Consider the following 57,671-nt stretch of genomic DNA (forward strand, 5'->3'; position numbering starts at 1 on the left):
AATCCAGTTGCGCATAGTTCCATTGAGGTTGTGGCTTTCAGTACCCAAAAGGGTTGTCATGTTTGGATGAACAACAATACGATCACGCTCAATATTCCAATCCCAAATAATATTTCCAGCTCCTTTTGCTGCGAGGACTTGTTGTTCAAGGTCGGAAAATATTCCTTCATGGAAAGCATCATTAGAAAAAGTTTGTTGCAGGACAGTAAAGCTAATGAGAAGAACAATGAGAACTAATCCTCCTGCCAATGCTGGTTGGATAATATCATTGTTTAAATGTCCTTCTATGCAGGCATAGGCTCCGACACACCAAAAGCTAATAAGCAACCATGTTGGGATAAGCATAATAGCACGGTCATAACTTCGAATTGCAAAATAGATGATTAACAGTATACCAAGCACTGCGGTAAGGCCAAAGGATAGACGAGCAATTCCTGCCGCTCTGATTGGATCATAAATAGCAAAGGCTCCTAAACTGAAAAAGGCAATGATCCAAGCGACAGCACCATAACTAAAATGATAATGCCAGCGATTAAGATTAAGGTAGGTAAAAAGAAAAATGAAAAGCGTTGCGGCAAGGGCTACTTCTGTACCAGCACGCCAGACTGGTTGGGTTGTGAGTGTAATTGCAAAGAATTTATTTAAAAAATTAAAGTCAATTCCAATATAAAAAAGCACGGCCCAAGCGACAGCGGCTGTTGCGGGAAACAGCCCTGTTCCACGGACAACGAAGAGAACAGTTAACAAAAGTGCTAAGAGACCTGATATCCCAAGAAGAATACCATGATAAAGTGTATAAGAATTAATAGCATCCTTATAAGCTTCAGGCTTCCATAAATAGATTTGCGGTAGATTTGCAGAGCTAAGTTCGGCCACAAATGTAACAACAGCACCGGGATTGAGAGTAATACGAAAGATATCAGAATTTGCACTAGGTTGACGATCGAGAGAAAAACCTTCACTTGGTGTTATAGATTGAATCCGTTCTGACCCAAGGTCAGGCCAAAACAATCCAGAATGCGCCATGCGGTAATGGGGGGCAACGATGAGACGGTCGACTTGTTCATCCGTTGGGTTTGCAAGAGAAAAAACGGCCCAGTTTCCAGAAAATTTTTTACTTTTTGCCTGCACTTCAATACGCCATACAATACCATCTGGTCCTGGCGCTGTACTTGTTTGAAAAATAGAGTTTTTTGTATGGTGAACTTCAATTGCTTTTGAGAGATCAAGAGCAGCATCCTGAGAAGAAATCTTAACGGGCTCAACGGCATAGGCTGATGTAAGATGGACAAGAGAACTAACGATGATAATGAAAATGATGTCAATTATTTTACGCAAACTCTTCACAATGTCCCACTCTCAATATTTTAGGATATTTAATTTTCATTTAGATTAAAAAAACGTTCACCTTTTATCATTTATTTACATAAGAAACTGTTATCACTTTCTCTTAAAGTTATATAATTTTATCTATAAATAGATCACATCCCCATTTGCTTCAATAAAACTTGAATCGCATGGAGTTTTATATTTTAAAAAAGCAACGTAAAATCATGAATCGCTAAATTTTTCAGACTCTTTATTCATTAGGATCTTTATCACATGAAGGAGGAGTTGGATAGTTTTGTACACTTCTTTGTCCAACATTTCCAAAACTTATTTAATAAGGAGAGTTTTTGTGGTAAATTTTATCATAAAAGTAAAGTATGTGTATGGTATTGTGCTGCTGCTTTAGAAAAGCGGTTGTTTACTTTAGTTTGTATGAAAGAGTTGACGTTAAATCATCAAAATTCATGAGGGGGCCAACAGGTCCTACAGCTGTGAGTGTTGGCGTGGAACTTGTAAAAAGACGATGCGCTAAATCAGTTAATCTTGTAGGTGTGATGAGATTGAGGCGCCCAATTGTTTCTGATATTGGAATGGGGCGACCGTAAAGAAGTATTTGGCGCGCAATGAGATGTGCTTGACTAGCAGGATTTTCTTGGGACATTATGAGATTAGCACGATATTGTGTTCGTGCTCGTTGGAGTTCATTAGCGTGAATATTTTTACTTGCCTTGGAAAGTTCATCAAGAATTACAGGTAAAAGTTCTTTGAGACCTTCTTGTCCAGTTGCTGCATGAACACCAAAAAGCCCAGTATCTGAAAACCCCCAATGAAAAGCATAAATAGAATAGCATAATCCACGTTTTTCTCTTACTTCTTGAAAAAGACGTGAGGACATTCCTCCACCAAGGATGATGGAAAGAATTTGGGCCGCATAAAAATCACGCGCGTGATAAGGGCGCCCCTCAAGTCCTAGAACAACTTGTGTATCCATTAAATCGCGATATTCACGAAAATCGCCGCCGACATAATTTGCAAGATTAGTAAGAGAGGCGGTTGAATGGGAGCGAAAAGTGCCAAGACGACTTTCAACTTCTTTTAGAAAGCTTTCGTGTTTTACAGCTCCTGCTGCAACGACAATCATACGATCTGCACTATATTGTTTATTGATGAAATCATGAAGATCAGCAGATGTAAATGATTGAATAGTTTTAGCTGTTCCTAAAATAGAGCGACCAAGGGATTGATGACGAAAAGCTGTTTCAGTAAAATGATCAAAAACAATATCATCAGGCGTATCATGGGCGGCACCAATTTCCTGAAAAATGACTTGTTTTTCTCGTTCTAGTTCATCTTCATTAAATTTTGAATGCGTCAAAATATCAGCTAAAATGTCGATAGCAAGTGGAATATCACTTTTAAGGACACGTGCAAAGTAAGCTGTTGTTTCAATACTGGTTGTGGCATTGATTTCACCACCAACATCTTCAATATCGGTTGCAATTTGAAAAGCGGTACGGTTTTCGGTTCCTTTAAAAGCCATATGTTCAAGCAGATGGGCAATACCATGCTGTGTGAAGGATTCATTGCGTGAGCCTACTTTAACCCATATGCCAAGTGCAACACTGTCAATCTGTGGCATTGTATGTGTGGCGATAGTCAAACCATTACTAAGACGACTAACATCTACATCCATGTATTTACAACTCCATTAAATAAGCTACACACCTCACTGTTAAGGGTATTAGAATATTCTTGATTTAAATTAATGCAGCTAACTTTAATAAGATGCACGTGATTTTAAAGAAATATAATCTTTTACTATTTTTTCATCATTAGCAAGACTTATGAAGTGTTCTTCATATTTCATAATATCATTGAGATGAGATGGCCATGGGGCATGAATTCCACAAGCATTTTTGATTGTATCAGGAAACTTAGCTGGATGAGCTGTGGCAAGGACAATCATTGGAATATGCGGTTTTTTATTTTCACGCGCTACTTTAAGGGCGACGGCTGTATGTGGATCAACAAGATAGCCACTTTCTTTATAGACACGATCAATTGTTTGTGCTGTTTCAGCTATGTTACTTTTTCCAGCCGAAAAGAGAGAACGAATATTTTTGAGTTGCTTTTCATCAAGAGTAAAAGCTCCCGTTTTTTCCAAATTTTCCATTGCATTACGAATCCACATTGGATCACGATTGCCACTTTCAAAGAGTAAACGTTCAAAATTAGAAGAAACTTGAATATCCATAGAAGGTGATGTAGTATGGGCGATAGGTTGTGTTTTGTAAGTACCGCTGTTCAATGTACGTGCGAGGATGTCATTGTCATTGGTTGCAATAATCAGTTGAGCAATAGGTAACCCCATACGAGCCGCAACATAACCTGCAAAAATATCACCGAAATTTCCAGTAGGAACAGTAAAGGAAACAGCTCTATCAGGCGCACCTAAGGAAAGTGCAGATGAAAAATAGTAAACAATTTGCGCCATAATACGCGCCCAGTTTATAGAATTAACACCTGAAAGGGCTCTTTTTCTACGAAAATCATGATCGTTAAACATTGCTTTAACCAGAGCTTGGCAATCATCAAAATTCCCTTCAATGGCAATGGCATGAACATTGGTACTTTGATTGGTTGTCATTTGCCGTTGTTGAAGCGGTGACACACGTCCTTTAGGAAATAAAATAAAAATATCTGAGTGTTCTTTTCCAGCAAAAGCTTGTATCGCAGCGCCTCCTGTATCACCCGATGTTGCAGCAATAATCGTTGCACATCTATTTTCTTTAGTCAAAACATAATCCATCAATCGAGCAAGAAATTGCATGGCGACATCTTTAAAAGCTAAAGTAGGCCCATGAAAGAGTTCAAGGATAAATTCATTTGTTCCAGTTTGTTGTAACGGACAGACTGCTGGATGGTGGAAGGTTGCATAAGATTCAGCAATCATATTTTCAAAAGCTGTATACTCGATCTCATTATTCACAAAAGGCCACAGAAGTGTTTTAGCAATTGTTGCATAAGACTGGCCACGAAGTGCACGTAACGCATCAAATGATAGTTGGGGAAATTTATCTGGCAGGTAAAGTCCGCCATCATTTGCCAATCCTGTCATGATTGTTTCTGTAAAGTTTAAAGCAGGAGATTGCCCTCTCGTGCTGATATATTTCATAAATTTTATCCTTTTTTATTTCTGGAAAATTGATGAAGTTATTTATTTCATATTTTTCATAATATTTAAATTATTAAATGGATAGAAGTTTATTTTCTTCTTTTTGACTTAATATAAAAGAAAAATGAAAGAAATAGTCTTAAGCATTTTTATTTTTGAGATATAAACTTAAATGTTCACAGAAAACTTGTTATAGTTGAAAAAGTTTCTCTCTATTATTCATTCACTTGAAAGATACAGCGTATCTTCACTTATGTATCTTCCTGAATAATGAGATCAAATATATAGAACGGTATTTATTAAAGAGCTCTTTTGTAAAACTCAATTATCTAGAGTTATTTTACGCTTTTACACCTTGTAACAATTAAATCCGCTAAAACGAATATTGAAATGATACATCTTAAGATACACACTGGAAAATTTATAAGATGATTTTAGGGCATTTTGTGTGCAAATATATATTTTGAATAATCTTTGTTCAGCTTATATACAAACTAAGTATCACATTTGTGCTATATAGTATGGTAACCTAAAAGAGCTTATTAACAGAAAGCATAAAAACAGCCTGCTAAATGATGGAAAGCAGGCTGTAAAATATTCCTATGTTAAATAAAAAGTAACAGAATATCTTTGATCATTTTCCTTTACTTTTTCCGATTGCCCATCCGATCATCCCGCTAAGTATAGACATAATAGATCCTGTCAAGAATCCAAAACCCAAAGCGCCTGTTACAGAAAGAGCGCCTAGAGTAATGGGTTCAAATACTTTCTCTACTTTTCCTTCAATGTCAGCTTCGGCAGCTTTATTTTCTTTTTCATAAGCGAACTCTGGGGCATAGAAAGCAGGGATATTGATAGCTCGTTCCTTTCCTTTTTCCGTGAGAGAAACAGTTTCCTGTTGAGCATCATTTTTCAAATGAGTGGCATGAACATTTATAACTTGTGGAAGTAGAAAAGAAACTGCTACAAAAATATTTAACACGTAATTTTTCAATACTTTTATCATAATTTACCGCCAATATTTTTATTTTAACCTAAATTGAATAGATGCGTCGGTAGAATGAGTGCACATTAAGGAAACAGAAAGCATTTAAAGCTATTTTTTATTCTTAATGGGATAATTCATTCATTTTTTATCACCAACCATGGATAAAAACAGACTGCATCTATAGTTTATATTTCATACGATAAGATCTTATTTTTATAAAATTTCAATTTTAAGAAGATTTAAAGTATGATGTCGCTTTAGTTATTATCCATCCTAACAACAAGCCTACCATACTTGTTGCATATCCGATGGCCATCCCTATACCAAAAGCCCCGACTGTAAAAGGTTCAACAACCTTTTCAAGTTTTCCCGCAAGGGTTATGTCATTTCCCACACCATGATTTAGATTTGACAGATAGATAGAAACGGGATGAACCACATCCTTTCTTTTTTGTACTATTGTAGAAACAAACATATTTTCATGATGATCACTCTTTTGCAAATAGTTTGCATGGACATTGACAACTTGAAAAAGAGAAAAGACAGATATCACGAAAATATTTAAAATATGATTTTTAAAAGATTTAATCATAATTTACCTCAAATACTTTATACTATTTAATATATATGCGTATATTTATAATTTGGATATAATCTACAGCATTTATACTTTAGTAAGGGTATTTTCATTATATAGCGACTTAAAATGAATCAGTAATACATAATTAAGCCTTTATTCTAGTGTTATACAATACATTGAATTACATTAAATTATTTTTTCCATCCTTTTGATGCTCTTGATGTCCTTTACCCAACTTATGATCGATCCTATAACATTCATTACACATCCAACAAGCAATACTCCTGTTACTACAGTTAGAGGCTCAACTACTTTTTCAACTTTCCCTTCAAAGATTGTCCCATTTTGTGTTTGATAACTTACAGATGGAGCATAGAAAGCAGTTGTAGAAACTGCATCAGATTTAGCATTCTTTACTTGCTCCATGAGAGAAACAGAAAATTTCTCTTTTAAGGCACCATTTTCCAAGTAGTTTGCGTTAACACTTACGGTTTGTGAAATAAAAAAAATGCTTCCTATAAAAAAACTTAAGGTATATTTTTTAAATACTTTTACCATAATTTTACCTCACATATTTTTAAGTTTTATATATAAGTAAATATACACATATATAATAATATGTTTATATAACTTACTTTATATAATGACATTTATACATCAATATGTGTTTTTATTCAATATTAAAAAATACAACTATACATTTTTATAAATTTTATTGTAAAAAAGCAACAGTAACAATTACAAAAAAAAGACCTTATAATTACTTATTAATGCATTGATTTATGTTTTAATAACGATAATATTTTTTATGTATCAATAAAATAATATATGGTGATTTTATAATTTTTATGAAATGATATTAATATTATTTTTTAATAAATTTAGAGATAATAGTATTGCTTAAAATTTTTACGAATTAAATTTATAAAAACGCTATTTAATATAAATCTTTAGTTATATCATGATGTATTGTTTATTTGATAATTAATTATATTTTTTTTGATATCAAAGTAGAGCTCGAGTTTGATAAGGGTGAATGCTATAATCTTTCTTTTCAATATGAACAGTATGACCGTAGATAATATATAGAAGAACAGCAATTCAGATAAAATTTGTGCGTGCTGAAAAATGAGTATTGGATAATACTCTTCGATATTTTCTTCTGTTCAAATTGAAAAAATGCTTTTGTTTTTTAGAAAGGATATTTTTTCTAAAGTTTAATTACTTACAAAAAGATCTTGTTTCATTATCTATTTAAAAAGTTCATTTAAGTGTTTTCAGAAAATTTTGAGCAGTTGTTGGTATCTCTTTACGTTATTATAATTATATGTTTTATTTTGATATGTTTGTTTTTAAGGAGCATTTACAAAGCTTATTTCACCATGATCCGTGTGGGTAGTATAATGATAAAGCTCCATAATATAAATTCATAGGTCACTGCCATCTTTATGTTTATAAAGGAGAAAGGATGGTATTCTCATGAACTTTGCTCATTCCTAATATCGCTACAGCTTGGCTCTTGAGATAATTCATGAAGAAGCGTTTTTATTCATTTCTTTAATTGATTAAACATATCCAGATTTGAAAGGAGAGAATTTAACGATATTCATGTTTTGTTTAAAGTGAATAATGCTAGATTATCATTATAAATCAAAGTATTGCTCATCAATTTTAGGGTAAGCAATCTTTCCTATAAAAGCGCATATCTTTATTAACGATATATTCCCTTTGTCTTTTTTAATTTTAGAGAGATTATATCAATCGATGTTGTCAAAATACTGCTAAGCAGCAAGGTCAATAAAGCTTCAACAAATTTATGAGATTTGGATTGAGAAAGCATAAACCTTTGTAACTTAGCAAGGGTGCTTTTGTCGTTACAAACTTGTGTATTTTATAGATTCAGCCAATTTTAATGTATTTTTCTATGATTACTACGCACATACCATACAATTTTATCATGTTGGGTAATAAGCTGAAGGGGTATGGTTTTGGCATAGCAATTTTCATATCTTATAGAGTAAGGCATCGTAATATTTTTTTGACAAATCTAGTCATTTATCAGGATGGATTGCGAATGTTGGGATGAGAATATTGGATTTGAGAGAGATAGGTAGTTTTCCGGTAGATTTGATTTTCTAGGAGGTTGGATTTTTACGCGTTTGTATCTTTACTGTTTTGCTTCTTTTAAAGTACGTGCAATGGTTAGATAACTATTACTTCTCAACGAGGTGTGATATTTTTTCGATTCACATTGAGATGTAAACGCCCCATATTGTGAATCGTGCATTTATTGAGGCTATTATAAAAGGAGAGAAGCAAGAAGGGGAGGACACTTGGGGTAAAATCCCCCCTTACAAAAGTTTACAAATTGATATAATCAAGAGTTTTTTATAACAAATCGCGCCATACTGCCATTGCTTCTAGGACTTCTCCTAAATGTGCATGTTTTGCGATGACTGTTTCCGCACCAGCTTCTGCAAGTGCATTAGAATGGCCAAGATAGCTATGGGATCCTCCCGTAAAGCCAATCACACGCATGCCTGCTGCTATGGCGGCATGCACACCATGAAGTGAATCTTCTATAACGATCGTGTTTTGAGGCTCTACCTGTAATTGCTGTGCAGCAAAAAGAAAAACATCAGGAGCAGGTTTTGTCTTTTTTGTTCCAACTTCAGGTGCTGAAAATATTTTACCTTCAAAAAGGTCATAGAGATTAACTGTTGTGAGCATCTCTTTTATATCTACACTCTTTGCATTAGAGCAGATACAGTAGGGATAGCGCGTTTGAATAATTTCTACGGCTTGTCTTACATCATCAATAGCCCGTAATTCAGTTTTTATTTGTGTACGAAAAATATTGGTCATCTGATCTATGAGATGAGCAGAAACAGGTTTTTCTGTTTCCTGTTCAACGTGTTTAAGAATATCGCGAAAGATAAGCCCTGCAAAACGCTCACTTAATTCTTCGGGTGATATTTCATATCCTGTTTGTTTGAGCAATTGAGATCCAATTTTTGCAGCAAGATATTCAGAGTCGACGAGAACGCCGTCACAATCAAAAATAATAAGATCTATCTGAGGCATAAGATATTCCTTTACATATTACGAGATGGACAACTTTCATGAAAACAATATTAAGAGGACCTTATTTCATAAAAAGGTGCTTTGAAAATGATTCTTAATTCTTTTACGAAATAAAAGATACGGGAACAGTACATTAAAGAAAGAAAAATAAGGATTCATTCATATAAAAGTTTTTTTTACTTAAAAAAATAAAAACGAATATCAATTTTGCAGAACTTTAACGATACGTTTACTCTATTTTGTAAATATGAATTGGTAATGCGGGCCTATAAACTATTTTGATTGATTATAGGGCAAATTCAGTTCATTTTGTTGGGTTTTTCATGACAGTTATTCAGCTTCAAAAAGATTTCATTCGTACTCCTTCACAGATGCCATGGCGCAATAAAATTTTTAAAGGAGATTGTGTTGCCGTTTTAGAAAAATTGCCAAAACATTCCGTAGATATGATTTTTGCGGATCCCCCCTATAATTTGCAATTGGATGGTGCTTTATACCGTCCAGATCACTCGCTTGTTGATGCGGTTGATGATGCATGGGACCAGTTTGAGAGTTTTGCTGCTTATGATGCTTTTACCCGTGCATGGTTGCTTGCGTGTCGTCGTGTGTTAAAGCCCAACGGAACGCTTTGGGTTATCGGATCTTACCATAATATTTTTCGTGTTGGCACGGCATTACAAGATTTAGGTTTTTGGATGCTTAATGATATCATTTGGCGCAAAAATAATCCGATGCCTAATTTTAGAGGGCGCCGCTTTCAAAATGCGCATGAGACGCTTATTTGGGCTGTGCGAGATCAAAAAGACAAAAAGTACACATTTAATTATGATGCTTTAAAAGCAGCAAATGAAGATTTGCAAATGCGTTCAGATTGGCTTTTCCCTCTCTGCACTGGCGCTGAACGTTTAAAGGATGATGCAGGGCGTAAGTTACATCCGACACAAAAGCCACAAGCGTTATTAGCGCGTATTATTATGGCTTCTAGTAAACCTAGAGATGTTATTCTTGATCCGTTTTTTGGTTCAGGAACAACAGGGGCTGTTGCCAAGCTTTTAGGGCGTGATTTTGTTGGGATTGAACGCGAGCAAGATTACATTGATGCGGCATGTGAGAGAATTGCGGCGGTCAAACCTTTAGCGCAACCAGAACTGGCGATTTTGGATAGAAAAAAAGCAGAACCGCGCGTAGCATTCAATAGCTTGCTTGAAGCTGGTTTACTTTATCCTGGAGAAGTTCTTTATGATCGCAAGAAGCAAGTATCTGCTATTGTAAGAGCTGATGGTACGATCATGCATGGTGGTGAAGCAGGTTCAATCCACGCAATGGGTAGAAAGGCTCAAAATTCGCAGAGCTGTAATGGTTGGACCTTTTGGTATTACGAGGAAAATGGTCGGTTGAAATCCATAGATCATTTAAGAATGGTCATACGTTCACAAATGTTAAAAACGGGTGTTATATGAACTAGGCTGATCGCATCATTCTTCTGACTACCGGTATATTCTCGATAGGTTTATACCTTTCATTCAAAACACAGTGCCATTGGGTTACCAATTGACGCGCTTAAAAAACATTTCTCAATGCATCCAATCCCATTTCGCGATGGCATCTGTGAATGATATAATGGTAAACGTTCCATGACGTGTATAAAGTTTATAGAGCACCGCCATCTTTATGCTGTTGAAGGAGCAAGCGGGTACCACCACCACACATTTTCCAACTCCCATGTTACAATAGCTCTTGGTATTTGAGACGATTGAGGTATTTAAAAATGTTTGTATTCATATGTCAGCTCTGCTTATGATATATAGCCAAGCATTTTTAATTGATTCAAAATAAACAGATTTGAAATGGGAGGATTTTACGATATTTGTGACTCTTATTCAACATGCAAAACAGTTAATTATCTTATCAATCAATATCTTGCCTTTATTGAGATGTACAGGAGGACGCTTTATGTCTTTCCTAGATTTTTTTACATAGCAATCTCGTTTGTAAGCAACAAATGAGCGTTTTTCGGTTTCTTATAAAAAATGAAAATGAGAAATTTTCACTCTATGCTCTCATTTAAGTTCCAAAATAGTTAAATGATCAATCAATATATTTTTATAAAAATGAAATAACAGAATTAAAAAAAAATCATTCGGAAGTTCAAAATTAAGTGCTTTTTAGGGGGAGTTACATCTATGGATGTACGTACAATATTTCGATTTGTTGCATTATAAAGACAACTTTAAATGGTTCAACTTAAATTAGCTCCTAAATATCATTAGATTTTCTCATTTCAAATCTGTTTTATGCTGAAGCAACAAAATCACTTGGTTTACATGTTTTATAAGTGGGGTTGGCATGTGAGTAAAAACTGGCTCCAGAAAGGATTTAAAAAAGCACCTCTTATAAACCATCTAAAGTGCCAAGGGCGGTAGAATAGCATTGGAGATTGGCCAAAGTGTGTGATGGTACGTACCTATTTGGTTCTTCAAAAGCAAAAAAAGATAAGTCTTGAAATGTAAATCTAAGATTTCTAAGTTTTCCTATCCCTTCTTAACTCTTATCTGTAGAAAAAATTGGCCATTTTCTTGTCGTAAATTTTCCTTTTACAGAGGAAGAAATGGTCGCTAGAGATACAAAAGTTTTTGTTAACAAGTCTTTTTACGAAGTGGAAAAGCTATTTAAGTTTGAAAGCATTGGGAAGTGCTATGGCGATGGCTTTTTTCATAACAGTAGGGAGCGCTTCTTCGGCAAGATGTTGAATGTTGCACCACCAACCATTTTCACAATTCATTTCATGAACATCCTCAGTGTAGTAAACATCAAGTTTTAGAGAAAAATGAGTAAAAACATGGGTAATTTGTCCTTTAAATTGCCAATTGGCAGTAAAGGGTGCGTTTTGGAGTCCATTTTCATTATTTATGCCAATATTGTTAGGAATTTGAGTCATTCCGCTAAGGAGTTTTTGCGTTTGTCGTTTTTCCAAATAAATTTGTTTCTTTTTATTAAGAACCACAAAAGCAATCCCTGTTTTTGAAGGGCGTTCTTTTTTAGGAGCTTTGACTGGAAAAGATTCCGCTTGTTGCATCTTTGCTGCTTTGCATAAAACTTCAAGAGGGCAGATATAACAAGATGGTTTGCGTGGAGTACAAATTGTTGCTCCCAAATCCATCATTGCTTGAGCAAAGTCGCCAGGGCGATTTAGATCAGTAATTTTTTGTGCTTTTTCTTTAATTTCAGCTTTTGCTTTTGGTAATATTGAAGTGATAGCAAAAAGGCGGGAAACCACACGTTCGACATTACCATCAACCACTGCTACAGGGTGGTTAAAAGCAATTGCGGCAATGGCTGCGGCCGTATAGTCTCCAATCCCAGCAAGAGTTCGCAATGCTTTTACGGATTGTGGAAATTGTCCTGCATAGTTTTCAACAAGTTGTATTGCACACTTTTTAAGATTACGGGCACGTGAATAATAGCCAAGTCCAGCCCATGCTTTCATAACGTCATCTTGTGAGGCTTTTGCTAAAGAAGAAAGATCTGGCCAAAGTTTCAGAAACTTTTTAAAATAAGGCTTAACAGTTTCAACGGTTGTTTGTTGAAGCATGATTTCAGAAAGCCAAACTTGATAAGGATCAGGGCGGATACCTTGTTTTTGCTCTTCGGGGGTAATCCGCCATGGGAGGTGTCTGTGATTTTGATCGTACCAAGAAAGAAGGTGCGAAGAAATTTCATACATGATTGTTTTCAAGCATAGGAAGAGGTAAAATGCAAAAGAAAAAAGTATTTATTGGGGAATTCATGTTTTTTGTTCTTTTACGGTCAAGGTTTTGGTGAGAAGACAAATTTCTATTTTGTTGATTTTTATAAATTAGAAAAGAAATATTTTTTAGATGAAACAAATGATTGTCATTGAATAAACAGTTGAACAATGATCTAAAGATGAGAAAACAACAAAAAAAACACGCTTTTTATTCTCTTTCTGAGACGGTATTCAAAATACTTGATCCAGTTTTACGCAAAAGAACAGGGCTCAATGTCGCGCTTATTGAGCATTGGCCACAAATTGTGGGCCACGATATCAGTGAACATACAATACCACTTAAAATTATCTGGAAGCGTCGCGCGGATCAAGATGAAGTTTTTCAGCCAGCAACACTTGTTGTCGCATGTGAAGGATTTGCTGCGTTAAAATTGATGCATGAAACAGAAGAATTGCTTCATAGGATTAATGGATTTTTTGGCTATATTGCTATTGATCGTATCAAAATTGAGCAAAGAAGTATGTCGGTTTTTATGAAGCATGTGCCTTTCAAGCCGACGTTGAGTGAACAGGATAGAAAATGCGTGGAAAAAATGCTTGAAGGAATTGAAGATAAAAGCTTACATCAGTCACTTTACAAACTTGGCTGTTGCATTTTTTCGGAAAAAAATAATAAATAGCAAGATATTTTATATGTTTTCCTTTAGTATATGAGAAAGCATTGGATTCCTATTTGTTTAATAACAACAGAAAAGTAATATTTATGGTAAAATATCGTTCTTTTTTATCTTTCGGGGTAATTTTTCTCTTCATAATGATTGTACAAAACAGCCTAGCAGTTGCTTTAGCGCGTGGTCCCAAACCCGTTGCAACGGTAGATATGGCTGAACTTCTTCAGTCGGGTAAAGTAAAAGATCGCTTTGAAGGAGAAGCGGATGCACCAGTCGTTATTGTTGAGTATGCTTCGTTGACATGTACGCATTGTGCGCATTTTTATAATGATATACTTCCTCAAATTCGTAAAAAATATATCAAAACAGGAAAAGTAAAACTGATTTTCCGCGATTATGCTTTTGATCCTCGGGCAACTGCAGGTTTTATGTTAGCGCGCTGTGCACCAGAAGATCGTTATTTTCCTTTGATAGAAGTTTTATTTCAAAAACAAAATGAGTGGGTTTGGGGAAAAGATGCTCTAACACCCTTGAAAAAAATTAGCTTAATGGCCGGTTTTACCGAAGAAAGTTTTACTGCGTGTTTAAAAAATCAGACCATTTTAGATGAAGTGAATGCATCTTTTGAGCGTGGTAAAGAACTGGGTGTCACAGCAACGCCTACTTTCTTTATCAATGGTGATAAATATGAAGGTGCCATGAAAGTAGAAGACTTTTTGTCGGTGATTGATCGTTATCTTAAAAAATGAGTTTTAATTTTCCAGAAGATGGATAAGTGAGACGTGTGATCATTATCTCTTTTGGGAAGATTGGTCTTATGCAGTTATGAAGCGATTATGAAACGATATTTTTTATTTTGCTGATTTTTAAATCAAATCATTGCTTTTGAATGAGCCTAGGTTGAATGATGTTTTGATGCTGATATGGGAGGATGTGTACAATGAAAAAATGGGTTTATAGTTTTGGAGATGGTAGTGCAGAAGGAAATGCAAGCGAGCGTAATCTTTTGGGAGGTAAGGGCGCTAATTTAGCAGAAATGAGTAATTTGGGTTTACCTGTCCCTCCGGGCTTTACTCTGACAACTGAAGTTTGTAATTTTTATTATACTCATAACAAATCATATCCAGAAGAGCTACAGGAATCTGTTACGCAAGCGCTAAGACGCGTGGGTGAACAAACAGGGCGTGAATTTGGGAATAAGCAAAGGCCACTTTTACTTTCTGTTCGTTCAGGGGCGCGAGCATCTATGCCAGGAATGATGGATACAGTGTTAAACCTTGGCATGAACGATGAGACTGTAAAAGCGATTGCTTTGCAAGCCAATAATGAACGTTTTGCCTATGATAGTTATCGACGTTTTATCCAAATGTATTCTAACGTTGTTTTGGGATTAGACCATTCATATTTTGAAGAAATTCTCGATGAAGCAAAAGCACGCAGTGGTTATACTATTGATACAGAAATGACTGCAGATGATTGGAAGAATGTTATTTTTTCTTATAAAGCCTATGTTGAAGAAAAATCAGGAAGCCCTTTTCCACAAGACCCTGAACAGCAGTTATGGGGGGCGATTGGAGCCGTTTTTTCAAGTTGGATGACGGCACGTGCGGTTACTTATCGTCGTTTACATAACATTCCTGAAAATTGGGGAACGGCAGTGAATGTGCAAGCTATGGTTTTTGGTAATATAGGAGAAGATTCGGCAACAGGGGTTGCTTTTACACGCAATCCGTCGACAGGGAAAAAAGAACTTTACGGTGAGTTTTTAGTTAATGCGCAAGGGGAAGATGTTGTGGCGGGTATTCGAACGCCTCAAAATATTACAGAAAATGCGCGTATTGTTGCCGGTTCAAATAAACCGTCTTTAGAAAAAATCATGCCTGAAGCTTTTTTGAAGTTATGTCAGATTGCGCAGAAGCTTGAACAGCATTATCGGGATATGCAAGATCTCGAATTTACCATTGAAAAAGGTAAATTATGGATGCTGCAGACACGTTCTGGAAAACGCACAGCTCGTGCGGCTCTCAAGATGGCCATTGAAATGGTTGAGGAGGGGCTCATCAGTCGTGAAGAGGCTTTGATGCGTATTGATGCAAAGTCACTTGACCAACTTTTACACCCAACACTTGATCCTAAAGCAGAACGTTTGGTTATAGGGCGTGGTTTACCAGCTTCTCCTGGAGCGGCAACGGGTGAAATTGTTTTTACTTCAGAAGAGGCAGAAACGGCGTCGGCAGAAGGGCGCAAAGTTATTTTGGTTCGTGTTGAAACAAGCCCCGAAGATATTCATGGTATGCATGCGGCTGAAGGAATTTTAACAACGCGTGGCGGTATGACAAGCCACGCTGCTGTCGTAGCGCGAGGGATGGGAAAGCCATGTATTTCTGGTGCTGGCAGTGTGCGAATTGACTATAACACAAATACGCTGCTTGCTTCAGGAGAAAGCTTTAAAAAGGGTGATATTATTACAATTGATGGTGGAAGTGGGGAAGTTTTCAAAGGGAAGGTTGCGATGTTGCAGCCTGAGCTTTGTGGAGACTTTGCAACGTTAATGGAATGGGCTGATGGGATGCGACGTATAAGGGTTCGCGCTAATGCTGAGACACCCTCTGATGCCCATATGGGGCGTTCTTTCGGGGCTGAAGGTATTGGTCTTTGTCGTACGGAGCATATGTTTTTTTCTGGTGAACGTATCGTTGCCATGCGTGAAATGATTTTAAGTCATGATGAAACGGGTCGTCGTAAAGCGTTAGACAAGCTTTTGCCAATGCAGCGCTCGGATTTTAGTGAACTATTTGAAATTATGTGTGGTTTGCCTGTGACCATTCGTTTGTTAGACCCGCCACTCCATGAATTTTTACCTAAAACCGATGCAGAAATTCTTGAAGTTGCAACAGCTATGGGGGTTTCTGCGGAAGTACTTGCTGAACGCGCCCAGCAGCTGCACGAATTTAATCCTATGCTTGGATTACGAGGCTGCCGTTTAGCCATTACTTATCCTGAAATTGCCGAAATGCAAGCACGAGCGATTTTTGAAGCAGCAGCAGAAGCTGCCCAAAAATCTGGATCCCCTGTCATACTTGAAATTATGGTGCCACTTATTGCGCTTAAATCTGAACTCGATTTTGTAAAAGAGCGTATTGATCAGGTTGCTGGGGAAGTGATGAAAGAAAAGAAAAGTACTATTCAGTATATGGTTGGAACGATGATTGAGCTTCCAAGAGCAGCGCTTCGAGCCGATGAAATTGCTGAAACGGCGGAATTTTTTTCATTTGGCACAAACGATTTGACACAAACTACTTTTGGAATTTCTCGTGATGATGCTGCTCCTTTTTTGGCAACTTATTTTCAAAAGGGCCTTTTAGAACAAGATCCTTTCGTCTCGATTGATCGTGATGGCGTAGGAGAACTGATTGCTATTGCTGCACAGCGTGGACGCTCAAAGCGTGCAAAAATAAAATTGGGAATTTGTGGTGAGCATGGGGGAGATCCTGCTTCTATTGCTTTATGTGAAGAAAATAACTTAGATTATGTTTCATGTTCTCCTTTTCGAGTCCCAATTGCTCGTTTAGCAGCAGCGCAAGCAGCCATAGCAAAAAGGATATAACGGGTTAATATTTTTTATTATATCGTTACCACTGAAATAAATTTTTATGTACAGTCCTTTATTTTCTTCCTTAAAGAAAATTATAATGCATTATAATTTATCTCATGTGAAAAAGTGTATTTTGAGAGGTCTGTGAAAGAAAATATAAAGTAAGATAAAAAAGTGTATTATTAATATAATTTCAGTATTGAGGGGATTCTTGATAAAGAGTGACGCACTATTGTGCAGTTAATTCATACACCTGCTATTTTATGGGGGGATTGAGCCATACAGTTTGCAGCAAGGAGACTGCGACTAAATGCAAAAAACAAACCATTGCGAGAAAGAAAGCGCGCTTATTTTTTAATTTCCAATGTTTCTGTTGATAAGGGTGCACGAAACTCTGTTGTAGCATAACGCTTTTCTTTCATATTCTCGAGCCAAGAATAGTCTAGGTATCCCCATCAACTTAATCTTTATGAATATTACACAAGGGGCGCATGTACGAATACCTGTCAGAATAAGCAAGTGCAAAGCCAGTTGTGTTAGGGATGATGCTTTACAAGGTGTTTTATAAAAAGTTGGTATATCTTTCCAATCCATAGCCGGCGGCATGTTTTATGCTTTATGGTGTTGTTTTCCTTAAGAGAGTGCGTATTTTTTCTGTTACTTGTAAATCAACATCCAAACTCAAGGCAGCCGCATGTTTAAGACAAAGATTAAGACGCACCAATGCTATCCGAGCAGTTTCAGTTTTTGTATGCCAAATAGGGAAAAGCATAGACCGTATTTCTGTTTGTGTAGTTTCTTAAACCGGCAGACAGCCTAATTGGGGGAGAATATGAAGTCGTAAAGATGCAAACAAATCACTAGCCTCATCCTCTTTTTTTAATTCAGCTTTGCAACTTTCAAAAGCATCTAAAGCAATGTCCTTTAAATAATGAAGATTGCTTATTGCATCACGCTTTTGTTTCTCACGTTCTTTAATGGGGTCATATCGCTCACATAAAACAGAACGCCCCCCCCCAGTTGCCAATTTATGGGCTTATTTTAAAATGACATCTCTCAAAGTGCACCCAAACCCATTTCATGATGGCGTCTATGAATGGTATAACAGTAAGTCCATGAGCTCCTCCATCTTTACGTTTGTGGAGAAGAAAGCTGGCACCATCATTATATTTGCAAGCCCTAGAATGTTGCCGACAGACCTTACATTAAGGCGATTCATAAAAACTATCTTTATACTTTTCTTAATAGTTTTTTATCCACACAGGCTTCCCTGCTTATAACGTGCAAGCGAATGACCTTGATTGATGCAACATAAACAAGTTGGAAATGGGAGAATCTTACGATATTCGGGACTTTCATTCAATATGAATAACGCTAGATTATTTTTATAAATTAATGTGTTGTCTATCAAGACGGAACACCCTAAACGAATGTATTTAATTTTGTACATTTATTTGTTATTTTGAATAAATGTCTTTTAATCCATTTCATATTATCAGCCGTGGAATAGGATTATGTAAATGCTTTGTAAGTTTATAAAATTCTCTCTAGACTTTAAAAGTCCATTGCGCGCGACCAACTTTATACTTATAAAGGAATATATAATTGCACAACTTATTCATTTATAATGATAATTTTATTTCTCATATTGGAGAATAGCTTTGAGTATCGCAAGATTTTCTCATTTCAATTTCTTTCATAATCGAATCAATCAAAGCTATTTCTCTTGCACGTTATAGAGGGGGAAAGCAAGATGAAGAAAAAAATGAAAGCAAGGATATGACTCTTATAAATTATCTCAAGTGCCAAGAGTTGTTGCAACATTAGAGACAGGCGTAGTGTGTAATGGTGCCGACTTACTTCTTTACAAGCGTAAAGATGATAGATAGCGCCAGAGAGTTTATATTATTCACGGATATTGTTACAAAATGGGCTTGGATATTTTGAGAGATGTTTCTTTAAAGAAAGCTCGTAAAAGAAAGCTCGTAAATATGCACTCAAAATATTCCATTTAAGGTATTCTTTTCCATAAAGGGGCGTAAGCCTCAAAAAATATGCGATAAACAAAAGTGTGAGGCAATAATCGCCATTACTTAAAAGAAGGCATATCTTGTCGATGTCTTTGAAAGTCGTAAAGCTGAATGAAAGTAAAATGGTCAAAATGGGAAGTGGTTTCTATCCTTAAAATTTTATATCCTACCCAAATTAAGTCGTCTCCTTATTTTAAGAGATTACACAAACAGAGATATCACGCTTGAACATATTTTGGCATACAAAGGTTACAACTGCAGAGAAAGCAAGCTTTTTATCTCAACCATGCGATTGAATGTTGATTTACAAGCCACAACAAAAGCATGGGCTTTTTTAGAAAGCAACGCCATAAAGTAAAAAAAATTTCAGTAATAGATTGGAAAAATGTATTGATTTTTTTATAAAATACTTTGCAAAATAAAAACTATAACATAACGGGCTTTTCATCTACTTATTCTTACAGGTGTTCTGACATTTCTTTACATCATATTCATGAAAACAAATGATAGTTATAGATGGATCATTTTTGGATCGAGAATATAAAAATGAAGGCGTGACGTTACAACAGAATTTGGTGTTCCCTTATCATCAGAAGCAATAAAATTTTTAAAACAAACACGTTCACTCTCTCACAACGATTTCTTTTTTTGTAACCGGTCGTGATCCCCTTGCTAGAAAATTGTATGGCTCAATAGAGAATATGGAATCAAGCCATTCTGATTATTTAACATAAAAGGGATTGTGGTGAAGAAATATTTTTGTATTTGGGAGGCATTAAACAAGAAAATGACAAATTATCATTATAAATAGGTCATTTTTTTGTAATATAGATGATTAGTTTTAATTAAATAAACCAACTTCACGCATTTTCATCAAAATTGTGTGATCAATTTTTCCCGTGATAGGAAGGTCAAACATTTTTTGAAACTGTTTTAAGGCTTCTATCGTTTTTTGATCTTCTATTCCTGTGACAATAATCTCCTCATGACCAAAAATATGTAAAGCTTTTTGCACCTGTAAAATATCTTCAACAGAAGGATCTAAAACAGCATTTTTCGAATTTGTTATATTATTTGCCATTTCTATTTCGCTCTGTTTAATTAATAATGCAATTTCATCTGTTGTGGGATTGGATAAAACATTGTTTTGCATTTTTTGAGTAGCCTGTTGTTTCCATAAAGCGATAGCATGACGCGTCTTAGGCCCATCCAATCCATCTAAAGGACCATCATAAAGTCCTAATTTTGCTAATTCTTTTTGCTTTTCCAGTATGTTTTCTGATTGAAAGAAAAAAGATGGATTTGTCTGCTGATGACTTGGAAAATTTACAGAATCTACACGAGAGAGTTTTTGTGATTTTACTGCTTTTTCAGATAAATGAGAACTTTTTCCTATACTTTGAGCAGAGGAAAACTTCATTTGAGTTAAAATATTTTTATGCGTTGTTATTTGCAAAAATAAAGCATTAAATGAAACAAATAAAAAACTAATGATAAAAAGAAAAGATCCGACAGAAAATAAAGTATTTTTTCGTGTATAGAAATAAAGAGTTTTTGTTATCCAAAAAATAAAATAAAAAATTATAAGAAGAAGGGTGATAACAATACTACTTTGGTATTTACGATTTTTTACAGTTTTGTTTCGGGATGTCTTTCGGTTTGTTGTCATTCGTTTTGATTTTCAGTTGCATTTATTTTTCAAAAAAGAAACGAATATAAATTATTTCTTATTTCCAGCTAGAAAGAAGCACATTCTTTATATGATTGCTTTTTTCCTTCAAGCTCCTAAAATGAGACGCTTCATTATATCCATTTATAAGTTGATAAATCAATAAGAGCACTTATCAACTTTTATTAATTTCATATTTAAAAATCTTTAATCTCTATAAAGGGAGTGTTAAATGAATGAGCATCCAAAGCTATTTTGGTATTTGCAAAATGCATTATCATAGTTAATCATCGAAATAGTTATATCACGTCATTCTTCATTTTAGGTGCATAGGGTTGCTTATACTTTAAAATTAAGTCGAGACTTTTTTCCTATAACGCTAAAAAAAACATTTATTATATAATTTACATATAAAAGGTTACTGCTCTGTAAAGGATTTAGGAAGAACAATGATCTCTTAATGATCTTATATTTCTGTATAAAGGTCTTCTACACATAATAAGGATCAATGAAATTTATATTTACAATGTTATAGAAAAAGCTTTCCTTGAGATGAAATGATAAGAAATGCGTCTATTTTTTTATGTTTTATCAACATGTTGATTATTTTCGTGACATACCATTAAAAGTCTTATAAATTGAGTAAAATTTCATAGGCAAAGTAAAGATTTTATCGATAATAGGATAAGAATAACAGAATCTTAATCTCTTTAATCTTGTCAGCTAAGCTTAAAATGATAAATTGTTATTTAAAATAAATATATACACAACATAGGAAAAAAATTGGACTATGTATTTAATCTTTATCCTATTGTTATATTTTTGTGGAATAAAAAGTGGCAAATGGGCGTTATAACGGTAAATGCGTTGAGCAGCTTATATCTTGATGCTTATAAAGAAGAAAACTGCACTATCACACATTTCTCCAGTGTCTAATGTTTTGTAACCGTCCTTGGCATTTGAGACGGTTCATAAGAAGCATTTTTAGCCTTTTCTTATAAAGTTTTTATCCGTATGGTTCTCTCCGTTTGTAATTTGCAAATAAATAGTTTTTATTGTTTCAATATGAACAGACTTCAAATGAGATGATCTTGCGGTATTAAGGTTTTGCGTTAAACATAAAAATAAAAAACTTATTATGAAACAACATTTTATACATATCTATCCCTTATACACTAACATAATTATCTCTCTCAATATGCTGATTATATAATGATCCTAAATGTATAGTATTTTTATATAATTTTGATGTTGATTTTTTTACCGAATAGACAATGTATCATTTTTATGCAGCGGCATTGTATTATTTATAAAAGAGTCTTTGACATAGGTCACAGAAATGCAGACTCAATTCTATAAAACTCATTTTATAAATTTTTTATAAAGAAGCGGCGTATAAAATGATTCTTTTATTGTATTGACCACTTCGGTACAGTGATGGCCCATGATACGTTTTTTAATCAAATTATCATTTTTTTTGTTTTTTATTTTTATCATTATTTCATTTTTTGTAGAAAATCCAAATAATAACCATTCTCCGAGCTCCAAAAATAATGAAACAACAACAAGCGATGTGATCATTGCTTTTAAGGAAGCTTTAAGTGATTTAGGAACATTTTGTGATCGTAATATAGAAGCCTGTAAAGTAGGCAAGTCCTTTTTAAGTGTACTTGGCGAACGCGCATATTATGGTGCAAGAGCTGCTTATGAATATTTAGGGCACATATTAGGAAACAAAAATAATATAGAGAATTCTTCTAATGTTCCACGCAAGATGGAACTACAAGAGTTCTTACAAAAACGTACAATGTTATCTTAAAAATAACAGTTTTTAACGCACCTCATATCGATTATGTTAGGAAAATAAATATTGATCTGTCAATAAGTGTATTTAACATGATTATTCAGATGAAACAGGACTAAGGTAATGGCAGAAACAATCGATAATATTATAGAGAACTTTTCGCTTTTGGATAATTGGGAAGATCGTTATCGCTATGTCATTGAGCTTGGTCATGAGTTGCCGCCTTTTCCAGAAAGTGCTCGAAATGAGGCCCACAAAGTTCCTGGTTGTGCTAGCCAAGTATGGCTTTTATCTTCACGGAATAGTTCGGAAGATCCAACATTAACCTTTCAAGGCGATTCCGATGCACATATTGTGCGTGGACTCATTTACATTCTTTTAGCCTTTTATTCAGGCAAGAAAGCCTCTGAAATTCGCAATTCTAATGCTCAAGATCTCTTTGAAAAACTTGGTTTAAATGAAAATCTCACACCACAACGATCAAATGGTCTTAAATCAATGATTAAACGGATTCGTAGCGAAAGTTATGTATAATCTCCTTTGTAGAAAGAACTATATATAAAATTTTACAAAAAAACATATACACCAAAAGTCGACTTTATATACGAACCATTTTTCGTAACATAATGGTTTATTTAGCTTTTTTTCTTTTGCTTTTGCGTCCAAGCCCCATTTCTTTAGCCAAAGCTGAACGTGTTTTGGCATAATTAGGCGCTACCATAGGATAAGAGCTGTCTAACTGCCATTTTTCACGATATTCCTCTGGTAACATTCCATAATGTGTCATGAGATGACGCTTAAGAGATTTAAATTTCTTCCCATCTTCAAGACAAATGAGATAATCAGGAAATATTGAACGCTTTGGATTAACGGCAGGCCTTTGCTTTTCAACTTCGACTTCTGTTAACTCTGGCTTCCCTGCTTTACGAAAAGCAGCATGGACATCAGCAATTAAACTTGGCACTTCAGTCGGTCGAATAGAATTATTACTCACGTAGGCAGCAACAATATCAGCAACCAATGTAATAACTAAATTGCTTTCAGTCTCTAAGACTGCACGATGTTCCATTCTTGTTTCCTTTAATTTAAAATCGAGTAATTTAAAATCGAGATATAGTGCATATACTCATAATACAAAGATCTCATGCACATGAGCTTCATATTGTACAAAAATCTTTTTTGTCAATTCAATTATTCTATAAAATTGCCAAAACATAAAAAAAACAAATAAATATCTATTTTTTGACATAATCTATAATAAGATAAAGTGAAATTCTTACATGTTAGAATATAGTTTTATTATATAACATGCTGTGCATAATATATAACATATCACAAATATAAAAAAACATAAGATAAAAATTATTTATTTTTATGATTTGTATTTATTAAATATAATAATAAACAAAATATAGCTGTAAATACATTTCTATAATATAAAGTATTACTTTAAGATATTATAGAGTGGTTTTTACTTTTTACAATATGATTATAAAAACTTAGATATATTTATCCACTTCTATAAAATTATACATTTATACTATTAAAAAACAATTCTTCAGCTCATGATTTAATTGTCTGACAAGTTACTTCCATTGTAAAGGTGGTATTTCATCTCTAGAAAACAATAGCTGTGACAGGTAATGAGTAGAAGGGTATTAACTGTAAAAATTATCAGGACACTATTTTTGCAAGTGCATAGAAATTATGTTTTTACACTTGTATCAATAATTATGATTCTAACATATAAACGAAGCGATTAATATATTTTAATATAGGATTGTGTATGACCCACACTTTTGTAACTCCTCCCAAAGCGTCTAGAATCACTCATAAGGAAATGTATCATGGTATTTTGCGTGATGATCCCTATCATTGGTTACGTGCATCTAACTGGCAAGATGTTTTTAAAAATCCTAACTGTCTTGATCCCAATATTCGACATCACCTCGAAAAGGAAAATGCTTATCAAGAAGCTCAAATGGCTGATACAAAGTCATTAAGAGATTTACTTTTTATAGAAATGAAGAGCAGGATCCAAGAGAATGATAGTTCCGTTCCTATAAAAAATGGACCTTTTGCTTACGGATTTTCTTATGTTCTAGGAGGGCAGCAACCACATTATTTTCGGACACCAAGGGATGGTGGAGAAAGACATGTTTATCTTAATGGTGATCTTTTGGCTGAAGGTAAAGAATATTTTAACTTTGGTTCAGTTCAAGAATCTCCTAATCATAGATATGTTGTATGGACCTATGACGATAAAGGATCAGAATTTTATACAGCTAAAATTCGTAATTTAGAAACATTATCTGATTTTACGGACACCCTTATTGATACATCAGGACAAATTGTATGGGATGCTCAATCTGAAGGTTTTTTCTATACAAAAGTGGATGAAAGTCACCGACCTTCTAAGCTTTATTATCATCGCTTAAACACGGATCAATCGCAAGATAAACTTATTTTTCATGAAGATAATCCAGGTTTTTTCTTAAATGTAAGTGGTTCTAAGCTTCATGATGTTATTTATATTAATATTCATGACCATGAAACGTCAGAGATCTGGTTAATTCCTGCAAAAGCGCCTCTTAATGCTCCTCAATGTGTACGAAAACGGCAAAAAGGTGTTGAATATTCACTGACAGAAGGTGGAGACGTCTTTTATATTCTTACAAATGTAGACAATGCAAAGGACTTTAAAATGATGGTTGCGCCATATGCAGCGCCGCAATCAGAAAATTGGTCAGAGCTTGTGTCTCATCAGCTTGGATGTTTGATTTTATCCCATGATGCATATCAAGATTTTCTTGTTTGGCTCGAACGCTTTGAAGGACTTCCTCGTATCAAAATTATGGATCGTACGACGCAACAAATCCATTCCATTGCTTTTGATGAAGAGGCTTATTCTTTAGGTTTGCAAGGTGCAGCGGAATATAATAGCCAGTCCATTCGTTTTTCTTACTCGTCTATGACGACACCTGATCAAATCTTTGATTATGAGGTGAAAAGTCGTAAACGAATATTGTTAAAGACGCAAATAATTCCCTCTGGTCATAATAAAGATGAATATATAACGCGGCGTATTATGGCCACCGCAGAGGATGGTGAAAAAATTCCCATCTCACTTTTTTATCATAAAAAGACATCTCTTAATGGTCGTGCACCTTGTCTGCTTTACGGTTATGGTGCTTACGGGATCTCTATACCTGCCAGTTTCAATAGTAATGTATTTTCTCTCGTAAACAGAGGTTTTATTTATGCCATTGCCCATATTCGTGGAGGCAAAGAAAAAGGGGTTGAATGGTATGAGAAAGGAAAACATCTTTGTAAACATAACACATTTACCGATTTTATTGCTTGTGGGCGCTATCTTGTAAACAATAACTTCACAGCTCATGATCGGCTTATTGCGCATGGTGGTTCGGCAGGAGGAATGTTGATGGGGGCTGTTGCCAATATAGCGCCCCAAGATTTTGCTGGAATTATAGCTAATGTGCCTTTTGTTGATGTTTTAACAACGATGCTCGATGCTTCTTTACCTCTAACACCCCCTGAGTGGCCCGAATGGGGAAATCCTCTTGAATCACAAGAAGATTACAATCTTATAGCTTCTTATTCTCCCTATGATAACGTAAAAGCGCAAAAATACCCTCCTATGCTTGTGATAGCAGGATTAACCGATCCTCGTGTAACATACTGGGAACCTGCAAAATGGGTAGCAAAATTGCGTGCGTTAAAAACAGATGATAATGCAATTTTATTGCGCATTAATATGGATTCAGGTCACGCTGGTGCGGCTGGACGTTTTTCAAAGTTAGAAGAAATTGCCTATATCCATGCCTATATTCTAAAGATAGCAGGAAAAGACGGTTTATAATCCATAATATCTCTATTTTTAAGTCCCTATAATTTATTGAATTATAGAGACTTATAGATACTAAAAAACTATCTAGATAACTTACAGTCCGCAATCTTCATAAAGCTTTAACACATAATCCCAATTGATCAAATGATCCACGAAAGCTTCAAGATATTTCGGGCGAGCATTACGGTAGTCAATATAATAGGAATGTTCCCACACATCCACACCTAGAATAGGTTGAGAATTATGGATCAACGGATTTTCACCATTCGGCGTTTTTATAATTTCAAGCTTACCATCTTTAACAGCAACCCATGCCCATCCAGAGCCAAATTGGCCACCGCCAGCAGCAATAAAATCAGCACGAAACTTGTCATAGCCACCTAGATCAGATTCAATAGCTTTTGCTAGTTTTTCAGGCAGCTTTTGACCACCACCCTCTTTTTTCATCCAATGCCAGAAATGGTTATGATTGTAATATTGCGCTGCATTATTAAATAAACCAATATTTTTTCCAAAACTTTTTTTAATAATCTCTTCAAGGCTTTCATTTTCTAAGCCTGCGTCTTTTATAAGGTTGTTGGTATTGGTGAGATAAGCGAGGTGATGCTTATCATGATGATATTCAAGCGTTTCGCGTGACATATAAGGCGAAAGAGCATCGTAATCATAAGGCAATGCAGCCAATTCAAAAGCCATTTAAAAATCTCCTCGATTCTAATTGTTAAGCTTACTTTAAAAGCCTAATTTGCCATTTGCGGCACCTAAAAGCAAATGTTGAATGCTTATTTATATTAATTAATTTTAATGTCTTTCTTTTTATCGTAAACGGGGTTTTTAGGAAGTGTATGTTAATGAATTAAATAAAGAGCACGGATCTATATAAATATTGCTTCTGAAGATTTTTTTACATCTATGAACAGAAAAAAACATTGTGATCTTTTAGATGAAAAGTAAATATAGAGAGAACGATCATTCTTTCTTTTTATACCTAAAAATATTGTTTCAAATATCACGTAAAATGTTTTTAATTTTTTGCAGACCTTTTCTAACCCATTAGCGTATCATAGTGTTTACAATAGAATATTAAGCCATATGTTTAAGAGACATTATCATCTTTACGCTTAATGAAAGAGCACAGCGGTTATCATACAGTATGTCAGTCCTCAATATGGTGACAGCTTTTGTTTTAATTGAGCAAGATGAGATTTGGATATATCAAGAAAAATAAAGCATATGCTAATTTATTAGAGACATGAGTAAACGATAAGATTTTCTGTTCCTATACAATCAATAAAAGAGCAAAATAATTTATGGATAAAGGGTTGTGACTTATGTTAAAAGAATCATCATCTATTCTTTTCTGTTGCGAATTTGTATCGATGTACAAGGCAGAGAAGTTTTGTGATAAAAAAGTGAAGTCTTTGATTTTCAGATATTGCGTCCAATGACAGGAATCGCTATAAGGTGCGAAAGTAATTATAAAGTGCGTTTTTTTGGGGTATAGCCAAGCGGTAAGGCACCGGTTTTTGGTACCGGCATTCCCTGGTTCGAATCCAGGTACCCCAGCCATACTTTAATGAAATCAATGAGCTATCAGAAAGTACGGGAATTTTATTTCCGTTGTTCTTTTAACTTATTTTCTGTCTATACTGAGCCTTTTTGTAGCTTTATCAATCATTTTATCCAAATATGAAACTAAATTTGCTTGTATGGTGCTTGACTCTTAATTTTTATGAACCGTATAGCTATGGTATACGATAAGGGGCAGTAATGGCAATTGTGAGTTTCAAACATAAGGGCTTAAAATTATTCTATACAACAGGGGCTACAAAAGCTATTCGAGCAGATCATGTAAAAAATTACGCGTTATCTTAACGGCTTTAACAAGTGCTATTACGCCTGCAATGTTGAAAGCGCCTACCTTTAAAATTCCTTCTCTTAAAGGTGAACTTACAGGTTATTATTCTATATGGGTGAATGGAAATTGGCGTGTTACTTTTCGCTTTATGGGAACAGAAGCTTGTTGATGATCAAGACTACCATTGATGAAAGGAACAATAAAATGATGCATAATCCTGCACATTCGGGCGAAGTTCTAAAGGTAGCTTTCTTGGAAGAAATGGGGCTATCAATACAAAAATTAGCCGATCACCTCCATATGACAAGAGCTTCTCTATCAAGAGTGATTAACGGTCATGCTTCTATGAGTACCGAGCTTGCGATTAAATTAGAATTAGCTGGTTTTAGTAAAGCAAAATTTTGGTTGGATATGCAAACAAACTATAATTTATGGCAAATAATGCAACAGACACAACCACCTATTTCTCCTCTGATTTCTGAGGTTAATCAAACATCGCTTTGATTTCATTCATAATTTTTATGATGCTTTGGTTTATTTTTTTAGGTGTTATCCATTGCCTTAGTTTTTTTGAAGTTTTTTAATGGCTTCTATTGTGAGACGTTTACGATCTGCGCTTTTTGTATAAAGAGATGCCATATTATCTTCAGTCCAGCCAAAAAGTGCTTTCATTTGTGAAACTGTAGCACTGACATTAGCAGCACGGGTAGCTGCTAATTTTCTTAATCCGTGGGCTGATTTTTTTTATTCCTGATGCATTGCAAGCTTTACGAAATAGGTTGCCAAAACTTTTTTAGTTAGTTTTTTACCTTTTTTCCACAAATAAATGTTTCATCACTTACGGGACCAATTTTAAGGGTTTCTGCAAGTTCTGGTAAAATAGGAAGAAAAAACATCTGTTTTAAATTGGCTCTTTTCTGTTTTAAGATGAATAATATTATCTTTTAGTTCTTTTCAGAGTTTCTTCTCCATAAAAATAGAGCTTAAATGATTTATGCAAACGTGCTTTAGGAAAGTTATTCGGGTGGATTTTGTGCTCTATAAGAACACCAGCGGGCAATTTTTCGTATTCCACCATCTTCATTGCGTCGGACAGCATAAAAATAACGCTGATTTGGGAATATATTTCGTTGCATGTCGCGGACAATATGCGCAGTACGACCATAGGGTGCTACATAGTCAATAAACCATACATATTTTCCAGTCTGCCAGTTAGCATTGGATAAAAGCTTTCCTCTTTTAAGCATGGATTGATGATTTTGTTCATCTAAAAAAGCCTAAGTGATAAAGGCACCAAACTCTCCATGTTCATTTTGATAGAGTTTATATTGTCCAACTCGTAAAGCAGGACCTAAGTTTCGTTCGATATCCCAGACTAGCCATCGGCGGTGTAGGGGGGATTGAAGCATTAAAACAACCATAGCGCTCAAAGCTGTTATTGGATTTATTAGTGAGGGAGATGGAGTTTCATTCATACAGATTATCTTTCTTTTAGGGGTTGTTCTAAAACTTTGGTGATAGGTTCAAAGAAATACGAAATGAGGCGCCGTTTTGAAGTAATGACATCAGCTGTCACAGTCATGCTTGGGATAAATTTAAGCTCTTGGTGATTAAAACTGATATGATCTTGGTCGATTTTGATTAAAACAGCATAAGCACCATTAATCTCTTGCTCATAGCGGGCGGTTGCCCCTACATTCATAACGGTACCGTAGATAACGCCATAGCGTTCAGGTGGAAAGGCAGAAAATTTTACGCAAGCACGTTGGCTTTTTTCTAAAAACCAAATATCACGATTATCAAAAAAATGCTTCAACAATGAGCCCCCCTGAGCCTAGGACAATACGCATAAGGGTTCTACCCGCTTCTACAAAGCCACCCCAAGTATGAATAAATACTTAAATCATCAATGCGTCCATAAACAGGGGCATAAAGTGATAAGTGATCAAGACGATATTGGCTGCTGTCAAGTTTGGCTTTTAAGCTTTGCAGAGAGAGTTTTGTCTCTCGAGAAAGTTGTCGATAGCGGGCGATTTCATTGGAAATAAGGCTTTGTCGTTGTTTGTGGAGGGCTTCTATTTCAGCGGTATTTTCTTCCAAACGTTTTTTATTGGCTAAGATTTCATGTTCCACATTTTTAAAGTCATGTAGACGTTCTAAGTAAAGAGAATGGCTGATGACTTTTGTTTCTATCAAGCTTTTAGCCGCTTTAAGCTTTTCTTGGCTTAATTGTTGATCATCTCGTAATCTATCCAATTGCGCATATTGTATAGCATCGCTTCGTGTAACACGATCAGCTTGGGCTTTCATGCTTTTACTTTATTTTGTAGCGATTGAAGGGTCGCATGGATGAGTTTTTCTCTTTCCATGTTCGCTGTTTTGTTACTGGAGGAAGAGATTTGCAAATAAGCCAGTCCTTTAGGAACAAAATCTTTATCCAAAGGATCTCTTTCACTCAAGGCTGCTAAAATCGCAGCGGCAATTTGCCCTTGAAGGGTTTGTTGAGCGATATCGTCTTGGACATGTGCGCGCTCATTTAAAGCTTCATGCGGATCCAATTGAATAAGGAGATCACTATGGTGGACAAATTGCCCTTCTTTTACAAGAATTGTCTCGATGCGTCCTGTATTTTGCTCTTGGACGAGTTGAACATAGGAGGTAGGAATCACCGCTCCTTGTCCCTGCGCAAAAATCTCTGTTTTGGTGATAACACTACCAATGACAATAAACAGGAATAAGGAAACCAAAACAGCAATCACCATATGAAGGGTTGGCGATAAAGGGCGCAAATGGGGAGCCTTATCTGCCATTTTTTGCCTCCAGATCAGAGAAATTTAATATAGTTGCATGCTTGGAAAAAAGATCACGTTTGTGCGTAATAACGAGAATAATACGATCTTGTAAAAGTTTATATAAATGCTCAACAATTTGTGCACTGACCCTGTCATCCAATGCGGAAGTGGAGTCATCCAAGATAAGAATCTTGCGGTTCGATGAGCAAAAACAAGACAATGCTAGATGTTGACGTTGTCCACCAGATAAAAAGCCCCCTTGCTCGCCTATTTGGGTATGAATCCCTTGAGGCAATTGAGAAATCAAATCATAACAAGCACTCGCATGAAGAGCAGCATTGATTTCATCTTCCGATGTATTTGGTTTAGCAAGAAGCATATTTTCAAGAATGGTTCCAGAAAAAAGGTAAAGACTTTAGGAAAAATATGCGATTGTTTGGCGCACACTACGCATATCAAAATTCTGTATAGATTGGTTGTTAATCAATATCCGTCCACTTGTTGGAGGGTAAGACCACAAAGAAGTTTTGCAAAGGTTGATTTTCCACAGCCTGAAGGACCAAGCAACATAATGAGTTGCTCAAGTTTTAAACAGACATTAAGATTGCTAATAATTGATTTTCTCCATAAGAAAAACAGCTATCTTTAGCGTCAAGCTGAGGACTTGTAGTGAGTTGAAGGGGAGGCTTTTCTTCTTCCCATAGGGAGGCAAGGCTTAAGATGGGACCAGAAACATTGCCAGCGAGAAGATGAAAAGCAACAAGTTTCCCTAGTGTGATTTGATTTTTCAGCACTGCCTGAGCACCAAAAAAGATAATAAAGATAGTAAAAAGGTCACCAAAAATATGGCTTAAAGCCTCATTTAAAAGCTGAAATTTACTGGTTGCAAGACTTTTATCGAGACTGCGGGCTAAAGTTTCTTGCATTGGTATCGTATGAGCAGATTCTTTTACATGCGCTTTGATGGCTTCAAGATTGGTAAAACTTTCAATAAGGCGTGATTTATGTGCGGTTTGCAGAGTGAAAGCACGGCATAATTGGCGATGTAAAAAGGGACCAACCGATGTTACAGAGCCCATGTGTAAAGGTAAAATGATAAGAACAATAAAAGTAAGTTTCGGACTAATGGAAAAGAGTACAGTAAGATAAATGATTGCGAATAGAACATTCAGTACAGTTGTGGCGATGGTTCCTGTTAGAAACCCGCGAATTGTATCAACCTCTCCGATACGCGAAAACAGTTCCCCCACACTTGCCAATGACGTAACACAGGTAAGGAGAGGCTTAAAAGATGAGTATAAATATGCTGTCCAAATCTAGGGTAAGCCGATTGGCTAAATAAGTGCCTAGGTAGCCTGCTAAAGTGCTAAACAGCATGATAGCAACCATCAAGACAACGATAGCATAGAGACTTTCAAGGCGCTGAAAAGGAAGAATACGGTCAATAATTGCTTAAAAAATAAAAGGATTCACTAAGCCCAATAAACGCAAAACAACCGAGTTTTATGACATAATAAATATATTTCTTTGTTGTTCTTGTAAACCAAGAGAAGGCGACTAGTTTTTCTTGTGAGTGACTTATTTGAATTTATGATTTTGTTTAAAAGAAAGAGCAATGAATATTGTATATTTAAACAGTACTGTAAATAGTATTATTACTTAATAAGTAATATACATTATTTTATAATATATGTATTGTTTATACAGTATTTTTATTGTTATTTTTACAAATGATATTTGATATTTTTCTAAACATCATGCTACCTGCTTTAATTATATCACTGTGATACGTTTTTTTAATAATTAAAGGAGGATTAAATGGGGAGTTCAAGCTCATCAAATGATTCACACAAAAGTTCACGCCCGCACAGTTTCCAGAAGAAGATAATTGTAGCACAGGTGCTCATTCTCAAGCATTAGATGCAGGTAGTATTGTAGGAGGAGTGATAGGAGGTAGACTAGCAGGAGTTGGTGACGCCTTGACAGATAAATACAATGAATGCCATACGGCACCAAGTTGTGAAGTAAACGATTATGTTGAAGCAGCTGCCATACACGGAGGCATAGGAGCAGAAGTTGGTACAGTAATGGCTGCAGTGGGAGGTGTTAGCATTGTCTCTTCAACTGTAATAGGCGGATTAGGAGGAGCTGCTAACGGTTTGATAGATAAGTACAATCAATGCCATCCGTAAAGTGGAGGGACACTGTTTCTAATTTATTTAGAAAATAGCTATAAAGATATTTCTGAGATCAGTGATATTGTAAACATACTTTAAAGCTATGGCTAAACTGATTTCAGGGATATTTTTGTGTATGGTAATAGATATTTTATTTTGGATTTTTTTGTTATGAATACTTTTACTGGATCCTTATTGGCAGCGTTTATATATGGATTTTTAATGTTTTTTATAATAGATTTAAAAGTGAGAACTGGAGGGTAAAAAGGATAATATTATAAACAATTATGTTTTTTATATTATATTATGCTGGAAATTTATTAGTTGAATATATGGGAATTTTAAAATAATATAGAATTAAGTTATTACATTATTTTAAGAATTATAATTTATTATGTATATATTATTATAAAAAACTATATTATTATTTTTTATATACTATTTATATTTAAAAATATGTACTGATTACAGTTAGTCAGAGTCTTTAATATCAAAATTATCATTAAGAGTTCTGTTTTTTTATTTCCTATTTTTTAATCTTTTTAATTATTTCAAGAGTGATTTGGTTTGAGATTATTGTCTTTTTCATAAGAATTCTCAGTTTATAGCTTTTGAAAAGTGATTATTTTCTTAATATATTATAATTTATTGAAAAATAAGCTTTTTTATGAAATAAAATGCCTTATCTCTCTTTATTTTTTATCCATCATCTTGTGAGAGAGGAAGTGAAGCAATTTCTGTATCAAGAGCATCCATAAAATCGATAATAAAGGCAGCATTGGTTCCTAAATCTCTCGGCAAATAACGAGAGGCAGAACGCATATCAACGAAAGTTGTATTACCTTCATCCGTTAAACGGATCACAATGTCCGAAATAAAGCCAAGGTAAAAAGTTTTAGCTTTCGTTTCAATATAAATCTCATTTTCTTCGCCTTTGAATTCTCTTTGCGCTACAATAGGCCAATCATACGCCGCTAAAACATTGAGAATGGATTCGAGAATACGTTCAGGTGAGCCATCATAACGGCGCCCCGACAGTTCTGGCCATTGTGACCTCTGTAATGTTGCTTGTTCAAGCAAAACACTTTTAAGGGGTAAAGCATCGCTGGGACGCATTGTACGAAAAAAAGCCGGTGGTCTTTGCGTATCGGTAGAAATATCATAAAGAGCCGGTAAGGTAGACCAAAGTCCAAAAAAGAATATCAATGGTGTTGCAGTTATGAGTGAATAAACGATCCCTTTTAAAGCTTTCATGCCCCCTAAAGCCCCACTGACCCACAAACTATGAAGTGCTTTAATAGCAAGAAAAAGAGAAATAATCACACAACCCGTAGCGATGCCGATCAAAATTATAAAATCAGTTACGTTAATGACGGAAAAACGTTGTAAAATAATCGAAAATAATAGAATAAAGAACGCTAATCCACCAACTCGAGGAGACCATACCGCTGCTCTTGAAATTAACCGAACATATTTCTTCTTCATGAAGTTTTTCCCCTCAACTGTAAACTATAAGCAAAGCTTTTTCAGAGTGCATATCCTATAAAAAGCTTCTGCTCATAAGACAAAAGTAAAGCACTTGTTTTTGAGGTCAAGGATGCGTGGTATCTCATCAATTTTCAGCAATTATTTTAGTGCTTTTATTGAAGGTAATAGGTATCTTTTCGGAAAATTACCATGTCATTGATCAAATTTTATGAGAATGTTTGTAAGTAAATAGAAAGAAACTCAAATGACAAGTTCTCCAGTTATTATGAGCCTATTTGTCTAAAATTTTACACTTTTTCTTTTCGTTGTGGGGAGTTTTTTCTGTCAGGTATTGTCTATCGGATAACGGAATATCATTGAATTGCGAATTCACGGCGTTTGTTTTAAAAAGACATCTCTCAACGCTCACGCTCATTTTGCGACGGTGCCTATGAAGGGATTAAAAATCAAGCAATTTAGCATCCCCATCCCTACATTTATGAAAAAGAAAACCAGTAACATCATTCTATTTTTTAGCCCTCAATTTCGCAACAGTTCTTGAACTAACGGCCCATCCGATGCATTTTTATTGCACAGTGCTTATTTACACATCAATTTTGCTTGTACTATGCAAAAGACGCGGGATTTAATTGATTCAAATGGGACAAGTTTGTCAATGAGAGAATCTTAGGATATTGGGCGCTTTTAATGCAACATCTAAAGAAATAAATTATCATTATAAAGAAAAGTTTTGTCTAAATATAAAATGGGTATGTGCAATAGAGATTTCATTCTCTCTTATATAGATAATCAATGGACCTCTATACATGTGGTTTGTATTTCCATCAAAGATTAATGTGAGGGGATTAAAAACATTTTATCTATCTTTATAAAAAACGAGGGATCTAAAAACAGACAAACCTAAATTATAATATATTGATTAATAGAAAAAAATTGATCGAGGAAAAAGATAACTATTTTTATAGGTTTTGTTTCACTTTTATTAAAAAGTAGGTCGCTGTACAAGTAAGGATATTTTTATTCATAAAATATGCGACAAGTAGCCGATGAAAGAAAAGTTTCACTTTCTTTTTTTGCCATGGAAGAAGGGGTAAAAATACGTAAAATGACAAAACCTTCATTCAAATTTTTAGCAACCAAAACTGCATTGGCATTTTTTTTAGGTTTTGATTTTTTAAGTTCTATTATTTGTATTGGTTTTCCAATAATAAGATCGAGTGTCGCATCAGGGGCGGTTCGATCATTAAGGCTGTAGAAAATAATTCCGTTGTGTGTGTAGGCAGCCAGTGACCAAAATTGTCGTGTTTTCAAAGCCTTTAAATGAACGGGTCCATTTTCAAGATTAAATCTGCAGACTTTAAGAAGAAAGAGTGGATCAGAAAACTCTTGAATAGGATTATCAGGAGTAAAATCAACAAATTGATAAGGGGTTCCAGATTTTTTAAGGCTTGTCCATATATTATTTTGTGCCCAAGAGGGGATCAGAAAGAGAACACAAATATGAACGATAATAGCACCAATGAATGCAAGAAGTGCGGTATGAATAAATCTAGTCACAATTTATTTGTCCTGATGGGATTTGTTCTATTGAGGGCATGGTGAGATTGTGTAATGCTGTTGCAGAGATGATGGGGGTATCATATAAGGTGAGAATAAGCCCGAATTCTTTTTGACTAACGGTTGCAAGCCAATTGCCGGCTTGCGGTGTAGATGAAATATTGATGCGCAATGAGCCATCATGCTCATAAGTAATATTATCAGTGTGAAGTTCAAAAGGTATTTCTTTCGATGAAATATAGGGTTTAAGGGATTTATCCGCTGTATAAAGGGTAAAAAGACGGGTTTGAGGGAGAGTGCCTTTGAGCAAATAATGACAGTGAGGGTGGAGTGGACGTCCTTTATTGTCTTGCCAAATCTGGAATTGAAGACCTTCAGTGTGTCCAAGTGAAACAATACCTTGTTTGATCGTGCGGGCGCGGGTGTAAGGATCCATATTGGCGGTCCCTACTTTTGGGTAAGCACTCCATTTTCCAATGGTGAAGCGTCCAAAATGAGGAAAGGAATTGAGCGCATAATCGACACTCAGTGTTCCACATAAAATGGAAAAAGCGAAGATAAAAAAGAAAACGATGATATTAAAAAATAATAGAGAGTATATTGAATTCAAAATTTTGAATCTCCCGTTGTTTCTATTTTCAAAGGGATTGCAGAGTTTTTTTTCAGATCTTTGTTAATCAATCGCACGATATGCAATGTTTCTGGAGAAAGCATAGAGGGTATTGGGGCGGAAAATTCAGAATTTGCATGGGAAGAAAGTGTTGGAGACTGATAAGGGAGGAGAGAATCTTTAACACCGTAGAGCTGTTTAAGCATGATATTTTGATGCGCAGTAAGCATAATGCGATGCCATATCATGGCAGGAACGCCTCCCCCAAAAGCACGATTCATGGGTGAAAAGTTATCATTTCCCATCCATACCGCGCCAGTATAATTACCCGTAAAGCCAACAAACCAAGCATCGCGATAAGATTGTGATGTTCCAGTTTTTCCAGCAACAAGAGTCATGGGCAGAGCAGCACGCTTACCGGATCCTCGTGTTGTGACCCCCACCATCATTTGGTTCATATAAGCAGTTGATTGTCTGCTGAGAACACGATGTAGTTTTTTTCCGTTGTGCTCGAAATCCCATACCACATGTCCATCAAGTGTTTTTATTTGCGTGAAACCATGACGATTACCAGCTATCCCGCCATTCGCAAAGACATTAAAGCCAGTGGCTTGATCCATGGGGGTCATGTTGGAAGTACCAAGAACCATCGTTTTGTGTGATAAAATATGTGCGTTAATTCCCATATTCTTGATGAGATCGATGATGGGTTTTGTATCGCGGTGCAGATATTGATAGGTAAGATAGACAGGGACGGTATTAATGGAAAAGGCTAAAGCCGTTGCCAAATCAATTTTTCCCAGATAACGACCAGAATTATTTTTTGGTGTCCAACCGCCCCAGTTGATGGGGGCATCTAAAACGATTGTTGAAGGTGAAAGGCCGTGTTCCAGTGCTGCTGCGTAAACATAAGGTTTGAATGAAGAACCAGGTTGCCGCCCGCCTTGTGTTGCTCTGTTAAATTGACTTTTTTTATAATCTAGTCCTCCAACAATTGCGCATACGGCACCGTTATTATCGAGTATAACAGTGGCGGCTTGTGTTACATGATATTGTTGACCATATTGATGTAAGTGATATGCAATAGATTCTTCAGCTACTTTTTGAAGTACTGGATCAAGCGTTGTTTGAATAATTAAACGATGGCTTGGAAGTTGATTACGTATTTTTTTGACTTCTTCGAATGCCCAATCAAGAAAATAATCAGGCTGATTATTGTCTATTTGGGGAAGAGCCTTAGCAGGGTGGCGATGCGCGTTAATAATCTGACTTTTTGTCATAAAGCCACTATTAACAAGATTAGAAAGAACGACATTGGCACGTGTTTGAGCAGCAAAAAGATGACGATGAGGCGCGTATTTTGTTGGCGCTTTAAAGAGCCCTGCTAACATAGCCGATTCACTTAAAGATACGTGACGGATGTTTTTTCCAAAGTAAAATTTTGCCGCCGCTGCAATACCAAAATTGTTTCCTCCCATATAGGCACGGTCAAGATAAAGTTGTAAAATTTGTTTTTTGCTAAAATTTGCTTCGAGCCAAAGAGCAAGATAAGCTTCTTTGATTTTACGTGTTATGGTTCGTTCATTTGTTAAGAATAAATTTTTAGCCAATTGTTGTGTAAGAGTTGACCCTCCTTGCACCACCCCTTTTGCTTGCATGTTTTGTGAAATTGCCCGTGTAAGTCCTTGAAAATCAATGCCAAAATGATCAAAAAAACGACGGTCTTCTGTAGCAAGAACCGCTTTAATAACGGTGTCTGGCATTTCTTCAACGGGAACGTAGATCGCCGGTAGTGCACCACGGTGACCAATGGAATTTCCATAGCGATCTAAAAAAAGAATGGAAAAGTTTTTAGGAGATGACCAATCTGTTTTGGTTAGTTCAAAAACAGAAATGCCCAAAATGGTGAAAAGAGTAAAACCTATCAGTCCTAATGTTAGTATTTCATCGAGAATTTCAACGATAAAGCGTTTCCATCCTTGAAGCTGAAAGTTTTGTGAAATGATTTTTGCCGTTTTCCAGAAAAAACGGTTAGCAGAACGAAGGCGATAAAGCGCTGTATCTAATTGTGCATCTAATTCGATGAGAGTAGGGCTGCGAAATGGCTTATGCTGTTGTCTTTTCTTTTTTTTAAAAAAATTAAACATCTAAAAAGAGCCTTTTGAAAAGTAATACAACAAAACAAATCTATAAAAATTATATGGAGTAGAAGTATTTTTTTTCTATAGCTCTTAAAGAGTAAGGTGTTTATTTGATAATTATTTATGTCTCGTAAAAAAATGTATTAATATTTTATTATTTTATTCAATAAGTTTTCTTTTCACTATTAAAAATATTTTATTTTTAATTTTTAAAAATTTGGAGTAGCATGGGTAGTTCATTCTGTAAGATAGAAGGTAATTTATTTTCCAGTTGTGATTTTAAATCCACCTCAAAAAAAACATTATTTCTTTTATCCTTTAGAAGATAAAGAAAATAGATTATTGAGATGTCTATGATGAAAAAAGTTTTCTTGTTCCTGATAATAACAGCTTTTTTAGGAGCTGATTCTGTTTTGGCTGCGGGATGTGCTGAGGTAGGTAAGAAGGTTGCGGACCAAGAGAATGGGGTTCTTGTCCGTTCAAAAGCGGTTGCTCAGGATGGAAGGGGTATGTGTGCGATTGTGGTTGTTGTCCCAGCCCGTAATGGTGAAAAGCTGCGCCGTGTTGAGTTTTTTCTTCCTGCTGATTAGCATTTGGCAGATGGTGTTGTGATGCGTATCTTAATTGTTGAAGATGATCGGAATCTTCATCATCAATTAGTAGAAGCAGTAAAACATGCAGGATATGTTTCTGATAGTGCTTTCGATGGGGAAGAGGCTTATTTTTTAGGGAGTACAGAGTCTTATGATGCGGTGATACTGGATATAGGTTTACCGCAGATTGATGGGGTTCGTATTGTTGAAAAGTGGCGTCAAGAAGGGCGCTCCATGCCTGTTTTAATGCTAACGGCACGAGATCGTTGGTCCGATAAAGTGCGCGGTATTGATGCAGGAGCTGACGATTATGTTGTGAAGCCATTTCATTTGGAGGAAGTTATGGCGCGCTTGCGGGCGCTAATTCGTCGCTCTACAGGACATGCGACAAGTGCTTTATGTTGCGGAAATGTTTTATTAGATACCAAGACATCTCGTGTTTTTGTGGATGGTCAACCCATTAAACTAACATCTTATGAATTCAGACTTCTTTCGTATCTTATGCATCATTGTAACAGGGTTATTTCAAGAACAGAGCTTACTGAGCATCTTTATGATCAGGGTTTTGATAAGGATTCAAATACGGTGGAGGTTTTTGTAGGTCGATTACGAAAAAAGCTTGGCGTGGATTTGATTGAGACCATCCGAGGAATGGGATATCGCGTGAGAACGCTAGGTGATGAATGAATTTTTTCAAAGAAGATAATTGGCTTCAGAGGTTCTTTTTTGTCATTACGCGATCCCTCAGTTTACGTGTTATGATCTTATCAACATTGTGGATTGTTATTTCTCTTTTATCGATTTCTGCAGTGAGTATTTTATTTTATAAGCGTTCAACTGAAGAGAGTTTAGAGCGTATCCTTTCTGCTCAACTCTACAGTTTGATTGCAACAGTGACAGTGTCACCGGAAGGCACTTTGAGAGGAGGAGCTGGAATTGATGACATTCGTTATGCTGATCCAACAACGGGATGGTATTGGGAAGTTATTGCGATATCTCACAATTTAAAAGGAAGACTGACTTCTCCCTCATTGGGAACAGGAGAGATCTTTACACCCAGCGATGTCGATATACCTTTTGACAATAAATTCTTTCGCTCTTATCGGATAAAAGGAAATAATGGTAAAAGATTACAAGTGATTGAGAGTGATGTTGTGCTTGATAATAAAAATCATATTGCACGTTTTCGCCTTGTTGGGAATATTGATGAAGCATATACCCAAGTAAAGGAATTTAAGCGAACTTTGCAAATTTTTCTTTGGAGTTTTGGGATCGGAAGTATTCTGATTAATATTGCTATAATTTTCTTTAGTTTTCAACCATTGAAGCTTATTCGACGGACATTGAATGATATTCGCGAAGGAAGAGTTTGTTATGTGAATACCGATTTAGTCAGTGAAGTTATGCCGCTTGTTCAAGAGATGAATGCTCTTATTAAAAATAATCAACTTATTATTGAGCGATTTCGCACACAGGTTGGTAATCTCGCGCATTCATTGAAGACGCCTCTGTCTGTGATTATGAATGAGACAGATAAGATGCGCGGAGGAAAGGCTTGTTTGTTGAGAGAGCAAACGCAAATAATGCAAACTCAAATTAATCGTTATCTTCAGCGGGCGCGAATTGCAGCACAATGCGATAGTATTGTCTATCATACATCTGTTCGCAGTGTGATTGATCGTCTAATACGGGTTATGAAAAAGCTTAATCCTGAAAAACAAATTGAATTTATTATGGATGTTGATGAGATTGTTTTTTCTGGAGAAAGGGAAGATTTAGAAGAAATTGTAGGAAATTTGCTTGAAAATGCTACTCAATGGTCTCGCGAATATGTGTTGATTTCTTGTTGTTTAGAAGAAAAGATTGAAGAAGAAAAATATTTTAGTATCCTTGTTGAAGATGATGGTCCTGGTTTAACAGAAGATAAAGTTGATGAAGCGTTAAAGAGAGGAAGGCGGTTTGATGAAAGTAAACCTGGGACAGGTTTAGGGTTAGCAATTGTTTCAGATATGGTCAATGAATATGGTGGTCGTCTCTTTTTATCGCGTTCTGTCTTGGGGGGATTGTGTACAAAAGTTTTATTACCCAAAATGGGAGAATAACATATTTTCTTATTAATCAGTCGATGTCTATAAATTTTGTGAAGAAATATTTAGACAATACAAATAAAGGAGGGGGGTTTTTCAGAAGATCGGTATTTATAAGCAAAATATGAAAATAAAGCCTTATTTTTATTTTATTGATAGAAGTGATCTATATGAGAGAAATGAGCAATAGATTTTACGATGTTATTTCATAATAAAGATAAATTTTTATTATTTTACATCATTCTTCTCATGAAGAGGATAAAAGGGTAAGCAGGTTATCTTCTGTTCGCATTGGAAAAAAATGATATGCTTTTATTCATTCTTGCAGCATTTTTTCTTACTTTTCTGGCAATTATTCTTTTTCTTTCATTACGTTTTGACGATGGGGTAAAGAAAAAATGGCAAATTCAAAACATAGATGGTTATAAAAATCATATCCATACGGTTGAGGCTCATAAGCTTTATTGGCATTATAAAAAAAGAAATATTCTTAAAGTTTTAAGTATTTTTTTTGTTCTTCTTATAACTTGGAGTATCTATGGACTGACAGGCAATCCAGAAGTAAAAAGTTATTTTTTTAGCGAATTAATGGATAAGAATCCTAAAATTCTCAGTAAGCAAGAAAGGTTTGTTCGTCTACAAGTGCTTTTTTTCCGTTCCCCTCATGATGGCAAGTTAGCCGATGCGTTAGCGGTAGGGTATCTCGAAGAAAGTCATTTTCAAGAAGCTGTGAATACTTATTTAGATGCACTTCGTTTGAATGGAGAAACAGCGCCAAGGCTTGTAGGATATGGTTTAGCATTGGTTGGTTATGAAGGGGGAGTGATAACGCGAGAGGCACAAAGTGCTTTTCAAAAAGCAGCAGATTTAGCGCCAACAGATTTTTATCCACGCCTATTGTTGGCTGATGCATTTCATCAAGCTGGAAAAACAGCAAAAGCAGTGCAGTTTTTACAAAGCTTTCTTGAGACAATGCCTGAAAATTTTGCAGGACGATCACGGGTTGAAAAAATGATAATTCAGTTACTTAACTCATTAAGTGAACAGACAAAGGGGGCATCCGCCAATTGAGATGATGAAATAAAAGAGAAGAGTGAGTTAGAACGACAAGAGCAGTGATCTTCTTAGAAGTAGAAGACATATGTGGGGGAGGTTGAAGAACAAAAAGGAAGAATGTTAAGAGTGTGGCACAAGTCATTATAGATTAAATAAAAATTGGTGTAAAAACTAAAAAAGGAATAAAAGTATCAATAAGCGTGTTGGGTAGAGGTAAGGTACTGGATAAAAAGTTGCACCTACGGAAAAGATATGCAAAGCTCTTAAATAAAGTAAAATATGGATGCTTATATAACTTATTTCAAATTTTTTGTCGCAGAGTGTCTATGAACAATCAACCTTTAGAAAATTCTGCTTCATTGAAGTTCGTTTTAAAGCAGCGAAAAAAAAAGCGCTTACTGATCATCGTGTTGTGTTGTTTGGTTATGGCAATTGCAGTAAGTCTTATTTTGTATGCAATGCGTCATGCGGTCAGTTTTTTTAGAATGCCCTCTGAAATTACGAGAGAAGATATTTTAACGGGACGTCCTTTGCGTTTGGGTGGCTTTGTTGAAAAGGGAACTATTCAATATGTGGGGGAGAGTAGCATTATTTTTTTTGTAACGGATAACAAAAAACATGAAAAAGTGGTTTTCAATGGTATCTTACCGGATCTTTTTCGTGAAGGTCAGGGTGTGATTGTAGAAGGGCATTTCGATAAACAGGGTTTTTTTATAGGAACGCGTATTTTAGCAAAACATGATGCAACTTATAGGCCTAAAGAAACCGCTGATCGCTTGAAAAAACGTTACAGTTTGGAGAGATAATTCGATTGTGTTTGTCGAACTGGGTCATATTTTTTTAGCTGCAGCATTTGCCGTAAGCTTATTAGAAGCTTTCTTACCTGCTTTTGGTTTTTGGAGGCAAGAGCGTTTGTTAATGCAAACAGCGATCCCTCTAACCTATATCACTTTCGTATTATTGCTCTTATCTTTTTTAGTGATGATTTACGCGCATGTTGTATCTGATTTTTCTGTCTTGAATGTTGTTGAGAATTCTCATTCAGAAAAACCGATGCTCTATAAAATCACGGGTGTTTGGGGCAATCATGAAGGCTCCATGTTATTATGGGTTTTAAATCTCTCTTTTTTTAGTGCGCTGATGGCTTTCTTTAGTCAACATTTGCCAGTAGATTTTAAGGCGCTTGTTTTAATTTGCCAAAGTTGGATTACAAGCGCTTTTCTTTTATTTATTCTTTTTATATCCAATCCATTTTTACGTATGAATCCGCCAGCATTGCAGGGCAATGATCTCAATCCTCTTTTACAAGATATTGCATTGGCAATTCATCCACCGCTCCTTTATTTAGGCTATGTTGGTTTTTCACTTTGTTTTTCTTTTGCTGTTGCAGCATTAATTAGGGGGCATATTGATAAAATTTGGGCGCGTTGGATTCGCCCTTGGCTTTTACTTTCTTGGTGTTTTTTGACATTAGGAATTATGGTTGGCTCTTATTGGGCTTATTATGAATTAGGATGGGGAGGCTATTGGTTCTGGGATCCCGTTGAAAATGTTTCGTTTATGCCTTGGCTTTCAGGAACAGCTCTTTTACATTCTACTCTTGTTCTCGAAAAACGAGAAATATTGAAAAGTTGGACTTTATTTTTAGCATTGCTCACTTTTTCCCTTTCTTTGATGGGAACTTTTCTTGTGCGTTCGGGACTATTAGTTTCTGTTCATAGTTTTGCTGTTGATCCAGCACGGGGACAAGCCATTCTTGCACTTTTATTTTTCTTTACGGGAGCGGCTTTTCTTCTTTTTGCTTTGCGTATTCCTTTTTTAAAAACGGAAAGATTTTTTCAACCAATTTCGCGTGAAGGGTTTATTGTTTTAAATAACTTATTACTGATAACAATAACAGCAACGGTATTGATTGGTACGCTCTATCCTTATTTTATTGAGATGTTAACAGGACAAAAAATTTCTGTAGGCGCTGCTTTTTTTAACCTGACTTGTGGACCGCTTATGCTTTTATTGTTATTGCTTGTTCCGTTTGGGTCAATGATGGCGTGGAAACGTGGTGATTTTCTCGCAGTTTTTGAACGTTTGTGGTTTGTTTTTTTCTTGGTTGGTATCGTCTGTTTTATATTATTTTATGCGGCATCTGTGCGTGACATTCTTGCAGTTTTAGGCATTGGGCTTTCAGCATTTGTTTTTTTAGGCAGTTTAGCAGATCTGTGGGGAAGGAGTGTATACGGCAAGAGAGCTTTTTCAGTACGCGTTAAGAGATTTCTTGGATTGCCATGGTCTATTTTTGGTGCAGCCATAGCACATATGGGACTAGGCGTTACATTATTTGGTATTGTTTGTGTGGCAAGTTTCGGGCAAGAGCGTATTTTAACTATGAACATAGGAGAGCGGGTGACGATAGCGGATAAAACACTTCATTTTGATACCGTGCAGGACAGTTTTGGTTCGAATTATTCGGCAATGGCATTTTATTTTACAATATATGAGAATAAAAAAATCGTTGGTCATATCACTGCCTCAAAGCGATTTTACTCAAGCCAAAATACATCAACAACGGAAGTTGGTCTTCAAAATCATGGTTTATCGCAGCTTTATGTTGTGCCTGGGCATCTCGATAATCGGGGTCTTGTTGTGCATATATGGTGGAAACCTTATATCATATGCATTTGGTTAGGGGCATTCATGATGGCTATGGGAGGATGTTTTTCTCTTCTGGGGCGTTGGTTTCGCACTGGAGTGCATAAGAGGCTGTTGCTTGCTTTAAATTTTGAAAAGAGACATTGAGATGAAAAAAATTCTTTGGGTTTTATTTTTCTTAATCACAATGTTTTCTTTTCAATTCGCTATAGCCGTGGAACCAGATGAGATTTTAAAGGATACAGTCCTTGAAAAGCGCGCGCGCGATATTTCATCGCGTTTACGTTGTCCGGTTTGTCAAAATCAATCAATTGATGATTCAGATACTTCTCTAGCACGTGATTTACGGCTTTTAATTCGGGAAAAACTGAAAATGGGCTATAGCAATCAGCAAGTGATTGATTTTCTTGTTGCGCGATATGGTGAATTCATTCTCTTAAAACCACCATTAAATAAAACAACTTGGTTTTTGTGGTTTTCGCCTTTAATTATTATCATTATTGGTGCAAGTGTCATATTTTTCCAGTTAAAACAGTATAAGCGTGAGAAAATGATGATCTCTGAGAAAAAACAGTCAAAAACGCTATTGCATTAAAAAAGATATTCCATAAAGGAAAAAGTTTAGCGCATCTAAAATGAGCATTCAACCTTATTGTAGTTATATTGGAGGGTACTGAAATCTTACAAAAATTTAACAATTTAGACAGAAAACGGTAAGGTCTGGTATTTTATAAGCAATCAGATTGGGATAGAGAATATAATTGAATAGGAGCTATAGAGTAGATGTTAAAAAAAACTTTCTTTAAAACATTTGTCGCAGTAAGCTTTTCCGTAGTATTGGAGAGTGCACTGTTTTTTAGTGGATGTACATCAAGCTTATGGACGACGAAGGCTCGTGCAAGTTCTATATTTACTTCGTTAGTGCAACAACAAGGATTTGCAGATATCGTTGCGCAAGTACAATCTGCGGTTGTTTCAGTACAAGTAAAGGGCAAGAAAAAGAAAGAAGATCGGTTCATTAGCAACTTTTTTAGTAGTCCAGGGATTGATCAATTACCAGATCAACATCCTTTGAAAAGGCTTTTTAAAGAGTTTTATGATTTTGATAAGCCTAAAAATAAATTTCCCCATCATTCACGAAGACTGCATCCTGTCGCTTTTGGATCGGGCTTTTTTATTTCATCTGATGGTTACATTGTGACCAATGATCATGTGATTTCTGGCGGGATAGATTATACTGTTGTTCTGAATGATGGTACGAAATTAAATGCAAAACTTATTGGGAAAGATCCTAAAACCGATCTTGCAGTCTTAAAAGTAAATGATAAAAGAAAATTTTCCTATGTTGATTTTGGTGATGATTCAAAGCTTCGTGTTGGAGATTGGGTTATTGCTATTGGTAATCCATTTGGTCTTGGTGGAACTGTAACAGCAGGGATTGTTTCGGCCCGTGGACGTGATATTGAAGCGAGTGCTTATGATGATTTTATTCAGATTGATGCAGCTGTTAATAAAGGAAACTCTGGTGGTCCAACATTTGATCTTAATGGAAAGGTTGTAGGGGTTAATGCGGCAATTTTTTCTCCTTCTGGAGGAAATGTAGGGATCGCCTTTGCTATTCCGGCAACGATTGTAAAACAGGTTGTACAACAACTTATTGAAAAAGGATCCGTTCAACGTGGTTGGCTTAATGTTATAATTCAGCCAGTAACGAAGGAAATTTCTGATTCAATAGGTTTGAAAGAAGCAAAAGGTGCTTTGGTTACTGATCCATTAAAAGGACCAGCAGCAAAAGCTGGTATAAAGGCAGGTGATGTTATTATTTCAGTGAATAATGAAAAGATTGCTGATGCACGTGAGCTTGCTAGACGTATTGCAAGTATGTGTCCGGAAGAAACCGTGACTTTAGGGGTTTTTAGATCCGGTAAGGAAGAAACGATCAAAGTTAAACTTGATGCAATGCCTAAAGATAAAGATAAGAAAGAAAGTTCAAAACCTTTAAATGAACGTGGTAATTCAGATGAAATATTGGAAGATTATGGTTTGATTGTTATTCCTTCTGATGATGGGGTAGGGGTGGTCGTAACGGATGTTGATATCGATTCAGATGCTGCTGATAAGATGATCCGTCCAGGTGATGTCATTGTGACAGTAAATAATAAACCGGTTAAAAAAGCCTCTGATATTACTGATGTAATTAAAAATGCTCAAAACCTAGGGCGAAAAGCTATACTTTTACAAGTGCGAACAAATGATCAAAATCGTTTTGTTGCTCTTCCAATTTTTAAAAAATAGTATTTTATTCATGAGTGGGACAGAGATTTTGCAGATTTCTGTCCTACAATGCAATTTTATAAAAATAATGGAGATGCGTTTTATGAAAATACTCGTTATCGAAGATGATTGTGAAACAGGACGTTATCTCGAAAAAGCTTTTTTGGAGGTAGGACATTCCGTTGATGTTGCTTATGATGGTGATACTGGATACGCTCTAGCTGAAACAGGAAATTATGATGTTATGGTTGTTGACCGAATGCTTTTACATCGCGATGGTCTTTCGATTATTACTGAATTGCGTGCTAAAGGTCATGAAGCGCCGATTCTTGTTCTGTCGGCTTTAGGGCAAGTTAATGATCGTGTAACGGGGTTGCGTGCAGGGGCGGATGATTATTTGACAAAGCCGTATGCTTTTTCTGAACTTCTTGCGCGTGTTGAAGTCTTACAACGGCGGAAGAATCCTAAAGAAGCAGAAACGGTGTATTGTGTAAGCAATCTTGAGCTTGATCGATTAGCCCATACAGTAAAACGGGGGCATAAAAACATCATCTTGCAACCACGAGAGTTTCGTTTACTAGAGTATTTAATGCGTTATGCGGGGCAGGTTGTTACACGTACGATGCTGTTAGAAAATGTTTGGGATTATCATTTTGATCCACAAACAAATGTCATTGATGTCCATATTTCTCGTTTAAGAGCCAAAATTGAAAAGGATTTTGATGTTCCCCTTCTCCATACTGTGCGTGGTGCTGGATATATGCTGAAAGCACCAGATAACAAAGCATGAATCGTTTGATTAATATAATGCGCACGACAGCGCTAAGGCTTTCAGCACTTTACATTTTATTGTTTGGATTGGTGGCAACAGGCCTTTCTATTTATATGACGGCATTTTCTGCTTCGTTGTTAACAGAGCAAACTGAACAGACTTTACATGAAGAATTAAAATATATTGAAAATGCTTATAATTATGGGGGACTGTCTCTATTAATGCGCACGATTGATTATCGTTCAAGACAACCAGGGGCATTTCTTTATCTTGTTACGGATCCTATGGGACGTATTTTAGCAGGAAATGTAGCACGGATTGAATTAGGTCTTTTAAATCAGAGTGGTTTTATTTCTGCCTCTTTTTTGTATTCTCGTTTTGGAGAACATGGCAAAACAAGTGAACATCGCGCTTTGGCAGTTATTGTTGATTTGCCTAATGCTATGAAGGTTCTTATAGGACGAGATTTGGATGAACCAGAACGTTTTGCAGCGGTTATTCGTAAGGCTGTGATCATTGCACTTGCTGCAATGGTTGGAGGCGCTTTACTTATATGGTTTTTTGTTGGCAGGAGAGCTTTGCAAAGGATTGATCAGGTCACAGCAGCATCACGGCGCTTGATGGATGGTGATTTCAGCGGGCGTTTACCGGTTTCTGGGGTAGGAGATGAGTTTGATCGATTATCAACGAATCTGAATGTTATGTTAGACCGCATTGAAGAGTTAAATATTGGTTTGCGTCAAGTATCAGATAATATTGCTCATGATCTGAAAACACCGTTAACGCGTCTTAGAAATCGTGCTGAAGAAGCGCTTTCGGGAGATAAGACAAAGCTTGAATATCGTCAGGTCCTTGAGAGTGTTATTGCTGAATCAGATCAACTTATTCGCACATTTAGTGCGATTTTAATGATTTCACGCATCGAAGCAAGCTGTGCAATTGAGCATCTTGAGATGATGAACATGAAACTTATCCTTGAAGATGCTGTTGAGCTTTATGAACCTTTTGCTGAAGAGTCAGGTGTTTTACTTCAGTTGGGAGATATCTTTGATAAAGAGCTTAAATTAAATCGTGAGCTTATTGCACAAACAATTTTTAATCTTATCGATAATGCGATTAAATATGCCTCTAAAGATGAAGGAAAAGCGAAGGTTTTATTATCAATGGAATATCGTGATGAACATTTATTAGTTGTTGTAAGCGATAATGGTCCAGGAATAGCAGAGGATAAACGTGAAAAAGTAACAGAACGCTTTGTTCGTCTTGAAGAAAGCCGTACACAACCTGGTTTTGGGATTGGTTTAAGTATAGCAAAAGCAGTTATGAAGCTGCACGGGGGTGAATTGTTACTTGAAAATGCAAATCCAGGGCTTAGGGCTGTTTTGTTATTTCCTTAAAGATATTTTTTTCACTTTATTTTATACGGAACGATTATTTTAAAGTATAATGCAATAGAAAGGAAGGCAAAATGCTTTTCAAGGGAGTGCAAGCAAAACAAGCTTTTTTAAAAACACAGCTTCTCCCTTTATGCCCTCTCAATGAAAGTGGTTCCCAATGGTTAAAAGACATGGAAGAACAAGCAAAGAAAGAAGGTTTAGAACCGCTTGTTTCCATCATTTTAGAAAATGGAACGCAGATTAATTTTATCCGTGCGGTTATGACTTTATCTCCTTTTTTGCGTGAGGTTTTAATTGCCAATCCATCCTATCTTAGTCCTTTATTGCATGTTGATATAGAAACAAGGCTGAGCGAAATTATCGATGATATTACGGTTATTGATCAGGATAAATCTATAAATGAAACTTCATTGATGGCTGCTTTAAGGCGTAAAAAACGAGAGGTGCATGTCCTCATTGCTTTAGCTGATTTGAGTGGTGTTTTTACTTATGAAGTTTCATGTGCCTGGTTGACGCGTTTGGGTGAAGCTGCATTAGGTGTAGCATTACGTTTTCTCTTAAGAGAAGCACATGATCATGGTAAGATCAATTTGCTGAGCCGCGAGAATCCAGAAAAAGACTGTGGTTTAATCATTTTAGGGATGGGAAAATTAGGAGCAGGAGAACTTAATTATTCTTCTGATATTGATCTTATTGTTTTCATTGATGAAACGTCCCCTCATATTGGTAATCTTTCTGAAAGTGTCGACGTATTTTCTAAAATGGTACGCAGATTAATCCGTATCATTCAAGAGCGCACTGTTGAAGGATATGTTTTTCGTCTTGATTTTCGTCTTCGTCCAGATCCAGGATCAACACCTTTGGCTTTACCAGTAAGGGCTGCCTTACGTTATTACGAAGGGCGTGGACAAAATTGGGAACGAGCCGCTATGATTAAAGCACGTCCAGTTGCTGGCGATAAGAGAGCAGGTTTTAACTTTCTTAAAGAGCTTTTTCCCTATGTGTGGCGAAAATATTTAGATTATGCTGCGATTGCTGATATTCATTCGATCAAACGTCAAATTCATGCGCATAAAAGCTATGGTCAAATTGCTGCTTATGGCCATAATATAAAGCTAGGTCGTGGTGGTATTCGTGAAATTGAGTTTTTTGTTCAAACACAACAACTTATTGCTGGTGGACGTTTTCCTCAATTACGTGGACGTCAGACAGTTGCAATGTTAGCGGAACTTCACACGCTTGGTTGGATTAGTGAGAAAACGAGAGATAGTCTTATAAAAAGTTATGCTTTTTTAAGAAATGTGGAACATCGTATTCAGATGCTTGCGGATGAACAAACCCATCTTCTTCCAAATGATATTTCTCAATTCACGAGTGTTGCTTATTTAATGGGCTATCACGACAGGAAAAGTTTTACCCATGATTTATTAAAAACACTTCAGGTTGTTGAAAAACACTATGCAGCACTGTTTGAGAATGAACAAGAACTTGGTTTAGAAATTGGCAATTTAGTTTTTACAGGAGAACAGGATGATCCGGAGACATTAATAACATTAAGCCGTTTAGGTTTTGAAAGAGCGAGTGATATTTGTCGTATTATGCGCACCCTCCATTGTGGTCGTTATAAAGCAACGCAATCGGCTGAAGCACGCGAGAGATTAACAGAATTAACCCCAGCTCTTTTGAAAGCTTTTGGCTCAACAAAACGAGCTGATGAGGCAATGCTGCGTTTTGATAGTTTTTTACAGGGTTTACCCTCAGGAATTCAGCTTTTTAGTCTTTTGCAGTCTAATCCCTCTCTTTTAGATATGCTTGTCCTAATCATGGGGGCTGCGCCACGTCTTGCGGAAATTATTACACGCAGATCTCACGTTTTTGATGGAATGTTAGACCCCAATATTCTTTCAGAATTACCGACAAAAACCTATTTAGAAAAACAGCTTGAATATTTTCTTGAAGATATTCTTTCTTATGAGGAAATTCTTGATCATTTAAGGATTTTTGCAGATGAACAACGTTTTTTGATTGGTATTCGAATTTTGAATGGTACCATTACAGGAGAAAGAGCAGGCTTTGCTTTTACTGCGCTTGCTGATCTCATGATTACAAAAACATTTTCTGCCGTTCAAGAAGAGTTTTCTCGTCTTCATGGCCGTATTAAAGGCGGACGTGTTGGTATATTGGGAATGGGGAAGCTTGGAAGTCGAGAATTAACCGCGGGTTCGGATGTTGATATCATTTTGCTTTATGAACACGATGATGATGCAGAAATATCTGATGGAGAAAAGCCTCTTTATATCTCTCAATATTATACGCGTTTAGCACAGCGCCTCGTTTCTGCTTTATCCACACTGACAAGCCAAGGTGTTCTTTATGCCGTTGATTTAAGGTTACGGCCCTTAGGCAATAAAGGACCTATAGCTGTTTCTTTTCCATTTTTTAAAAAATATTATCGTCAAGAAGCATGGATATGGGAATATCTTGCTTTAACAAGGGCTCGAGGGATTACAGGAGATTCTGATTTTTTAGAAAAACTAGAAAATGAAGTGTGTACAATTATTGCACTTTCTCATAATAAGAACGAAGTTGCAAAAGAAGTCTGTGAAATGCGCTCTTTGATTGCAAAAGAAAAGCCACCTAAAAATCAATGGGATTTTAAAACGATGTCTGGTGGCATTATGGATTTGGAATTTATCGCTCAATTTGCTCTTATTACGCATGTCATTAAGTTTCAAATTGGAGCGACGACAGCGGATATTTTAGACCACTTACCGAACAGTTTTCTTAATCAGTCATGTATTGCTGATTTACATTATGCCCATCGTCTCTATACAAATTTGAGTCAAATTATACGGCTATGTTTAAATGATTCCCTTGATCCCAATGATATGCCTCCTGGATTAAGTGATCTTTTGCTAAATAGTGTTGGAGAACCTGATTTGCTTCGTGTTGAAAAATTAATTGCAGAAACTGGGCAATTGGTCAGTTCAGTTTTTACAAAAATTATGAAATGCTAAATATATTTTATAATAGTTTTATGAAAGCATTGAATGTAATTTTTAGATAAAACATAAACAGATATTATAGAATAATAAAAACTGCTTATTCCATTTTTATATATTAATTTTGATATTTTATTATACGCTGCAGGGTTTGAGAGAGTGAAAATTTTTATCTATTAACTTCTTAAGTATGATGAAGAATTTGTCTATTAAATGAGCTCATTATAGGCATTATTCTTTATATAAAATACAATAATGTCGTGACACCCTTTTAATGAATAATACGCGTTTCATGAATCTTAGCTCATGGGTATGATAAAAGCATAGATCATTTTCTTTATGAAGGGGGATTATAAATAAAAATAAAATAAATATCTTGAATGAAGTTATTTTATATAAATCCCTCCTTTATACGTGATTCAATTGACCATTTTTATGTAAGGTTACTATGTGTGAATAGAGCATAAAAAGCAAATTATGATGCAAATATTTATAATGTATGTGTCATTAAAATGAAATGAAAAGCAGCTATCATTCATAACAGTTCATAAATTTTATGATACGTTTTTATCATTCACAAATCGCATTATTAAAAATTTAGACATTAGAAATTATCAAGAACATATGTTTAAAGTTTACACCTTGTTTTAAAGATTGTTTTGTTAATCGCATGATAAAAACAAAATTAACGGTTACTAAAATTGGTGAGTGTAAAGTTTAAAGATGTTATAGCAATATTAGATCATTCTATAAGAGGACAATCATTTGAAGCGATTATAATTTATAGGTTTAATTTATAAAGATTATATAAAAGGATTTAAAGACAGATACCATCATCACAACAAGTATGAAATTCAAAACATTATATCCTATGAAATCAAATAAGATCGATCCAAGTTTGGATTGAATGATTTTGGTTTCCTAAAAATTGGGAGCAGCTATTGAGACAAAGATAAGCAGCAACATTCAAAACTATTGCAATATCATAAAGACATAGGATTTTTCTAAACTTTTAGAAAAAATTATAATGTTTAAAGATAACGTTCTCAAAATGGGGGTTGTTAATATTGCCAACTCAAAATTGAGCCGGCTCATTTGCAAAGAAGTTAAGTTTGAAAAAAGTGAAAAGACGTATAACATTTCTAAATGAACGTTTAAAAAATAAAATGAGATCTTTATAAGAAACGTTTAAAACCTTTTTTATAACAATTATAACTGAATTATCGTTTGCTCTTAAGAAAATTTTTTCTATCAAAAAACGAAGATCTAGATTTTACAACAGAGCAAATCTTAAAAACCTTACATTTTATAAAAGCGGTTGTTTCTTTGTTGTATGAAAAACTGCTTTTAAAAAACAATGCTTGTAAATGTGAAAAACGAGTTTTATTATAGATATTGACTTAATAGGCATTTTCTCTTGAGTGTCTTGATAAGGCTATCAAGCGTTTTGATTTTAGAATATGTATTATTTTAGTTCACTCAACACTATTTTGAGTTTAATGTTTTAAAAGAAGTATTTTGATAATCTGCTTTGTTTCAAGTGATCACCTCAAATATGAGGGCGTTATTATTGATACGCTTTATAGCTATAACAAGTGTTTATAGTCTCTCTCATTCAAATGAATGCTCTCAATAGCATATCCATCATTTATGTTCTTTTTATAAGTTCTCATCAATAGAATAGAGCGTTTGCAATATGATATGTTTTGTATATAGGTATTCATTATTGATTTTATTTGTATAAATTATTTGCGTTTCTATTTAAAAGCCGCGTCATATCAATTGGCACGGCTTTCTTTTTAGGGTTCTCTCTTTATATGATACGTTTTAAACAATGCATCTTATAATACGTTTATAGCCATAAAGAAGGTGCCCCGATACCTATTATTGGTTCTATTTATCAATCTTGGTAATGTCATCGCTTTTATAGACCTCATCATTATCAGGAATCAATCTGATCTTACTTTGTACATCTATTTTTGCATTGCCATAAGCACGATCCAAGATTTTGATATAACCAGAGATTTTCGCAGTCCCATAAACAGAGCCATAAGCCTCACAAGATCTATCCACGCTAGTATTACCATAAACCTTGCCATAAATTTTTGCACGATCATAAATCCTTGCATAATGATAAACCCAAGCGTTATAAGAAAGATGCACATTGTTATAAATATGCGCATCAGCAAGAAGGTGGACACTACCACTTACATGAGCATTGCCATAAACGAAAGTATGGTCATAAATTATTACATATTCAGAAATAAAAGCTTTGCCATAGACCTCAGAGTTTCCATAGGCTTGACCACAGATTTCAGAATAGTGATGTATTGTTGTATTGTCATAAACCCGAGCATCATCATATGCTCAGCAATTGCCATCATGAGAGAAGTTTACTTCCTTTTCAATAAACCCCTCTAAATCCCTCACCTTCATATCATCAAAATCTCTTAAAACACGAATGCAATAAAGATTTATAATATTTCGAGTAAGAGCATGTTTATTTTTTTGATTTTGTTGGTTAATTCGTATTTTTTAGACATAAGGATACCTTCACAATCTAATGTGATAAAGATTCGCTAAAATTTGTAATGGAAAATTTGGAAAGCAGATGCCCCCCACAGTATCGTTATTTATTCTGCTTTTTTAAATGGTTGACACATCACAAATGAGATTTCACCATAAGGGGAAAGACGTTCTATATAAGCATTCGCTTTTGTATCACCACAAGCATTTTTAGTTACAATAGCTATGCCATAAGCACGAGCATATTTTATTAAATATGCACATGATTGATAATTTTTGCACTATCAAAAGTTCTCACATTATCATAAACATGAGCATGAGCAAAAACCTTGGAAAAATTGTAAATCTTGGCATATAGTCACTAACACCAGCATTGTCATAAAACTGTGCATTATCATAAATGCGACCAGTTTTTACAACATAAGCCTTATCTTCAATCCAGCAATTGCCATTATGCGATAGGTTATCTTCATTTTCAATAAAGTCCTCTAAATTACCAGCTTTGATATTAGAAAAGTCTCTGAATGCTTTAATGCAATAAAAGGTACAGTTACTTAATATACGTGTCTCATTTATCAGTGCAAATTTCTTTTTTATGGCATAGTTTCTTTATAAAGAGATTAAATTTTTTAATGAAAGAATTTGGTTAGAAAGCAGGTGTCTCCGCACCACCCGTGTATTCAATTACGCAGCTTCATTTTTTCAGCCCTAGAATGTTGCGACAGACTTTGGTACATAAGACAGGTCCATAAGGGCCATTTTTATTGTACAATTTTTATTCACATACTCAACCCGCTTTTAACGTGCAAGTAAGTGATTTTAATTGTTTCAACATCAGAGAGATTTGAAATAAGAGGCTCTTATGATAATGGGATTTCTTTTTCAATATACAGAATAGTAAATTAATCATTATAAATCAATATGTTGAAATTAAACAGCAGTATACACGATACATTCATCAATTGAGAGATATTCAATACAAGAATATGTGCAAGAGTAATTTTATCGCATAGATTTAGATAAATTCTTATAAAGATTACGATTGTTTCTTATTTCTCATTACACTCATATTAGCAAGATATTTAAGGAATTAAGGTAAAAATCTTTATAGATTATATCTCTCATTTTTTTTAATTTATATTAGAGTTATTTATACAGTTCTGGATAATAATGGTTAATATGAAGATATAAAATTTAATAGAGAGAAAAATTTTATAAAACTATAAAGAATATTTAAATTTTTTTTACAATATTATTAAAAAAATAACTTAATATTTAAATATAAAACTTATTTTTTATAACTATGTCATTTTTACTATAGATTTTTTTTAAAAAGTATGAAACGATTTATTATTATTTATAATCACATTAGCTTTTAGAGGAGCAATTATGATTACTAAGTATTTAATCTCAACATCTATCTTTTCTTTAATTTCAATTTCTGTATTACAGGCAGCAGATGCCGTTGTTTCTGAACAGCCTGTCCCTGTTATTACAGCACCTTCTTTTTCTTGGACAGGGTTTTATCTAGGAGGGCAGATTGGTAGCTTTTCAAGTAAAATGGCTGCAAGTTATTTAGCTGGTGAGACTGCTGGAAAATGGGAGCCAATTCCAAAAGAAAGTTTACCTAAACCTTCTGGTTTTATGGGGGGAGTTTATGCAGGCTCCAATATTGATATCAATAATGGTTTTATTATAGGTATTGATACGGATATTATGTGGTCTGATAAAAAGAAGACGAAGGATATCGCTACACCGAAAAACAGCCAAGCTGGAACAACAGAACAATCTTCGCACAAAAAAAATTCAATGAGAGATTCTCATGAAGATGAATCTCCAGTGTCGCCTGTTAGGGCTGTACGTCATACTTTAAAACAAAAATGGTCTGGTGCTACGCGGGTAAAAGTTGGTTTTGCGATTGAGCGTACGATGCCTTATCTTTCCGGTGGGATTGCTTATACGCAGATTCAGAATATTTTTACGACAGTAGCTGATAGCAGAAGTAGAGCAATTGATCTTTCTGATTTGTTTCATGATGAAAAAAAGACCATGATTGGTTATACCCTTGGAGGGGGTATTGATTTTGCAATGACTGATAATGTTATTGTGCGTGCAGAATATCGTTATTCAGACTTTGGTAAGAAGAAGTTCATA

General features: G+C 35.3%; 42 protein-coding genes, 1 tRNA gene and 5 pseudogenes (2 of these 48 running past the window's edge). 23 read left to right on the forward strand and 25 right to left on the reverse strand.

Features of this window, described 5'->3' with window-relative positions; genetic code table 11:
- The 7 genes from AC6ER9_RS05910 to AC6ER9_RS05940 form a co-directional block, all read right to left on the reverse strand.
- Window positions 1-1,347, reverse strand: the 5' end (the start) of a protein-coding gene (locus AC6ER9_RS05910) for an EAL domain-containing protein (protein ID WP_497073873.1). It extends 1,539 nt beyond the left edge of the window; only the first 1,347 of its 2,886 coding nucleotides appear in the window; its start codon is at window positions 1,345-1,347; the stop codon falls past the left edge of the window.
- A gap of 400 nt (window positions 1,348-1,747) precedes the next feature.
- Window positions 1,748-3,022: a M16 family metallopeptidase gene (locus tag AC6ER9_RS05915; RefSeq protein ID WP_497073874.1), complete on the reverse strand. Its 1,275-nt coding sequence runs from the start codon at window positions 3,020-3,022 to the stop codon at window positions 1,748-1,750.
- A gap of 84 nt (window positions 3,023-3,106) precedes the next feature.
- The gene (thrC, locus tag AC6ER9_RS05920; RefSeq protein WP_497073875.1) at window positions 3,107-4,504 is read right to left on the reverse strand and encodes a threonine synthase; all 1,398 of its coding nucleotides are present in this window, start codon (window positions 4,502-4,504) and stop codon (window positions 3,107-3,109) included.
- Between the two features lie 634 nt (window positions 4,505-5,138).
- Complete coding sequence (locus AC6ER9_RS05925) at window positions 5,139-5,510, reverse strand: hypothetical protein (RefSeq protein WP_497073876.1); 372 nt, start codon at window positions 5,508-5,510, stop codon at window positions 5,139-5,141.
- A 211-nt stretch (window positions 5,511-5,721) separates the two neighbouring features.
- Complete coding sequence (locus AC6ER9_RS05930; RefSeq protein ID WP_497073877.1) at window positions 5,722-6,084, reverse strand: hypothetical protein; 363 nt, start codon at window positions 6,082-6,084, stop codon at window positions 5,722-5,724.
- 174 nt (window positions 6,085-6,258) lie between these two features.
- A complete protein-coding gene (locus AC6ER9_RS05935; protein ID WP_497073878.1) occupies window positions 6,259-6,630 on the reverse strand; it encodes a hypothetical protein in 372 nt (123 codons plus the stop codon).
- Between the two features lie 1,830 nt (window positions 6,631-8,460).
- Complete coding sequence (locus AC6ER9_RS05940) at window positions 8,461-9,156, reverse strand: HAD family hydrolase (RefSeq protein ID WP_497073879.1); 696 nt, start codon at window positions 9,154-9,156, stop codon at window positions 8,461-8,463.
- A 371-nt stretch (window positions 9,157-9,527) separates the two neighbouring features.
- Here AC6ER9_RS05940 and AC6ER9_RS05945 point away from each other — a divergent pair, with 371 nt between their 5' ends.
- Window positions 9,528-10,616: a site-specific DNA-methyltransferase gene (locus tag AC6ER9_RS05945; RefSeq protein ID WP_497075291.1), complete on the forward strand. Its 1,089-nt coding sequence runs from the start codon at window positions 9,528-9,530 to the stop codon at window positions 10,614-10,616.
- Window positions 10,617-11,821: 1,205 nt separating this feature from the next.
- Here the strand turns inward: AC6ER9_RS05945 and mutY are convergent.
- Window positions 11,822-12,880, reverse strand: a complete 1,059-nt coding sequence (gene mutY / locus AC6ER9_RS05950) for an A/G-specific adenine glycosylase (RefSeq protein ID WP_497073880.1) — start codon at window positions 12,878-12,880, stop codon at window positions 11,822-11,824.
- Between the two features lie 203 nt (window positions 12,881-13,083).
- On the opposite strand from mutY, the gene AC6ER9_RS05955 reads away from it, so the two are divergent.
- From AC6ER9_RS05955 to ppdK, 3 genes are all read left to right on the forward strand, one after another.
- Window positions 13,084-13,584 carry a DUF721 domain-containing protein gene (locus tag AC6ER9_RS05955; RefSeq protein WP_497073881.1) on the forward strand — a complete coding sequence of 167 codons (501 nt, stop codon included), beginning with the start codon at window positions 13,084-13,086 and terminating at the stop codon, window positions 13,582-13,584.
- A gap of 83 nt (window positions 13,585-13,667) precedes the next feature.
- A complete protein-coding gene (locus tag AC6ER9_RS05960; protein ID WP_497073882.1) occupies window positions 13,668-14,324 on the forward strand; it encodes a DsbA family protein in 657 nt (218 codons plus the stop codon).
- Between the two features lie 191 nt (window positions 14,325-14,515).
- The gene (gene ppdK / locus AC6ER9_RS05965) at window positions 14,516-17,182 is read left to right on the forward strand and encodes a pyruvate, phosphate dikinase (RefSeq protein ID WP_497073883.1); all 2,667 of its coding nucleotides are present in this window, start codon (window positions 14,516-14,518) and stop codon (window positions 17,180-17,182) included.
- 260 nt (window positions 17,183-17,442) lie between these two features.
- Here ppdK and AC6ER9_RS05970 read toward each other — a convergent pair.
- A pseudogene (locus AC6ER9_RS05970) lies at window positions 17,443-18,398 on the reverse strand (tyrosine-type recombinase/integrase); the annotation flags it as partial.
- 1,643 nt (window positions 18,399-20,041) lie between these two features.
- Window positions 20,042-20,869 carry a peptidoglycan-binding domain-containing protein gene (locus AC6ER9_RS05975; RefSeq protein ID WP_497073884.1) on the reverse strand — a complete coding sequence of 276 codons (828 nt, stop codon included), beginning with the start codon at window positions 20,867-20,869 and terminating at the stop codon, window positions 20,042-20,044.
- A gap of 1,444 nt (window positions 20,870-22,313) precedes the next feature.
- Between AC6ER9_RS05975 and AC6ER9_RS05980 the strand changes: the two genes are divergently transcribed.
- Entirely contained in the window at window positions 22,314-22,688 is a 375-nt protein-coding gene (locus AC6ER9_RS05980; protein WP_497073885.1) for a DUF5330 domain-containing protein, read from the forward strand.
- Between the two features lie 108 nt (window positions 22,689-22,796).
- Window positions 22,797-23,207: a SufE family protein gene (locus AC6ER9_RS05985; RefSeq protein WP_497073886.1), complete on the forward strand. Its 411-nt coding sequence runs from the start codon at window positions 22,797-22,799 to the stop codon at window positions 23,205-23,207.
- Window positions 23,208-23,304: 97 nt separating this feature from the next.
- Here the strand turns inward: AC6ER9_RS05985 and AC6ER9_RS05990 are convergent, their stop codons facing one another.
- A complete protein-coding gene (locus AC6ER9_RS05990; RefSeq protein ID WP_497073887.1) occupies window positions 23,305-23,742 on the reverse strand; it encodes a Ros/MucR family transcriptional regulator in 438 nt (145 codons plus the stop codon).
- A 717-nt stretch (window positions 23,743-24,459) separates the two neighbouring features.
- Between AC6ER9_RS05990 and AC6ER9_RS05995 the strand changes: the two genes are divergently transcribed.
- Window positions 24,460-26,553: a S9 family peptidase gene (locus AC6ER9_RS05995; RefSeq protein WP_497073888.1), complete on the forward strand. Its 2,094-nt coding sequence runs from the start codon at window positions 24,460-24,462 to the stop codon at window positions 26,551-26,553.
- Window positions 26,554-26,634: 81 nt separating this feature from the next.
- Here the strand turns inward: AC6ER9_RS05995 and AC6ER9_RS06000 are convergent, their stop codons facing one another.
- Window positions 26,635-27,237 (reverse strand): superoxide dismutase, encoded by a 603-nt coding sequence (locus AC6ER9_RS06000; RefSeq protein ID WP_497073889.1) that lies wholly within the window; start codon window positions 27,235-27,237, stop codon window positions 26,635-26,637.
- A 798-nt stretch (window positions 27,238-28,035) separates the two neighbouring features.
- Here AC6ER9_RS06000 and AC6ER9_RS06005 point away from each other — a divergent pair.
- The 3 genes and pseudogenes from AC6ER9_RS06005 (at window position 28,036) to AC6ER9_RS06015 (ending at window position 28,903) form a co-directional block, all read left to right on the forward strand.
- Window positions 28,036-28,110 (forward strand) — tRNA-Gln (locus AC6ER9_RS06005).
- Window positions 28,111-28,311: 201 nt separating this feature from the next.
- Window positions 28,312-28,587 (forward strand): annotated as a pseudogene (locus AC6ER9_RS06010) (type II toxin-antitoxin system RelE/ParE family toxin).
- 16 nt (window positions 28,588-28,603) lie between these two features.
- Complete coding sequence (locus tag AC6ER9_RS06015; protein ID WP_497073890.1) at window positions 28,604-28,903, forward strand: HigA family addiction module antitoxin; 300 nt, start codon at window positions 28,604-28,606, stop codon at window positions 28,901-28,903.
- 57 nt (window positions 28,904-28,960) lie between these two features.
- Here AC6ER9_RS06015 and AC6ER9_RS06020 read toward each other — a convergent pair.
- The 8 genes and pseudogenes from AC6ER9_RS06020 to AC6ER9_RS06055 form a co-directional block, all read right to left on the reverse strand.
- A pseudogene (locus AC6ER9_RS06020) lies at window positions 28,961-29,353 on the reverse strand (tyrosine-type recombinase/integrase); the annotation flags it as partial.
- 62 nt (window positions 29,354-29,415) lie between these two features.
- Window positions 29,416-29,874, reverse strand: a pseudogene (locus AC6ER9_RS06025) (toxin-activating lysine-acyltransferase).
- A 5-nt stretch (window positions 29,875-29,879) separates the two neighbouring features.
- Window positions 29,880-30,215, reverse strand: coding sequence for a beta-barrel domain-containing protein (locus AC6ER9_RS06030; RefSeq protein ID WP_497073891.1), 336 nt, complete (start codon window positions 30,213-30,215; stop codon window positions 29,880-29,882).
- 41 nt (window positions 30,216-30,256) lie between these two features.
- The gene (locus tag AC6ER9_RS06035; protein ID WP_497073892.1) at window positions 30,257-30,709 is read right to left on the reverse strand and encodes an HlyD family secretion protein; all 453 of its coding nucleotides are present in this window, start codon (window positions 30,707-30,709) and stop codon (window positions 30,257-30,259) included.
- A complete protein-coding gene (locus tag AC6ER9_RS06040; protein ID WP_497073893.1) occupies window positions 30,706-31,209 on the reverse strand; it encodes a hypothetical protein in 504 nt (167 codons plus the stop codon). The genes AC6ER9_RS06035 and AC6ER9_RS06040 overlap by 4 nt, the downstream gene beginning before the upstream one ends.
- The gene (locus AC6ER9_RS06045) at window positions 31,199-31,570 is read right to left on the reverse strand and encodes an ATP-binding cassette domain-containing protein (RefSeq protein ID WP_497073894.1); all 372 of its coding nucleotides are present in this window, start codon (window positions 31,568-31,570) and stop codon (window positions 31,199-31,201) included. Before AC6ER9_RS06045 ends, AC6ER9_RS06040 begins: the two co-directional genes overlap by 11 nt.
- A 104-nt stretch (window positions 31,571-31,674) precedes the next feature.
- A complete protein-coding gene (locus tag AC6ER9_RS06050) occupies window positions 31,675-31,761 on the reverse strand; it encodes an ATP-binding cassette domain-containing protein (RefSeq protein WP_497075292.1) in 87 nt (28 codons plus the stop codon).
- Between the two features lie 17 nt (window positions 31,762-31,778).
- Window positions 31,779-32,441: an ABC transporter transmembrane domain-containing protein gene (locus tag AC6ER9_RS06055; RefSeq protein ID WP_497073895.1), complete on the reverse strand. Its 663-nt coding sequence runs from the start codon at window positions 32,439-32,441 to the stop codon at window positions 31,779-31,781.
- A 693-nt stretch (window positions 32,442-33,134) separates the two neighbouring features.
- On the opposite strand from AC6ER9_RS06055, the gene AC6ER9_RS06060 reads away from it, so the two are divergent.
- On the forward strand, window positions 33,135-33,383 hold the full coding sequence (locus AC6ER9_RS06060) for a hypothetical protein (protein ID WP_497073896.1): 249 nt from the start codon (window positions 33,135-33,137) through the stop codon (window positions 33,381-33,383).
- A gap of 684 nt (window positions 33,384-34,067) precedes the next feature.
- Here the strand turns inward: AC6ER9_RS06060 and AC6ER9_RS06065 are convergent.
- From AC6ER9_RS06065 to AC6ER9_RS06080, 4 genes are all read right to left on the reverse strand, one after another.
- The gene (locus tag AC6ER9_RS06065) at window positions 34,068-34,853 is read right to left on the reverse strand and encodes a DUF1499 domain-containing protein (RefSeq protein ID WP_497073897.1); all 786 of its coding nucleotides are present in this window, start codon (window positions 34,851-34,853) and stop codon (window positions 34,068-34,070) included.
- Window positions 34,854-35,873: 1,020 nt separating this feature from the next.
- Window positions 35,874-36,413 carry a DUF1254 domain-containing protein gene (locus AC6ER9_RS06070; protein ID WP_497073898.1) on the reverse strand — a complete coding sequence of 180 codons (540 nt, stop codon included), beginning with the start codon at window positions 36,411-36,413 and terminating at the stop codon, window positions 35,874-35,876.
- A complete protein-coding gene (locus AC6ER9_RS06075) occupies window positions 36,406-37,023 on the reverse strand; it encodes a DUF1214 domain-containing protein (RefSeq protein ID WP_497073899.1) in 618 nt (205 codons plus the stop codon). Before AC6ER9_RS06075 ends, AC6ER9_RS06070 begins: the two co-directional genes overlap by 8 nt.
- Entirely contained in the window at window positions 37,020-39,170 is a 2,151-nt protein-coding gene (locus tag AC6ER9_RS06080) for a transglycosylase domain-containing protein (protein WP_497073900.1), read from the reverse strand. The genes AC6ER9_RS06075 and AC6ER9_RS06080 overlap by 4 nt, the downstream gene beginning before the upstream one ends.
- 347 nt (window positions 39,171-39,517) lie before the next feature.
- Between AC6ER9_RS06080 and AC6ER9_RS06085 the strand changes: the two genes are divergently transcribed.
- From AC6ER9_RS06085 to AC6ER9_RS06135, 11 genes are all read left to right on the forward strand, one after another.
- Window positions 39,518-39,754 (forward strand): hypothetical protein, encoded by a 237-nt coding sequence (locus tag AC6ER9_RS06085; protein WP_497073901.1) that lies wholly within the window; start codon window positions 39,518-39,520, stop codon window positions 39,752-39,754.
- A gap of 21 nt (window positions 39,755-39,775) precedes the next feature.
- Window positions 39,776-40,444: a response regulator transcription factor gene (locus AC6ER9_RS06090; protein ID WP_497073902.1), complete on the forward strand. Its 669-nt coding sequence runs from the start codon at window positions 39,776-39,778 to the stop codon at window positions 40,442-40,444.
- Window positions 40,441-41,859 carry an ATP-binding protein gene (locus AC6ER9_RS06095; protein WP_497073903.1) on the forward strand — a complete coding sequence of 473 codons (1,419 nt, stop codon included), beginning with the start codon at window positions 40,441-40,443 and terminating at the stop codon, window positions 41,857-41,859. The genes AC6ER9_RS06090 and AC6ER9_RS06095 overlap by 4 nt, the downstream gene beginning before the upstream one ends.
- A 291-nt stretch (window positions 41,860-42,150) precedes the next feature.
- Entirely contained in the window at window positions 42,151-42,915 is a 765-nt protein-coding gene (locus AC6ER9_RS06100; RefSeq protein WP_497073904.1) for a tetratricopeptide repeat protein, read from the forward strand.
- Between the two features lie 311 nt (window positions 42,916-43,226).
- A complete protein-coding gene (gene ccmE, locus AC6ER9_RS06105) occupies window positions 43,227-43,706 on the forward strand; it encodes a cytochrome c maturation protein CcmE (protein ID WP_497073905.1) in 480 nt (159 codons plus the stop codon).
- Between the two features lie 7 nt (window positions 43,707-43,713).
- The gene (locus AC6ER9_RS06110) at window positions 43,714-45,693 is read left to right on the forward strand and encodes a heme lyase CcmF/NrfE family subunit (protein WP_497073906.1); all 1,980 of its coding nucleotides are present in this window, start codon (window positions 43,714-43,716) and stop codon (window positions 45,691-45,693) included.
- Between the two features lies 1 nt (window position 45,694).
- Window positions 45,695-46,141 carry a cytochrome c-type biogenesis protein gene (locus AC6ER9_RS06115; protein ID WP_497073907.1) on the forward strand — a complete coding sequence of 149 codons (447 nt, stop codon included), beginning with the start codon at window positions 45,695-45,697 and terminating at the stop codon, window positions 46,139-46,141.
- Window positions 46,142-46,329: 188 nt separating this feature from the next.
- On the forward strand, window positions 46,330-47,841 hold the full coding sequence (locus tag AC6ER9_RS06120) for a Do family serine endopeptidase (protein WP_497073908.1): 1,512 nt from the start codon (window positions 46,330-46,332) through the stop codon (window positions 47,839-47,841).
- Between the two features lie 82 nt (window positions 47,842-47,923).
- Window positions 47,924-48,610 carry a winged helix-turn-helix domain-containing protein gene (locus tag AC6ER9_RS06125; RefSeq protein ID WP_497073909.1) on the forward strand — a complete coding sequence of 229 codons (687 nt, stop codon included), beginning with the start codon at window positions 47,924-47,926 and terminating at the stop codon, window positions 48,608-48,610.
- Complete coding sequence (locus AC6ER9_RS06130; protein ID WP_497073910.1) at window positions 48,607-49,989, forward strand: sensor histidine kinase; 1,383 nt, start codon at window positions 48,607-48,609, stop codon at window positions 49,987-49,989. Before AC6ER9_RS06125 ends, AC6ER9_RS06130 begins: the two co-directional genes overlap by 4 nt.
- Before the next feature lie 71 nt (window positions 49,990-50,060).
- Entirely contained in the window at window positions 50,061-53,006 is a 2,946-nt protein-coding gene (locus AC6ER9_RS06135) for a bifunctional [glutamine synthetase] adenylyltransferase/[glutamine synthetase]-adenylyl-L-tyrosine phosphorylase (RefSeq protein WP_497073911.1), read from the forward strand.
- Between the two features lie 1,878 nt (window positions 53,007-54,884).
- Here the strand turns inward: AC6ER9_RS06135 and AC6ER9_RS06140 are convergent.
- Window positions 54,885-55,534: pseudogene (locus AC6ER9_RS06140) on the reverse strand (LbetaH domain-containing protein).
- A gap of 1,372 nt (window positions 55,535-56,906) precedes the next feature.
- On the opposite strand from AC6ER9_RS06140, the gene AC6ER9_RS06145 reads away from it, so the two are divergent.
- On the forward strand, window positions 56,907-57,671 hold the 5' portion of the coding sequence (locus AC6ER9_RS06145) for an outer membrane protein (protein WP_497073912.1). 66 nt of this gene lie beyond the right edge of the window; the window shows 765 of its 831 coding nt (coding positions 1-765); it begins with the start codon at window positions 56,907-56,909; the stop codon falls past the right edge of the window.

The sequence above is a fragment of the Bartonella sp. SL317 genome (assembly GCF_059687655.1).

What these genes read in the sequence shown, in the direction of transcription:
- AC6ER9_RS06065 (WP_497073897.1), bottom strand. Translation starts at nt 34,853, where the DNA reads ATGAAGAAGAAATATGTTCGGTTAATTTCAAGAGCAGCGGTATGGTCT.
- AC6ER9_RS06135 (WP_497073911.1), top strand. Translation starts at nt 50,061, where the DNA reads ATGCTTTTCAAGGGAGTGCAAGCAAAACAAGCTTTTTTAAAAACACAG.
- AC6ER9_RS06085 (WP_497073901.1), top strand. Translation starts at nt 39,518, where the DNA reads ATGATGAAAAAAGTTTTCTTGTTCCTGATAATAACAGCTTTTTTAGGA.
- AC6ER9_RS06000 (WP_497073889.1), bottom strand. Translation starts at nt 27,237, where the DNA reads ATGGCTTTTGAATTGGCTGCATTGCCTTATGATTACGATGCTCTTTCG.
- AC6ER9_RS06015 (WP_497073890.1), top strand. Translation starts at nt 28,604, where the DNA reads ATGATGCATAATCCTGCACATTCGGGCGAAGTTCTAAAGGTAGCTTTC.
- AC6ER9_RS05955 (WP_497073881.1), top strand. Translation starts at nt 13,084, where the DNA reads ATGAGAAAACAACAAAAAAAACACGCTTTTTATTCTCTTTCTGAGACG.
- AC6ER9_RS06080 (WP_497073900.1), bottom strand. Translation starts at nt 39,170, where the DNA reads ATGTTTAATTTTTTTAAAAAAAAGAAAAGACAACAGCATAAGCCATTT.
- AC6ER9_RS05930 (WP_497073877.1), bottom strand. Translation starts at nt 6,084, where the DNA reads ATGATTAAATCTTTTAAAAATCATATTTTAAATATTTTCGTGATATCT.
- AC6ER9_RS05980 (WP_497073885.1), top strand. Translation starts at nt 22,314, where the DNA reads ATGATACGTTTTTTAATCAAATTATCATTTTTTTTGTTTTTTATTTTT.
- AC6ER9_RS05995 (WP_497073888.1), top strand. Translation starts at nt 24,460, where the DNA reads ATGACCCACACTTTTGTAACTCCTCCCAAAGCGTCTAGAATCACTCAT.
- ccmE (WP_497073905.1), top strand. Translation starts at nt 43,227, where the DNA reads ATGAACAATCAACCTTTAGAAAATTCTGCTTCATTGAAGTTCGTTTTA.
- AC6ER9_RS05975 (WP_497073884.1), bottom strand. Translation starts at nt 20,869, where the DNA reads ATGACAACAAACCGAAAGACATCCCGAAACAAAACTGTAAAAAATCGT.
- AC6ER9_RS06045 (WP_497073894.1), bottom strand. Translation starts at nt 31,570, where the DNA reads ATGCTTCTTGCTAAACCAAATACATCGGAAGATGAAATCAATGCTGCT.
- AC6ER9_RS06130 (WP_497073910.1), top strand. Translation starts at nt 48,607, where the DNA reads ATGAATCGTTTGATTAATATAATGCGCACGACAGCGCTAAGGCTTTCA.
- AC6ER9_RS06115 (WP_497073907.1), top strand. Translation starts at nt 45,695, where the DNA reads ATGAAAAAAATTCTTTGGGTTTTATTTTTCTTAATCACAATGTTTTCT.
- AC6ER9_RS05940 (WP_497073879.1), bottom strand. Translation starts at nt 9,156, where the DNA reads ATGCCTCAGATAGATCTTATTATTTTTGATTGTGACGGCGTTCTCGTC.
- AC6ER9_RS05985 (WP_497073886.1), top strand. Translation starts at nt 22,797, where the DNA reads ATGGCAGAAACAATCGATAATATTATAGAGAACTTTTCGCTTTTGGAT.
- AC6ER9_RS06100 (WP_497073904.1), top strand. Translation starts at nt 42,151, where the DNA reads ATGCTTTTATTCATTCTTGCAGCATTTTTTCTTACTTTTCTGGCAATT.
- AC6ER9_RS06125 (WP_497073909.1), top strand. Translation starts at nt 47,924, where the DNA reads ATGAAAATACTCGTTATCGAAGATGATTGTGAAACAGGACGTTATCTC.
- AC6ER9_RS06095 (WP_497073903.1), top strand. Translation starts at nt 40,441, where the DNA reads ATGAATTTTTTCAAAGAAGATAATTGGCTTCAGAGGTTCTTTTTTGTC.
- ppdK (WP_497073883.1), top strand. Translation starts at nt 14,516, where the DNA reads ATGAAAAAATGGGTTTATAGTTTTGGAGATGGTAGTGCAGAAGGAAAT.
- AC6ER9_RS05945 (WP_497075291.1), top strand. Translation starts at nt 9,528, where the DNA reads ATGCCATGGCGCAATAAAATTTTTAAAGGAGATTGTGTTGCCGTTTTA.
- AC6ER9_RS06040 (WP_497073893.1), bottom strand. Translation starts at nt 31,209, where the DNA reads ATGGCAGATAAGGCTCCCCATTTGCGCCCTTTATCGCCAACCCTTCAT.
- AC6ER9_RS06035 (WP_497073892.1), bottom strand. Translation starts at nt 30,709, where the DNA reads ATGAAAGCCCAAGCTGATCGTGTTACACGAAGCGATGCTATACAATAT.
- AC6ER9_RS05960 (WP_497073882.1), top strand. Translation starts at nt 13,668, where the DNA reads ATGGTAAAATATCGTTCTTTTTTATCTTTCGGGGTAATTTTTCTCTTC.
- AC6ER9_RS05990 (WP_497073887.1), bottom strand. Translation starts at nt 23,742, where the DNA reads ATGGAACATCGTGCAGTCTTAGAGACTGAAAGCAATTTAGTTATTACA.
- mutY (WP_497073880.1), bottom strand. Translation starts at nt 12,880, where the DNA reads ATGTATGAAATTTCTTCGCACCTTCTTTCTTGGTACGATCAAAATCAC.
- AC6ER9_RS05915 (WP_497073874.1), bottom strand. Translation starts at nt 3,022, where the DNA reads ATGGATGTAGATGTTAGTCGTCTTAGTAATGGTTTGACTATCGCCACA.
- thrC (WP_497073875.1), bottom strand. Translation starts at nt 4,504, where the DNA reads ATGAAATATATCAGCACGAGAGGGCAATCTCCTGCTTTAAACTTTACA.
- AC6ER9_RS06090 (WP_497073902.1), top strand. Translation starts at nt 39,776, where the DNA reads ATGCGTATCTTAATTGTTGAAGATGATCGGAATCTTCATCATCAATTA.
- AC6ER9_RS05935 (WP_497073878.1), bottom strand. Translation starts at nt 6,630, where the DNA reads ATGGTAAAAGTATTTAAAAAATATACCTTAAGTTTTTTTATAGGAAGC.
- AC6ER9_RS05925 (WP_497073876.1), bottom strand. Translation starts at nt 5,510, where the DNA reads ATGATAAAAGTATTGAAAAATTACGTGTTAAATATTTTTGTAGCAGTT.
- AC6ER9_RS06050 (WP_497075292.1), bottom strand. Translation starts at nt 31,761, where the DNA reads ATGTTGCTTGGTCCTTCAGGCTGTGGAAAATCAACCTTTGCAAAACTT.
- AC6ER9_RS06120 (WP_497073908.1), top strand. Translation starts at nt 46,330, where the DNA reads ATGTTAAAAAAAACTTTCTTTAAAACATTTGTCGCAGTAAGCTTTTCC.